Source organism: Micromonospora sp. NPDC023956 (assembly GCF_040639195.1).
In the GTDB taxonomy this organism is placed as follows: domain Bacteria; phylum Actinomycetota; class Actinomycetes; order Mycobacteriales; family Micromonosporaceae; genus Micromonospora.
In genome coordinates, this window is the sequence record NZ_JBEZZN010000007.1 from 114,993 (window position 1) to 172,663 (window position 57,671).

The 57,671-nt window shown below is 72.6% G+C and carries 50 protein-coding genes and 1 tRNA gene (2 of these 51 cut by a window edge); 37 read left to right on the forward strand and 14 right to left on the reverse strand.

Annotated elements, in window-relative coordinates:
- Both AB0F58_RS15895 and fabG read left to right on the forward strand, forming a co-directional pair.
- Positions 1-1,359: the 3' portion of an alpha-amylase family protein gene (locus tag AB0F58_RS15895; RefSeq protein ID WP_357142876.1), read on the forward strand. 294 nt of this gene lie to the left of the window's left edge; the window shows 1,359 of its 1,653 coding nt (coding positions 295-1,653); its start codon lies off the left edge, out of view; its stop codon occupies positions 1,357-1,359.
- A gap of 93 nt (positions 1,360-1,452) precedes the next feature.
- The gene (gene fabG / locus AB0F58_RS15900) at positions 1,453-2,211 is read left to right on the forward strand and encodes a 3-oxoacyl-ACP reductase FabG (RefSeq protein WP_357142879.1); all 759 of its coding nucleotides are present in this window, start codon (positions 1,453-1,455) and stop codon (positions 2,209-2,211) included.
- Between the two features lie 62 nt (positions 2,212-2,273).
- Here the strand turns inward: fabG and AB0F58_RS15905 are convergent, their stop codons facing one another.
- Both AB0F58_RS15905 and AB0F58_RS15910 read right to left on the reverse strand, forming a co-directional pair.
- Positions 2,274-2,690, reverse strand: a complete 417-nt coding sequence (locus tag AB0F58_RS15905) for a hypothetical protein (RefSeq protein ID WP_357143252.1) — start codon at positions 2,688-2,690, stop codon at positions 2,274-2,276.
- Positions 2,691-2,739: 49 nt separating this feature from the next.
- Positions 2,740-3,135 (reverse strand): hypothetical protein, encoded by a 396-nt coding sequence (locus AB0F58_RS15910; RefSeq protein ID WP_357142881.1) that lies wholly within the window; start codon positions 3,133-3,135, stop codon positions 2,740-2,742.
- A gap of 153 nt (positions 3,136-3,288) precedes the next feature.
- On the opposite strand from AB0F58_RS15910, the gene AB0F58_RS15915 reads away from it, so the two are divergent.
- Both AB0F58_RS15915 and erm read left to right on the forward strand, forming a co-directional pair.
- A complete protein-coding gene (locus AB0F58_RS15915; RefSeq protein ID WP_357142883.1) occupies positions 3,289-4,191 on the forward strand; it encodes a Gfo/Idh/MocA family oxidoreductase in 903 nt (300 codons plus the stop codon).
- A 406-nt stretch (positions 4,192-4,597) separates the two neighbouring features.
- Positions 4,598-5,401 (forward strand): ErmE/ErmH/ErmO/ErmR family 23S rRNA (adenine(2058)-N(6))-methyltransferase, encoded by an 804-nt coding sequence (erm, locus tag AB0F58_RS15920; protein WP_357142885.1) that lies wholly within the window; start codon positions 4,598-4,600, stop codon positions 5,399-5,401.
- 94 nt (positions 5,402-5,495) lie between these two features.
- Here the strand turns inward: erm and AB0F58_RS15925 are convergent, their stop codons facing one another.
- On the reverse strand, positions 5,496-5,687 hold the full coding sequence (locus AB0F58_RS15925) for a DUF2795 domain-containing protein (RefSeq protein WP_357142887.1): 192 nt from the start codon (positions 5,685-5,687) through the stop codon (positions 5,496-5,498).
- Between the two features lie 75 nt (positions 5,688-5,762).
- Between AB0F58_RS15925 and AB0F58_RS15930 the strand changes: the two genes are divergently transcribed.
- A complete protein-coding gene (locus AB0F58_RS15930) occupies positions 5,763-7,019 on the forward strand; it encodes an erythromycin esterase family protein (RefSeq protein WP_357142890.1) in 1,257 nt (418 codons plus the stop codon).
- Positions 7,020-7,140: 121 nt separating this feature from the next.
- Here the strand turns inward: AB0F58_RS15930 and AB0F58_RS15935 are convergent, their stop codons facing one another.
- Both AB0F58_RS15935 and AB0F58_RS15940 read right to left on the reverse strand, forming a co-directional pair.
- On the reverse strand, positions 7,141-9,354 hold the full coding sequence (locus AB0F58_RS15935; protein ID WP_357142892.1) for an MMPL family transporter: 2,214 nt from the start codon (positions 9,352-9,354) through the stop codon (positions 7,141-7,143).
- Positions 9,355-9,413: 59 nt separating this feature from the next.
- Positions 9,414-9,959, reverse strand: coding sequence for a helix-turn-helix domain-containing protein (locus AB0F58_RS15940; RefSeq protein ID WP_357142894.1), 546 nt, complete (start codon positions 9,957-9,959; stop codon positions 9,414-9,416).
- A gap of 190 nt (positions 9,960-10,149) precedes the next feature.
- Here AB0F58_RS15940 and AB0F58_RS15945 point away from each other — a divergent pair, with 190 nt between their 5' ends.
- The gene (locus AB0F58_RS15945; protein WP_357142897.1) at positions 10,150-11,130 is read left to right on the forward strand and encodes an ATP-dependent DNA ligase; all 981 of its coding nucleotides are present in this window, start codon (positions 10,150-10,152) and stop codon (positions 11,128-11,130) included.
- Here AB0F58_RS15945 and AB0F58_RS15950 read toward each other — a convergent pair.
- The gene (locus AB0F58_RS15950) at positions 11,127-11,534 is read right to left on the reverse strand and encodes a RidA family protein (RefSeq protein ID WP_357142899.1); all 408 of its coding nucleotides are present in this window, start codon (positions 11,532-11,534) and stop codon (positions 11,127-11,129) included. The genes AB0F58_RS15945 and AB0F58_RS15950 overlap by 4 nt on opposite strands.
- A gap of 106 nt (positions 11,535-11,640) precedes the next feature.
- Between AB0F58_RS15950 and AB0F58_RS15955 the strand changes: the two genes are divergently transcribed.
- Positions 11,641-12,255: a TetR-like C-terminal domain-containing protein gene (locus AB0F58_RS15955; RefSeq protein ID WP_357142901.1), complete on the forward strand. Its 615-nt coding sequence runs from the start codon at positions 11,641-11,643 to the stop codon at positions 12,253-12,255.
- A gap of 166 nt (positions 12,256-12,421) precedes the next feature.
- On the opposite strand, the gene AB0F58_RS15960 is transcribed toward AB0F58_RS15955, so the two are convergent.
- The 4 genes from AB0F58_RS15960 to AB0F58_RS15975 form a co-directional block, all read right to left on the reverse strand.
- Positions 12,422-12,496, reverse strand: a tRNA-Arg gene (locus AB0F58_RS15960).
- A gap of 246 nt (positions 12,497-12,742) precedes the next feature.
- Positions 12,743-13,462 carry a winged helix-turn-helix domain-containing protein gene (locus AB0F58_RS15965; protein ID WP_357142903.1) on the reverse strand — a complete coding sequence of 240 codons (720 nt, stop codon included), beginning with the start codon at positions 13,460-13,462 and terminating at the stop codon, positions 12,743-12,745.
- A 245-nt stretch (positions 13,463-13,707) separates the two neighbouring features.
- Positions 13,708-14,373 carry a DUF305 domain-containing protein gene (locus tag AB0F58_RS15970; RefSeq protein WP_357142905.1) on the reverse strand — a complete coding sequence of 222 codons (666 nt, stop codon included), beginning with the start codon at positions 14,371-14,373 and terminating at the stop codon, positions 13,708-13,710.
- Positions 14,374-14,377: 4 nt separating this feature from the next.
- Positions 14,378-15,196 (reverse strand): DUF3105 domain-containing protein, encoded by an 819-nt coding sequence (locus AB0F58_RS15975; protein ID WP_357142907.1) that lies wholly within the window; start codon positions 15,194-15,196, stop codon positions 14,378-14,380.
- Between the two features lie 98 nt (positions 15,197-15,294).
- On the opposite strand from AB0F58_RS15975, the gene argS reads away from it, so the two are divergent.
- The 9 genes from argS to AB0F58_RS16020 all read left to right on the forward strand — a co-directional run bounded on the left by argS (position 15,295) and on the right by AB0F58_RS16020 (position 32,950).
- Complete coding sequence (gene argS / locus AB0F58_RS15980; protein ID WP_357142909.1) at positions 15,295-16,959, forward strand: arginine--tRNA ligase; 1,665 nt, start codon at positions 15,295-15,297, stop codon at positions 16,957-16,959.
- A 177-nt stretch (positions 16,960-17,136) separates the two neighbouring features.
- Positions 17,137-18,522, forward strand: a complete 1,386-nt coding sequence (gene lysA, locus AB0F58_RS15985) for a diaminopimelate decarboxylase (RefSeq protein WP_357142911.1) — start codon at positions 17,137-17,139, stop codon at positions 18,520-18,522.
- 8 nt (positions 18,523-18,530) lie between these two features.
- The gene (locus AB0F58_RS15990) at positions 18,531-19,844 is read left to right on the forward strand and encodes a homoserine dehydrogenase (RefSeq protein WP_357143254.1); all 1,314 of its coding nucleotides are present in this window, start codon (positions 18,531-18,533) and stop codon (positions 19,842-19,844) included.
- A 175-nt stretch (positions 19,845-20,019) separates the two neighbouring features.
- Positions 20,020-21,069 (forward strand): threonine synthase, encoded by a 1,050-nt coding sequence (thrC, locus tag AB0F58_RS15995; RefSeq protein WP_357142913.1) that lies wholly within the window; start codon positions 20,020-20,022, stop codon positions 21,067-21,069.
- 193 nt (positions 21,070-21,262) lie between these two features.
- Positions 21,263-24,520, forward strand: coding sequence for an efflux RND transporter permease subunit (locus tag AB0F58_RS16000; RefSeq protein ID WP_357142915.1), 3,258 nt, complete (start codon positions 21,263-21,265; stop codon positions 24,518-24,520).
- A gap of 118 nt (positions 24,521-24,638) precedes the next feature.
- A complete protein-coding gene (locus AB0F58_RS16005; RefSeq protein WP_357142917.1) occupies positions 24,639-25,883 on the forward strand; it encodes an MFS transporter in 1,245 nt (414 codons plus the stop codon).
- Between the two features lie 123 nt (positions 25,884-26,006).
- The gene (thrB, locus tag AB0F58_RS16010; protein ID WP_357142919.1) at positions 26,007-26,951 is read left to right on the forward strand and encodes a homoserine kinase; all 945 of its coding nucleotides are present in this window, start codon (positions 26,007-26,009) and stop codon (positions 26,949-26,951) included.
- Positions 26,952-27,249: 298 nt separating this feature from the next.
- Entirely contained in the window at positions 27,250-29,358 is a 2,109-nt protein-coding gene (gene rho, locus AB0F58_RS16015; RefSeq protein ID WP_357142921.1) for a transcription termination factor Rho, read from the forward strand.
- Between the two features lie 145 nt (positions 29,359-29,503).
- A complete protein-coding gene (locus tag AB0F58_RS16020) occupies positions 29,504-32,950 on the forward strand; it encodes a phosphodiester glycosidase family protein (RefSeq protein ID WP_357142923.1) in 3,447 nt (1,148 codons plus the stop codon).
- 131 nt (positions 32,951-33,081) lie between these two features.
- Here AB0F58_RS16020 and AB0F58_RS16025 read toward each other — a convergent pair whose 3' ends face one another.
- Complete coding sequence (locus AB0F58_RS16025) at positions 33,082-33,978, reverse strand: AAA family ATPase (RefSeq protein WP_357142925.1); 897 nt, start codon at positions 33,976-33,978, stop codon at positions 33,082-33,084.
- 208 nt (positions 33,979-34,186) lie between these two features.
- Between AB0F58_RS16025 and rpmE the strand changes: the two genes are divergently transcribed.
- On the forward strand, positions 34,187-34,411 hold the full coding sequence (gene rpmE, locus AB0F58_RS16030) for a 50S ribosomal protein L31 (RefSeq protein WP_357142927.1): 225 nt from the start codon (positions 34,187-34,189) through the stop codon (positions 34,409-34,411).
- A 91-nt stretch (positions 34,412-34,502) separates the two neighbouring features.
- Positions 34,503-35,591: a peptide chain release factor 1 gene (prfA, locus tag AB0F58_RS16035; protein WP_357142930.1), complete on the forward strand. Its 1,089-nt coding sequence runs from the start codon at positions 34,503-34,505 to the stop codon at positions 35,589-35,591.
- A 102-nt stretch (positions 35,592-35,693) separates the two neighbouring features.
- Here the strand turns inward: prfA and AB0F58_RS16040 are convergent, their stop codons facing one another.
- A complete protein-coding gene (locus AB0F58_RS16040) occupies positions 35,694-37,244 on the reverse strand; it encodes a GGDEF domain-containing protein (RefSeq protein ID WP_357142932.1) in 1,551 nt (516 codons plus the stop codon).
- 156 nt (positions 37,245-37,400) lie between these two features.
- Here AB0F58_RS16040 and prmC point away from each other — a divergent pair, with 156 nt between their 5' ends.
- The 4 genes from prmC (at position 37,401) to AB0F58_RS16060 (ending at position 41,842) form a co-directional block, all read left to right on the forward strand.
- Positions 37,401-38,342 carry a peptide chain release factor N(5)-glutamine methyltransferase gene (prmC, locus tag AB0F58_RS16045; protein ID WP_357142934.1) on the forward strand — a complete coding sequence of 314 codons (942 nt, stop codon included), beginning with the start codon at positions 37,401-37,403 and terminating at the stop codon, positions 38,340-38,342.
- Positions 38,342-38,983: an L-threonylcarbamoyladenylate synthase gene (locus AB0F58_RS16050; RefSeq protein ID WP_357143256.1), complete on the forward strand. Its 642-nt coding sequence runs from the start codon at positions 38,342-38,344 to the stop codon at positions 38,981-38,983. Before prmC ends, AB0F58_RS16050 begins: the two co-directional genes overlap by 1 nt.
- Positions 38,984-39,595, forward strand: coding sequence for a phosphotyrosine protein phosphatase (locus tag AB0F58_RS16055; RefSeq protein ID WP_357142936.1), 612 nt, complete (start codon positions 38,984-38,986; stop codon positions 39,593-39,595). It abuts the gene before it with no gap.
- Positions 39,596-39,727: 132 nt separating this feature from the next.
- Positions 39,728-41,842 carry a transglycosylase domain-containing protein gene (locus AB0F58_RS16060; RefSeq protein WP_357142938.1) on the forward strand — a complete coding sequence of 705 codons (2,115 nt, stop codon included), beginning with the start codon at positions 39,728-39,730 and terminating at the stop codon, positions 41,840-41,842.
- Positions 41,843-41,971: 129 nt separating this feature from the next.
- On the opposite strand, the gene AB0F58_RS16065 is transcribed toward AB0F58_RS16060, so the two are convergent.
- Positions 41,972-43,453: an SDR family oxidoreductase gene (locus tag AB0F58_RS16065; protein WP_357142940.1), complete on the reverse strand. Its 1,482-nt coding sequence runs from the start codon at positions 43,451-43,453 to the stop codon at positions 41,972-41,974.
- Between the two features lie 35 nt (positions 43,454-43,488).
- Between AB0F58_RS16065 and glyA the strand changes: the two genes are divergently transcribed.
- From glyA to AB0F58_RS16130, 13 genes are all read left to right on the forward strand, one after another.
- A complete protein-coding gene (glyA, locus tag AB0F58_RS16070; protein ID WP_357142942.1) occupies positions 43,489-44,775 on the forward strand; it encodes a serine hydroxymethyltransferase in 1,287 nt (428 codons plus the stop codon).
- Positions 44,772-45,173 carry a hypothetical protein gene (locus AB0F58_RS16075; RefSeq protein ID WP_357142945.1) on the forward strand — a complete coding sequence of 134 codons (402 nt, stop codon included), beginning with the start codon at positions 44,772-44,774 and terminating at the stop codon, positions 45,171-45,173. Before glyA ends, AB0F58_RS16075 begins: the two co-directional genes overlap by 4 nt.
- A gap of 163 nt (positions 45,174-45,336) precedes the next feature.
- Positions 45,337-45,552 (forward strand): hypothetical protein, encoded by a 216-nt coding sequence (locus AB0F58_RS16080; RefSeq protein WP_357142947.1) that lies wholly within the window; start codon positions 45,337-45,339, stop codon positions 45,550-45,552.
- A gap of 27 nt (positions 45,553-45,579) precedes the next feature.
- Positions 45,580-46,395 (forward strand): F0F1 ATP synthase subunit A, encoded by an 816-nt coding sequence (gene atpB / locus AB0F58_RS16085; RefSeq protein ID WP_357142949.1) that lies wholly within the window; start codon positions 45,580-45,582, stop codon positions 46,393-46,395.
- Between the two features lie 102 nt (positions 46,396-46,497).
- Positions 46,498-46,722: an ATP synthase F0 subunit C gene (atpE, locus tag AB0F58_RS16090; RefSeq protein WP_091450848.1), complete on the forward strand. Its 225-nt coding sequence runs from the start codon at positions 46,498-46,500 to the stop codon at positions 46,720-46,722.
- A gap of 67 nt (positions 46,723-46,789) precedes the next feature.
- Positions 46,790-47,317, forward strand: coding sequence for a F0F1 ATP synthase subunit B (locus AB0F58_RS16095; protein WP_088982365.1), 528 nt, complete (start codon positions 46,790-46,792; stop codon positions 47,315-47,317).
- A complete protein-coding gene (locus AB0F58_RS16100) occupies positions 47,317-48,138 on the forward strand; it encodes a F0F1 ATP synthase subunit delta (RefSeq protein ID WP_357142952.1) in 822 nt (273 codons plus the stop codon). The genes AB0F58_RS16095 and AB0F58_RS16100 overlap by 1 nt, the downstream gene beginning before the upstream one ends.
- 93 nt (positions 48,139-48,231) lie before the next feature.
- Positions 48,232-49,875: a F0F1 ATP synthase subunit alpha gene (gene atpA / locus AB0F58_RS16105; RefSeq protein WP_357142954.1), complete on the forward strand. Its 1,644-nt coding sequence runs from the start codon at positions 48,232-48,234 to the stop codon at positions 49,873-49,875.
- A 9-nt stretch (positions 49,876-49,884) separates the two neighbouring features.
- Positions 49,885-50,814, forward strand: a complete 930-nt coding sequence (locus tag AB0F58_RS16110; protein ID WP_357142956.1) for a F0F1 ATP synthase subunit gamma — start codon at positions 49,885-49,887, stop codon at positions 50,812-50,814.
- A complete protein-coding gene (gene atpD, locus AB0F58_RS16115; protein ID WP_357142958.1) occupies positions 50,814-52,271 on the forward strand; it encodes a F0F1 ATP synthase subunit beta in 1,458 nt (485 codons plus the stop codon). The genes AB0F58_RS16110 and atpD overlap by 1 nt, the downstream gene beginning before the upstream one ends.
- 231 nt (positions 52,272-52,502) lie before the next feature.
- A complete protein-coding gene (locus AB0F58_RS16120; protein WP_357143258.1) occupies positions 52,503-53,645 on the forward strand; it encodes an LCP family protein in 1,143 nt (380 codons plus the stop codon).
- 90 nt (positions 53,646-53,735) lie between these two features.
- Positions 53,736-54,020, forward strand: a complete 285-nt coding sequence (locus AB0F58_RS16125; protein WP_357142961.1) for a F0F1 ATP synthase subunit epsilon — start codon at positions 53,736-53,738, stop codon at positions 54,018-54,020.
- Positions 54,021-54,032: 12 nt separating this feature from the next.
- The gene (locus tag AB0F58_RS16130) at positions 54,033-54,488 is read left to right on the forward strand and encodes a DUF2550 domain-containing protein (RefSeq protein ID WP_357142963.1); all 456 of its coding nucleotides are present in this window, start codon (positions 54,033-54,035) and stop codon (positions 54,486-54,488) included.
- A gap of 382 nt (positions 54,489-54,870) precedes the next feature.
- On the opposite strand, the gene AB0F58_RS16135 is transcribed toward AB0F58_RS16130, so the two are convergent.
- A complete protein-coding gene (locus AB0F58_RS16135; protein WP_357142965.1) occupies positions 54,871-55,443 on the reverse strand; it encodes a cob(I)yrinic acid a,c-diamide adenosyltransferase in 573 nt (190 codons plus the stop codon).
- On the opposite strand from AB0F58_RS16135, the gene murA reads away from it, so the two are divergent.
- Together murA and AB0F58_RS16145 are read left to right on the forward strand one after the other, a co-directional pair.
- Positions 55,442-56,884, forward strand: coding sequence for a UDP-N-acetylglucosamine 1-carboxyvinyltransferase (murA, locus tag AB0F58_RS16140; RefSeq protein ID WP_357142967.1), 1,443 nt, complete (start codon positions 55,442-55,444; stop codon positions 56,882-56,884). The genes AB0F58_RS16135 and murA overlap by 2 nt on opposite strands.
- Before the next feature lie 279 nt (positions 56,885-57,163).
- Positions 57,164-57,671, forward strand: partial view of a 3-hydroxyacyl-CoA dehydrogenase family protein gene (locus AB0F58_RS16145; protein ID WP_145836718.1) — the 5' portion only. 341 nt of this gene lie beyond the right edge of the window; only the first 508 of its 849 coding nucleotides appear in the window; it begins with the start codon at positions 57,164-57,166; the stop codon falls past the right edge of the window.

Sequence of the window (57,671 nt, forward strand, 5' to 3'; positions counted from 1 at the left end):
CTGGTGGTGAACCACACCTCGGACGAGCACCCCTGGTTCCAGTCCGCGCGCTCCTCGCCGGACTCGCCGTACCGGGACTGGTACATCTGGTCGGAGCACGAGCCGGCGGACCGCTTTCAGGGCATGGTCTTCCCGGGGGAGCAGCACGAGACCTGGACCTACGACCGGACCGCGAAGTGCTGGTTCTACCACCGGTTCTACAAGTACCAACCGGACCTGAACATGACCAACCCGGAGGTCCGGAACGAGATCAAGAAGATCATGTCGTTCTGGCTCCAGCTCGGCGTCTCCGGTTTCCGGATGGACGCCGTGCCGTTCATCATCGAGCTGACCGAGCCGGGCAACGCCAACTCGCCGAAGGACTTCGAGTTCCTCACCGACCTGCGCCAGCACGTGCAGTGGCGGCGCGGCGACGCGGTCCTGCTCGCCGAGGCCAACGTGGAGCCGGACGATCTGCCGCAGTTCTTCGGCGACGGCGCCGGGTCGGCGAACCGGGTGCACATGCTCTTCGACTTCATGCTCAACGGGCGGCTGATGCTCGCCCTGGCCCGGCAGGACCCGGAACCGGTCATCGAGGCGTTGCGGGACACCCCGTCCCTGCCGCACGGCGGGCAGTGGGCCACCTTCCTGCGCAACCACGACGAGATCGACCTGTCCCGGCTCACCGCCGAGCAGCGTGAGCAGGTGTACGCGCAGTTCGGCCCGGAGAAGGACATGCGCATCTACGACCGGGGCATCCGCCGCCGGTTCGCCCCGATGCTCGGCAACGACCGTCGGCGCATCGAGTTGGCGTACGCCCTCCAGTTCTCGCTGCGCGGTACGCCGGTGCTCCGCTACGGCGAGGAGATCGGGATGGGCGAGGACCTCTCCCTGCCCGGCCGGCAGGCGATCCGTACCCCGATGCAGTGGTCGTACCAGCCGAACGCCGGCTTCTCCACGGCGGACCCGGAGAAGCTGGTCCGCCCGGTCATCGACAAGGGGGAGTTCAGCTACGAGAAGGTCAACGTCACCGACCAGCGTCGGGACCGCAACTCCCTGCTGGCCTGGTTCGAGCGCATGATCCGGACGCTGCGCGAGGCCCCCGAGATCGGCTCCGGTTCCACCACCCACATCGACGTGCCGATGCCGCCCGGCGTGCTCGCCCACCGGGCCGACGGTGCGACCGGCACGATGCTCTTCCTGCACAACCTGGGCACGAAGGACGCCGTGGTGGACCTGGGCACGCTCGAGCCGGACGCCGACCTGCCGATCGACGTCCTCACCGACCGGGACTACGGCGGCGTCGGCAAGCTCGACGCGCTCCGGGTGGCCGGCTACGGGTACCGCTGGATCCGGCTGCGCCGCGCCTGGTCGTCCTGACCCGTACCGCCGCACAACCCGCCTTCGGGCGGGCCCCGCGGTGCCTCCACGCGGGGTAGGGTGCGGGGGTCGCCATGTTACTGGGAGGTAGGAATGGCCGAGGGGCAACGGGTCGCGATCGTCACGGGAGGCGCGCGGGGGATCGGCGCGGCCACCGCCCGCCGGCTGGCCGCCGATGGCCTGGCGGTCGCCGTGGTCGACATCGAGGAGTCCGCGACCCAGGAGACCGTCGCGGCGATCGGTGCGGACGGCGGCCGGGCGCTCGGCGTCGGGGCGGACGTGTCCGACCGGGCCCAGGTGGCGGCGGCGGTGGAGCGGGTCGCCGCCGAACTGGGCGCGCCGACCGTCCTGGTCAACAACGCCGGGGTGCTCCGGGACAATCTGCTGTTCAAGATGACCGACGCCGACTGGGACACGGTCATGGGGGTGCACCTGCGCGGGGCGTTCCTGTTCAGCCAGGCCACCCAGAAGCACATGGTGGACCAGAAGTGGGGGCGGATCGTCAACCTCTCCAGCACCTCCGCGCTGGGCAACCGGGGGCAGGCCAACTACGCCGCCGCCAAGGCCGGTCTCCAGGGCTTCACCAAGACGCTGGCGATCGAACTCGGCCCGTTCGGGGTGACCGTCAACGCGGTCGCGCCCGGTTTCATCGTCACCGACATGACGGCCGCGACCGCCGCCCGGATGAAGGTGGACTTCGAGGACCTCCAGAAGCACGCCATCGCCGAGATCCCGGTACGCCGGGTCGGCCGTCCCGAGGACGTGGCGCACACCATCTCGTTCCTGGCCAGCGAGGCGGCGGGCTTCGTCTCCGGTCAGGTCGTCTACGTCGCCGGCGGTCCCCGGGACTGACCCCGCCGACCGGGTCACCGGGTCGGTCCGCCCCACGGCGACCGGCCCGGTCGCGCGCGGGGTCAGGCCCGCTGGTGCCGGGTCCGGTAGAGCCAGACCAGGCCGAGCACCGGCAGCACCAGCGGGACGTAGCCGTAACCGCTGCCGAAGCCGGACCAGACCGTGTCGTCCGGGAAGAGCGCCGGGTCGACCAGGCTGAGCGCGCCCACGCCGAGCACCCCGACCAACTCGATGGTGCAGCAGGCCAGGGCGATACGCCGGCCGACGCGTCCGCTCCGGGCCAGTCCGACGGTCGCCACGATGTAGATCACCGCGGCCAGCGCGGAGAGCAGGTACGCCAGCGGCGCCTCGTCGAACCGGGTGACGATCTGGAGCCCGGCCCGCGAGGTCGCCGCGATGGCGAAGAGCAGGTAGACGGCGATCAGCAGCCGACCCGGTCCCCGGCCGGTGGCGCGCCCGGCCGCCCGGGACGGGTCCACCGCCCCCGAGATCCCCGGTCGGTCCGCCGCCGACGGCGTCCCCGGAAGGTCAGCCACCGACGACCTCCCAGGTCTGCTGGAGCCGGACCACCACCACCGGGAGGACCAGGCACACCACCCCGATGATCGCCGCGCCCCAACGGGTGGGTTCCATCCGGGCCAGCACCGCCGCCAGCGGCGGCAGGAAGACCAGCGTCACCAGGTAGCCGGCGAACGCACCCGGCTCGCCCGGCCGGTCGCCGCCGCCGATCGCCACCAGGGCGACCACGGTCAGCGCCAGCAGCGCGACCTCCAGCACGATCAGGCCCAGCAGGTGAGTGCGGTCCGGGGGCCGGTTCCGCGCCGCCGTCACCAGGCTCCACCCCGCGAGTACGAGCGACAGCACGATCGCGACGGTCGCGAGGATCCCGTCCACCGGTGAGCCGGCTGCGGCGGCACTGGTCATCGGGGCGTCCCTACCTCGGTCACCGGGACAGCGTACTCAGCGCCCCGGCAGCCTTCGGGGCGACCTGCTGCCGGTCGGTGCACGAGTCCGGCGCACTAGCGTGTAGCGCGGACCGGGCAGCTGGCCAGGACCGATGGACGATGGGGGTGCGGGTTGCTGAGGTTCGGACTGTTCGGCACCGGTCACTGGGCGGCCCAGACGCACGCGGCGGCGCTGTCCGCGCATCCGCGCGCCGAACTGGCCGGGGTCTGGGGACGTAACCCGGAGCGGGCCGCCGCGCTGGCGAGCCGACACGGCGTGCCCGCGTACGACGAGGTGGACGCGCTGATCGAGGCGGTGGACGCGATCGCCGTGGCGCTGCCGCCGGACGTACAGGCGGAGATCGCGGTCCGGGCCGCCACCGCCGGCCGGCACCTGCTGCTGGACAAGCCGGTGGCGCTGGACCTGGCCGACGCCGACCGGGTGGTCGCCGCCGCCGAGCAGTCGGGGGTCGCCTCGATCGTCTTCTTCACCCAGCGCTTCCGCCCGAACGTCGTGGGCTTCCTCGGGGCGACCGCTGCCGCCGGCGGCTGGCACCACGCCCGGGTCACCCTGTTCTCCTCGATCTTCGAGCTGGCGTCGCCGTACGCGGACTCGACCTGGCGGCGGCAGCACGGCGCGCTCTGGGACATCGGCCCGCACGCGCTCTCGATGGTCCTGCCGGTGCTCGGCCCGGTGAGCCGGGTGACCGCCACCGACGGCCCGCGCGGGTTGGTACACCTGCTGCTCACCCACCAGGGCGGGGCCACCAGTTCGCTGTCGCTCACCCTGGACGCGCCGTCCGAGGCGGTGACCCAGGAGGTCGTGTTCTTCGGCGAGAACGGCGTCGCGACCGTGCCGCCCGGGAACGACCGCCCGGTCGCCGCCTTCGGCCTCGCCATCGACCAACTGCTCGGGCAGGTCGACACCGGCACCCGGGACCACCACTGCGACGTCCGTTTCGGCCGGGAGGTGGTCGCCGTCCTGGCCGCCGCCGAACGCTCCCGCACCGACGCCCGGTCCCACCCGCTCCCCTGACCCCCACCGCCCTCGCCCCGGACGCCCCCGGTCGCCGGGGGTGGAAAAAGGGAGCGCGGAGAAGGCGGGGCGGGGCCTAGGGTGCGGGGCATGATCACGCATGCCCTGATCGACGTGGCCGGGATGTCGGCCGCGTGGGGCCCGCTCCAGGCGGCCCGTCCGCGAGTCCGGCGTCCGGCCCTGGCCGACCGGTACGCCCACCGCGCCTGACCGATCCGGGTTCCGCGCTGGCCGCCTGGCCAGCCCCTTCCCGCCTGCCCACTCCGCGCCGGGGTGGGCGTGGGAACGAGGTGTCGCGGGTGCTGCCGTCTTCCAGGGTCGTCCGAGTCCCGATCCGCTCGGACAGGCCCCGCTCCGTGCTGCCTGTCCGCCCCGCCGCCGTACCAGCGGCAGACAGGACGAACCCGTGGCGCCCCGCCGAACTCGTACCACCGCACGCGACCGGTCCCGTCGCGTACTGTCCCAGAACTTCCTCACCGATCCGGCCGCTGTCGCGCGGTTCGTCCGGGCGGCCCGCCCCGGCCCGGACGATCTGCTGGTGGAGGTGGGCGCCGGTCGGGGTCAGCTGACCCGGCCGCTGGCCGCCCGCTGCCGACGACTCCTCGCGTACGAGGTCGACCCGGCCGTCACGGCCGAGCTGGCCGCGGTCTGCGCGGCGCTGCCCGGGGTGGAGCACCGGCCGGTGGACTTCCTCTCGGTGGTACCACCGGAGGAGCCGTTCGCCCTGGTCGGCAACATCCCCTGGTCGCTGACGTCCGCCGTGGTGCGCTGGTGCCTCGCCGCCCCGGCGCTACGGTCCGCGACCCTGCTCACCCAGCTCGAGTACGCCCGCAAGCGCAGCGGTGACTACGGCCGGTGGACCCGGCTGACCGTCTCGACCTGGCCCGAGTTCGGCTGGCGGCTGGCGGGTCGGGTGCCCCGGACGTCGTTCCGCCCGGTGCCCCGGGTCGACGCCGGGATCCTGCGGCTGGAACGCCGCTCCGAGCCGTTGCTGTCGGCGGGGGCGCTGCCGGCGTACCGGCGGATGGTGGAGCTGGGGTTCGGCGGGGCCGGCGGCTCGCTCGCGGCCTCGCTGCGGGCGGCGCACCCGAGGTCCCGGGTCGACGCCGCGCTGCGCGCGGTCCGGCTCGATCCGGCCACCCCGGTCGGGGAGGTCTGGCCGGAGCAGTGGCTGGTGCTGTTCCGGCTGCTGCACGCCCGACGGGGTTGACCGGCGGCTGACCCCCGGACCGCCCGGTGGGGCGGAGGCGGGGTCGACCGGCGGAGTCGGCGGCGGGGTGACCGGCGGTGTCGCGGGGTGGCGGTCAGGCGACGGTCGCGATCGCGGCGGTCACCTCGTCGGCCGAGGCGAACTCCTCGACCGGCAGGGTCCGCAGGGCCTGGAGCAGTTCGGTGCTCGCGCCGACCTCCTGCGCCCGGCGGACCAGATCCTCCCGGGACACCGGGTAGTCCAGTCCGGCCAGGTACTCCCACCACTGCCCGCCGCTGACCGTCATGGACGCCGGCTACCCGCTGGCGGCCGGCGCACACCCGTCGTGGTTTGCCCCGACCCGCCCCGGGTAGCCGCGGACATGCAGGTCCAGCGGCTCGGCGCACCGAGCGACTTCGACCCGTTGCTGGCCCGTGTCGCCGATGCCCGGATCGTCATGCTCGGCGAGGCGACGCACGGCACCTACGACTACTACCGGCTACGGGAACAGCTCACCCGCCGGCTGATCGCCGAGTGCGGTTTCTCCTTCGTGGCGGTGGAGGGGGACTGGCCGGACTGCGACCGGGTGAACCGCTCGGTCACCGCTGTTCCGCGTGGTGCCCCCGACCCCCTGGCCGCGCTGGAACGCTTCGAGCGCTGGCCGACCTGGATGTGGGCGAACGCCGAGGTGGCGCGGTTCTGCCGCTGGCTGCGCGCCTGGAACGTGGACCGGCCGCAGCCGGCCCGCGCCGGCTTCCACGGCCTGGACGTCTACAGCCTCTGGGAGTCGATGCAGGCGATCTTCGACTACCTGGGTGAGGAGGACCCGGCATCGCTGGAGGCGGCGCAGGACGCGTACCGCTGCTTCGAGCCGTTCGGCAAGCGGCCCGAGGAGTACGGGCTGGCCAGCCGGTTCGTCTCGGCGCGCTGCGAGGAGGAGGTGGTGCGCCTGTTGTCCCGTACCCGGGAGCAGGCCGCCGCCGACGGCGCGGACCGCTTCTCGGCCTGGCAGAACGCGGAGGTGGTGGCCGGCGCGGAACGGTACTACCGGACCATGGTGACCGGTGGGGGCGAGTCCTGGAACGTCCGGGACACCCACATGGCCGACACCCTCGACCGGCTGCTGGACCGGTACGGTCCCGGCTCCCGGGCCGTGGTCTGGGCGCACAACACCCACGTGGGCGACGCTCGGGCCACCGACATGGCCGGCGCCGGCCTGGTCAACGTCGGTCAGCTCGCCCGGGAACGGCACGGCGACGCGGCGGTGGTGCTGGTCGGGTTCGGCAGCTACCGCGGCGGGGTGGTGGCCGCGCCCCGCTGGGGATCGGCCGCCGAGGCGATGACCGCCCCGCCGGCCAGGCCGGACTCCCTGGAGCACCGGCTGCACGAGCTGCTGCCGGAACGGGCGGTGCTGGTCTTCGGCGGGGCGGACCAGCCGGACTGGGTCACCGGCACGGTCGACCACCGGGCGATCGGGGTGGTCTACGACCCCTCCCTGGAGTCGCGGTCCAACTACGTGCCGACCCGGCTGGGGGAGCGCTACGACGCCTTCGTCTGGTGTGACCAGACCAGTGCCCTGCACCCGCTGCCCGCCCTCACCACGCCCGGCGAACTCGAGACGTACCCGGCCGGCATGTGAGCCGGAGCCGGCCCGGGTGTGCGCCCGGGGCCCCCTGCGCCGCCCGAAGCGGTAGCAGGGGACCCCGGGTACCACCCCCGGGCGGTGCGGCGCGGGCCGCGGTGCCCGGGGGTGGGGGAGATCAGCGGACGCCGGCGGCGGCCTTCTCGTCGAGATGGGCGCGCAGCCCCTCGCCCTCGATGTCGACGTTCGGCAGGGCCCGCTGCAACCAGCGGGGCAGCCACCACGCCTTGTCGCCGAGGAGCGACATCACCGCCGGGACGATGGTCATCCGCACCACGAAGGCGTCGATGGCGACGCCGATCGCGAGCGCGAAGCCCATCGACTTGATGATCGGGTCGTCGAGGAAGACGAAGCCACCGAAGACCGACATCATGATCAGCGCGGCGGCGGTGACCACCCGGGCGCCGTGGCCCATGCCGTTGATGGTGGCCTGGGCGGCGGTGTCGCCGTGCACGAAGTCCTCCCGCATCCGGGAGACCAGGAAGACCTCGTAGTCCATGGCCAGCCCGAACAGGATGCCGATGAGCAGGATCGGCAGGAAGCTGACCAGCGGGCCGGGGGTGTCCAACCCGACCAGGTCGGCCAACGTGCCCTGCTGGAAGATCGCGACGGTGATGCCGAAGGTCGCCGCGACGGTCAGCAGGAAGCCCAGGGCCGCCTTGACCGGCACCAGGATCGACCGGAAGACCAGCATCAGCAGCAGGACGGAGAGACCGACCACGAGCAGCAGGTAGATCGGGAGCGCGTCGGCGAGTTTCTCCGACACGTCGATGCCGATCGCGGTGACGCCGGTCAGCAGCACCTCGGCCCCGTCGATCCCGTCGACCGCGCCCCGGATGTCGTGGACCATGGTCTCGGTCGCCTGGTCGGTCGGCCCGGTCTCCGGGATGACCGCCAGGAGGGCGGTCCGGCCGTCCGGGGAGAGTTGCGGCGGGGCGACCGCGAGCACGCCCTCGGTGTCCTGGATCTCCTGGGTGACCCGGGGGAGTGCGGCGGCGGCCCGCTCTGCGGAGTCACCGGAGACCACCACCACCAGGCGACCGGTGAAGCCCGGACCGAAGCCCTCGGTGATCAGGTCGTTGGAGGTACGGGCCGGCGAGCCGACCGGGGCGGTGCCGGCGTCCGGCAGGGCCAGCCGCATGTCGGTGCTGGGGATGGCGAGCAGTCCCAGCCCGAGCAGCCCGGCCAGGATGACCGGGATGCGCAACCGGGTCACCCAGCGGGCCCAACGGAAACCGAAGCCGGAGCGGTCCTCGGCGACGTCCACGTCGGCCGGGGCGGGTTCGTCGGCCGGAGCGGTGCCGTCGGTCGGGGCGGTGCTCCGCAGCTTGCGCGGCAGCACCCGTTGACCGGCGAAACCGAGCAGCGCCGGCTGGAGCGTGATCGCCACCAGTACCGCCACCGTTACCGTGCCGGCGGCGGCGAGGCCCATCACGGTGAGGAACGGGATGTTGACCACGGCGAGCCCGGCGAGCGCGATGACCACGGTCGCCCCGGCGAACACCACCGCCGAGCCGGCGGTCCCCACCGCGCGGCCCACCGCCTCCTCCGGGGTCAGTCCGGAGAGCAGGTTCTGCCGGTACCGGGAGGTGATGAAGAGCGAGTAGTCGATGCCGACCGCCAGGCCGAGCATCAGCGCGAGGATCGGGGCGGTGCTGGTCAGGTCGACGACGGCGCTGAGCGCGAAGAGCCCGGCCATGCCCGCGCCGACGCCGATCAGCGCGTTGAGCATGGTCATCCCCGCCGCGACCAGCGAGCCGAAGGTCACCACCAGCACGATCAGGGCGACCAGTACGCCGATCGCCTCGGTCGAGCCGACCTCCGGCTCGGTGTTGAGCACCTCCCCGCCGGGGGCGACCTGGTAACCCTGGCTCTCGGCCCGCTCACCGACCTTCTCGTACGCCTCGCGCTGCGCGTCGGTGACCTCGTCCGCGCCACCGGAGAACTGCACCTGGACCAGGGCGTACCGGGCGTCCGGCGAGATCGCGCCGGCCTGGACCGGGTCGACCGCGCCGACCGCGCCGGGCAGGCTGCCCGCCTCCTGCACCAGCTCCCGGAGCACGGCCTGCCCCTGCGGGGTGCCGAGCTGCCCGTCGGCGGGTGCCTTCACCGCGATGGTGCCGGTGGCACCGCTGGCCGCCGGGAACTCCTTCGCCAGCAGGTCGAGGGCCTCCTGCGACTCGGTGCCGCGCATGGTGAAGTCGCTCGAGGTGGGGCCGCGGAACAGCGCCGCGGCCCCACCGAGCCCGATCAGTGCGACGAGCCAGAGCGTGACGACGAGTCGCCGCCGCCGTAGCGCGCCCCGGCCGAGCCGGTACAACAGGGTCGCCATGGTGGTCTTCCTTGTCCTGTCCTCGGAATCGTGAATGGTGATCGGACGTCGGTGGTGGGTCAGTCCAGCGGCCCGAGCGCCCGGCGGGCGACCGCGAGCAGCGCGGCACGCAGTTCGTCGTCGCCCAGGTGGGGGAACTCCGCGCAGGCGGCGGCGATCCCGGCGAGCACGATCAGTGCGGCGACCTGGGCCTCGGCCCCGGGTGAGCCGCCGGCCAGGGCGTCGCGGAGCCGGTCGGAGCAGCGCTGGATGTGCGCGAAGGCGGGGGCCTGGAGCAGTTCGGGGAACTCGCCCTGCAACAGGGCGATCTCCCGGCGGAAGCGGAGCGCCAGTTCGACGAAGCCCTCGACGGCGTCCCGTTGGGCGGTCTGCCCGGTCGAGCCGAGCAGCCGCTCGTCGAGGGCCAGCAGCATGGTGATCGCCGGGGCCATCAGCTCGGTGAGGATGGCCTCCTTGTTGGCGAAGTGGTAGAGCACCGCCGCCTTGGAACACCCGACCTCGCGGGCGATGTCCTGCAACGACGTGCCCTTGTACCCGGTCACCGCGAACCGCCGCGCCGCGGCGGCGAGGATCTCGTCATGGGTCTCCGGTACCGACCGTGCCACCTGCCCACCTCCCTCACCGAGAATGCCTGACCGATCGGTCAGGAGCTGACCGATCGGTCAGACCAAGATGGTGGTGTTCGCCACATCCCGCCCGGATCGGGGAAGATGGGGTGAAGAGCCACGCACCCGGCCGCGGGGTGTGTCGGCCGTTCCGGTTGCGCGCCGGCCGGGCGGCCGGGATGGTGGGCTGATGACGGCCGCGGACGAGGTACGGGACGGCGTCCCCCTGGCCAACCTGGACCAGCCGCTCGTCGCCGGCTCCGACCTCACCAAGCGGGACCTGGTCGACTATCTCGACGCCGTGCGGGACCGGCTCCTTCCGGAGCTGCGGAACCGGCCGCTGTCGGTGGTCCGGGCACTTCGCGGTCAGGCCCCCTTCATGCAGAAGAACCTGCCCCGCTACACCCCGGACTGGGTGCGCCGGGTGGCGGTGTGGGCGGAGGCGTCCCACCGCGAGGTCTCGTACGCGCTCTGCGACGACCGCCGCACCCTGCTCTGGTTCGGCAACCAGCGCGCGGTGGAGTACCACCCGACCCTCGGCACCGCCGACGACCCGCAGCGCCCGACCCACCTCGTGCTCGACCTCGACCCGCCCGACCAGGACGCCTTCGGGCTGGCCGTGGCCGCCGCCGGGCTGGTCCGGCAGGCGCTCGCCGACGCGGGTCTCGCCGGCGCGGTCAAGACCAGCGGGGCCAAGGGGGTGCACGTCTTCGTGCCGGTGGCCCCGGGGACCGACCCGGCGGACACCGCCGCCGCCACCCGGGCCCTCGCCGCCCACGCGGCCCGGATCGACCCGGCGCTGGCGACCACCGCGTTCATCCGCGAGGACCGGGGTGGCCGCGTCTTCGTCGACTCCACCCGGGCCGGCGGGGCGACGGTGGTCGCCGCGTACAGCCCCCGGCTGCGTGCGGACGTGCCGGTCTCCTTCCCGGTCGCCTGGGCCGATCTCGCCGACGTCACGCCGGCCGACTTCACCATCCGGACCGTGCCGGGGCTGGTCGCCGCCCACGACCCGTGGGTGGCGGAGATGCCCGCGCCGCAGCGGCTCCCGGCGGACCTGGTGGCCGAGGGGCACACCATCCCGGTGGCCCGGGTCCAGGCGATGCACGAGGGGAAGCGGCGGGCACGGGCCCGCCGAGCCGCCGGGGCGGACGCCGGCGGGGCCGGCTAGTCGAGGACGGCGATGGCGTCGACCTCGACGAGGAGGTCGGGTTCACCGAGGCTGGCGACGCCGATCAGGGTGATCGGCTTGACCAGGTCGACGCCGAGTCGCGTGGCGGCACGCTGCACACCGGCACCGAGAGCCGCCAGCTTCCCGCCGTCCCACTCCACGACGTACACGGTCAGCTTGGCCACGTCGTCGAAGCTGCCGCCGACCGCCGCCAGCGCGGTGGCGACGTTGAGGTACGCCTGCTCGACCTGGGCGGCGAGGTCGCCGGTGCCGACCGGTCGGCCCTCGGCGTCGCGGGCCACCTGCCCGGCGAGGAAGACCATCCGTCCTCCGGAGGCGACCGCGACCTGCCGGTACATGTCGGGCTTCGGTAGGCCGTCGGGGTTGAACAGGTGCAGGGACATGCGGTCTCCTCCGCCGGGACGCGGCCCGGACCGGCCGTGCCGTGGACCTGAAGCATAGCGTCGTTATGCTTCAGGTGCCATAGCGGTGGTATGTATCATCCGGCGCGTGCCCAGAACTGCCTCGGCCGCTGTCCGCCTGGTCCTCGTGGAGCGGGCGGCGCAGCTGCTCGCCCGCCGTGACCCGGTCACGCTCCGCGCTCTGGTCGACGGGACCGGCGCCTCGACGATGGCGGTCTACACGCACTTCGGAGGCATGCCCGGTCTGTGGCGGGCGGTGCGACAGGAGGGGTTGACCCGGCTGGCGGCCCGGCTGGACCGGGTGCGTCCCACGGCGGACCCGGTGCGCGATCTGGCGGCGCTCGGTGCCGCCTACGTCGACAACGCGCTCGCCAACCCGGCCCTGTACCGGACGATGTACGACGCGGTGGCCGAGCTCGACGACCCGCGGGCCGCGGCGGGAGCCTTTGGTGTCCTCGTCGCGGCTGCCGTCCGGGCCCGCGAGCAGGGCCGCTTCACCGACTCCGCCGACCCGGAGGCCGTCGCCACGCAGATGTGGGCCACCGGCCACGGCCTGACCATGCTGGTGATCACCGGGGTCCTGCCCCGCGAAGCACTCATGGCCCACGCGCCCGCCGTCCTGACCGCGCTGTTCGTCGCCGCCGGCGACGACGGGGAACGCTGCCGCCGATCGGTGCAGGTCGGGTGGTCCACCCTCGGGTGACACCGTCGGCCGGGCCACCGACGAGGCGGTCGGACTCCGGGGCCGGCCGACGTACGGGTGCAGCGGCACGGGCACCCGTCGCTGGCAGCCGGACGTGGCCGGGCGCACGACAAAGGCCGCCGACCTGAGTTGCCTGGTCAGCGGCCTTCACGTGGTGCTCGATCGGTGGTGCCCCCGGCAGGATTCGAACCTGCGCCCCCGCCTCCGGAGGGCGGTGCTCTATCCCCTGAGCTACGGGGGCTCAGCGACCGGGAAAGAGTAGCAAACGCTCCCCGGAAGCGCCCAATCGGTATCGGGCGACCGGCCGCTGGCCGGCGCGTCACCGCGTCGTACCTGGTGGAACGCGGTGTCCCGGCAGGTCGGCGCGGGTGTGCCCGTCCGCGTCGACGCCTTGCTCCCGTCCGGAGGGATCCCGCCGTTGCCGGGTGCCGCTCGGGCCGCCCGGCGAGGTGCTCGGTGACGACCTCGCCGCCGGTGGCGGGGCGCCTCAGGCCGCCGGTCCGAGGCGTCCGGGCCGGGCGGCCACGGCACGTCCGCAGCTCGGCAGCGGGTGCAGCACGACCCGTCGGGGCAGCCGGCGGGGCCACTCGTTCCTCGGCCAGGAGCCGTCCATGATCACGTGTACGGCCCGCTCCTCCGCGCCGCTGAGCCGGAGCACGAAGTCCCGGGGGAGCGGTGGGTCCACCGACGGTGTGGTGATCATGAAGCGGACCCGGCCCCGGGACGACACCGCGGAGACCACGTCCGCCGCCGGCATGGTGCCGCGCAGGCGGACCCGGCCGAGCCAGTAGACCTCCGCCAGGTGCTCCTGGGCGGCCCGGGTGATCGCCGGGTACTCGGTGCGGACCCAGTGTTCCACCGCGCCGACGCAGAGCCCGCAGGCCCGCTCCCTCGGCTCCCGGGGACCCAGCCCCCAGGCCCGCAGGTACGCCCCGACCGCCCCGGTGTCCATGGTCGGGTCGTAGCGGCGCTGGATGAGGCTGGTGAGGCTCTGCCGCGTCCACAGCTCCTCGTCCAGGCCGAACTCGTCGGGGTGGACGCCCCGCAGGACGTCGATCAGGTCGAGTTCCTGTTCGCGGCTGAGCGATCCCGGCTCGCCCGACCGCTGTCCGCGACGGACGGCTGCCACCGTTCCGTCACCGCCGATGGTGTGGCGTCGGCACCAACTGGTGACCGAGCGTCGTGCGTCTCTGAGTGCAACCCCCACGTCCTGCGCAACGACCCCGAATCACAACTGGTCACGATATGTGGGTAGAAAAAGCTTGAAACAGCCGAATCGGGCAAAAGACTCGCAGATGGGCGGTGGTCGGGGAGCGCCGAGGGACGGCCCGGAGCGGCGAGGCGGCGTCGCCTGGCAGCCCGCCCCTGGCGCGGGGTTTTCGCCCCGCAACGGCGATCGCCGCCCCGGCAGGCGGGGCGGCGATCGGTGGAACGCGGAGAACCGACGGGGGCTCAGCCCCGTAGCCGGGTCAGCGCGTTCTGCAGGTTGGTCAGGTCCTTCTGCTGGGTGTTCTTCATGGTCCGGGCGCTGCGGACGACGTCGGGCTCGTCGGTGGCCTTCAGTACCTCGTCGATCATGTGCACCCCGCCGATGTGGTGCTTGATCATCATGTCCAGGAAGAGGACGTCCTTCTCCCGGCCCTGGGTGGCGCGGAGCTTCGCCATCTCCTCCGGGGTGGCCATGCCCGGCATCAGCCCGTTCTGCATCATGTCGGCGCCGTCCGGCACCCAGGACATCCGTGGTCGGGAGCCGGTCGGGTCCAGCCCCCAGGAGCGCAGCCAGGTCTGCATGGTGCCGATCTCGCCCTGCTGGCCGGTGGCGATGTCGCCGCCGATCTGGCGCACCTCGGGATCGGTGCCCTCGTCGAACGCGATCAGACCCATCTCCACGGCCTGGGCATGGTGCGTGGTCATGTCCCGGGCGAAACCGGCCTCCGCCGACGCGTCGCCGGGCCGAGTGATGCGGGGGGTGAGCAGACCGCCGGTGTACCCGAGGATGAGCCCGAGCACGACGGCGACGGCGAGTGCGGCGGTGCCCCAGCGCCGCGCCGGGGCCGTTCCCGGACCGCCGTCACCGGCGGCCGGGGTCGTGTTCTCCCTCGTGGTTGCCGTGGTCATCGACTCAGCCCTGGGTCATCGGGTCGCCGAGGTCGCGCGGAGCGGTGCCGGTCGCGGTGATGCCCTGACCACAGTTGGCGTTCGGGCCCTCGACCGAGGCGTTGATCCGCAGCGTCTTGATGAACTCGTCGATCCGGTCGTCGCCGGCGTTGTCGACCTTGAGCTGGTAGCCCCAGGCCTGGAGGGAGATCGGCTTGTCCAGCCCCTGGAACGGGCTCAGCATCGTCTTCTCCTGGCCACGCACCCGCTCGGCCAGCTTCTCGACCTGGTCGGCCGGCAGGTCGGGGCGGTAGGTGATCCAGATCGCGCCGTGCTCCAGGCTGTGCACCGCGTGCTCGTTGGAGATCTGCGCGTCGTAGACGTCACCCTGGCAGTTCTGCCAGGCGGCGTTGTGCGGGCCGGCGACCGGCGGGAGGACCGTGTACTTGATGGCGCCGGTCTGGTGGTTGCCACCCTTGACCAGCTCCGGGTCGTTCTCCCGGAAGTTGCTGATGCCGTCGATGGCGGCGGCCCGCTCCTCCCACGGCTTGGCGCCCTGGAAGGCGGCCCAGCCGCCGTAGCCGATGATCGCGGCGGCGAGCACACCGACCGCGACGAAGAGCGCGATCGGACCCCACGAGCGGCCCTGGCTGACCTTCACCGGGGTGATCGGCTTCCGGGGGCCCTTGCCGCCGGACGCCGGGCGGGCGGCGGCGGTCTTCCCGCCGGCCGTCTTCCCGCCGGCCGTCTTGCCGCCGGACGCGGGCCTGCCGGCAGCCGGCTTCTTGCCGGTGCTGACCACGGACGGACGGCGCTGGTCGCCGCCCGGGGTGCTGATGCTCATGGTGCCTCGTCAGGTCGGTCGGTCAGGGGAAGGTGGCGGGCCGATGACGTGCAGGGTCGCCCACGAGTGACCGAGTCTACCCCCGATACCATGGATCGGTGACTCCCGCAGAACTCGCCGAGGTCGTCCTATCCGCTGCCCACGCCGTCTTCACCGACCGCGGGCTCGATCGTTCCGCGCTGCCGGAGCGAGCGGCGGTGGAGCGACCCCGTAACCCGGAGCACGGTGACTACGCCTCGACCCTGGCGCTCCAGCTGGCCAAGAAGGTCGGGCAGCCGCCGCGGGAGCTCGCCACCGCCCTCGCCGAGCAGCTCGGCCGGGCCCCCGGGATCAAGTCGGTGGAGATCGCCGGTCCGGGCTTCCTGAACATCCGGCTCGACGCCGCCGCCGCCGGGCTGCTGGCCCGGTCGATCGTCCAGGCCGGCGCGGAGTACGGCCGCAGCGACCGGCTCGCCGGCGAGCGGATCAACCTGGAGTTCGTCTCGGCCAACCCGACCGGCCCGGTGCACATCGGCGGGGTCCGGTGGGCGGCGGTGGGCGACGCGTTGGCCCGGCTGCTGCGCGCCACCGGTGCCGAGGTCGGCACCGAGTACTACTTCAACGACGCCGGCTCCCAGATCGACCGCTTCGCCCGGTCGCTGCTCGCCGCCGCGAAGGGGGAGCCCGCCCCGGAAGACGGGTACGGCGGGGCGTACATCGCCGAGATCGCCGCCGAGGTGCTCACCCGGCGGCCGGAGGCGCTCGGCCTGGACGACGCGGCGGCCCAGGAGGTCTTCCGGGTCGAGGGCGTCGAGCTGATGTTCGCCGAGATCCGGTCGTCGCTGCGCGACTTCGGGGTGGAGTTCGACACCTACTTCAACGAGAAGTCGCTGCACGACCGGGGTGAGCTGGACGAGGCCCTGAACCGGCTGCGTGAGCAGGGTCACGTCTACGAGACCGACGGGGCCGTCTGGCTGCGCACCACCGACTTCGGCGACGACAAGGACCGGGTGCTGCGCAAGTCCAACGGTGAGTGGACGTACTTCGCCGCCGACTGCGCGTACTACCTCGACAAGCGGAACCGTGGCTTCGAGCGGGTCGTGATCATGCTCGGCGCCGACCACCACGGCTACCTCGGGCGGATGCGGGCGATGTCCGCCTGCTTCGGCGACGATCCGGCCCGCAACCTGGAGATCCTCATCGGCCAGCTGGTCAACCTGGTGCGCGACGGTGCACCGGTGCGGATGAGCAAGCGGGCCGGCACCGTGGTCACCCTGGAGGACCTGGTCGACGCGATCGGGGTGGACGCGTCCCGGTACGCGCTGGCCCGCTACTCCTCCGACTCGATGATCGACATCGACGTGGAGCTGTGGACCCGGGCGACCCGCGACAACCCGGTCTACTACGTGCAGTACGTCGCCGCCCGGACGGCCAGCGTCGGGCGCAACGCCGCCGAGGTGGGGCTGACCCGGGGCGACGCCGAGGCGTTCCGCCCGGAGCTGCTCGACCACGAGAAGGAGAACGAGCTGCTCAAGGCGCTCGCCCAGTTCCCCGCCGTGGTGGCCACCGCCGCCGAGCTGCGCGAGCCGCACCGGGTGGCCCGCTACCTGGAGGACCTCTCCGGGGCGTACCACCGCTTCTACGACAGCTGCCGGATCCTGCCGCGCGGTGACGAGGAGGTCACCGACCTGCACCGGGCCCGGCTCTGGCTGAACGACGCCACCCGCACGGTGATCGCCAACGGGCTTCGCCTGCTCGGCGTCTCCGCTCCGGAGAGGATGTAGGGGGCACATGCGAGCGCGAGGAGTGAGCGTGCGAGCCCCGCAGTCGCGAAGCGGAGGTGACGTGCTGCGAGCGCGAGGAGTGAGCGTGCGAGCCCCGCAGTCGCGAAGCGGAGGTGACGTGCGGCGAGCGCGAGGAGTGAGCGTGCGAGCCCCACGGTCGCGAAGCGGAGGTATGTGATGCGGGCACACGAGGCCGGCGCACTGCATGGCGACATCGGCAGCCGGGGGCCCGCCTGGCTGCGTACCCCGGCCGACGTCAACGCCCTGGTGCCGCAGCTCTGGCCGCGCAACGTGACGCGGGGCGCGGACGGCGCGCTGACCGTCGCCGGCCTGGACGTCCGGGCGGTGGCGGCCGAGTTCGGCACCCCGGTGTACGTCCTCGACGAGGACGACCTCCGGTCGCGCTGCCGCGACTTCCGGGCGGCCTTCCCGGGCGAGGACGTCTACTACGCGGGCAAGGCCTTCCTCTGCCGGGCGGTGGTCCGGATGGTCGCCGAGGAGGGGCTGTACCTCGACGTCTGCACCGGCGGGGAGCTGGCGGTCGCGCTCTCCGCCGGCATGCCGCCGGAGCGGATCGGCTTCCACGGCAACAACAAGTCCGGTTCCGAGCTGACCCGGGCGCTGGACGCCGGGGTGGGCCGGATCATCCTCGACTCGTTCGACGAGATCGACCGGCTCACCGCGCTGGCCCGCGAGCGCGGGGTCCGGCCCCGGGTGCTGGTCCGGGTCACCGTCGGCGTGGAGGCGCACACCCACGAGTTCATCGCCACCGCCCACGAGGACCAGAAGTTCGGCTTCTCCCTGGCCGGCGGGGCCGCCGCCACGGCGGCCCTGCGGATCATCGACGAGGACGTGCTGGAGCTGCGGGGCCTGCACTCGCACATCGGGTCGCAGATCTTCGACACGGACGGCTTCGAGGTCTCCGCCCGCCGGGTGCTCGGGCTCCAGGCGCAGATCCGCGACGCCCGGGGCGTGGAGCTGCCCGAACTGGACCTCGGCGGCGGCTTCGGCATCGCGTACACCACCCAGGACGACCCGGCCAGCCCGCACGAGCTGGGTAAGCGGCTGCGCCGGATCGTCGAGGCGGAGTGCCTGGTCCAGCGACTGGCCGTGCCGCACCTGTCGATCGAGCCGGGGCGGGCGATCGTCGGCCCGGCGGTGCTGACCCTCTACGAGGTCGGCACGGTGAAGGACGTCGACGGGATCCGCACCTACGTGAGCGTCGACGGGGGGATGAGCGACAACATCCGGACGGCCCTCTACGACGCCTCGTACTCGGCCACGGTGGCCTCCCGGGCCTCGTCGGCCGAACCGTTACTCGCCCGCGTGGTGGGAAAGCACTGTGAGTCCGGGGACATCGTGGTGAAGGATGAATTCCTGCCCGCCGACGTGCAGCCCGGAGATCTTGTCGCGGTGCCCGGCACCGGCGCCTACTGCCGGAGCATGGCCAGCAACTACAACCACGTGCCCCGGCCGCCGGTCGTGGCCGTACGGGACGGCCGGGCCCGGCTGATCGTCCGGCGGGAGACGGAAGCGGACCTGCTCGCATTGGATGTCGGATGACCTCACCCCTGCGCTTGGCGATACTCGGCTGCGGAACCGTCGGCAGCGAGGTGGTCCGGCTGCTGCACGAGCAGTCGGCCGACCTCGCGGCCCGGATCGGCGCGCCGCTGGAGATCGCCGGGATCGCCGTCCGCCGGCTTGGCCGGGACCGGGGCGACCTGCCGGTGGCCCCGGAACTCTTCACCACCGACGCGCTCGGCCTGGTCAAGTCCGACGACGTCGACGTGGTGATCGAGGTGGTCGGCGGCATCGAGCCGGCCCGGAGTTGGCTGGTCGACGCCCTGCGGGCCGGCAAGAGCGTGGTGACCGCCAACAAGGCGCTGCTCGCCGAGGACGGCGCGGCGCTGCACGACGCGGCGGCCGACGGTGGCGCGGACCTCTACTACGAGGCCGCCGTGGCGGGGGCGATCCCGTTGCTGCGCCCGCTGCGCGAGTCGCTGCACGGCGACCGGATCAACCGGGTCACCGGCATCGTCAACGGCACCACCAACTTCATCCTCTCCGCGATGGACGCCACCGGCGCCGGGTTCGCCGAGGCGTTGGAGGAGGCGACCGAACTCGGGTACGCCGAGGCCGACCCGACCGCCGACGTGGAGGGCTTCGACGCGGCGGCGAAGGCGGCGATCCTGGCCTCGCTGGCCTTCCACACCCGGGTCGGCGCGGCCGACGTGTACCGGGAGGGGATCACCGAGGTCACCGCCGCGGACGTGGCCAGCGCCAAGGCGATGGGCTGCACGATCAAGCTGCTCTGCATCGCCGCGCGGGGCACCGACGCGACCGGCCGGGATTCGGTCAGCGTCCGGGTGCACCCGGCGATGATCCCGCTCAGCCACCCGCTGGCCAGCGTCGGCGACGCGTACAACGCGGTCTTCGTCGAGGCGCAGGCGGCCGGACCGCTGATGTTCTACGGCCGGGGAGCCGGTGGCGCGGCCACCGCGAGCGCCGTCCTGGGTGACGTGGTGGCGGTCTGCCGCAACCGGCTCGCCGGGGTGCGCGCGCCGAGCGAGTCCGCCTATGCCGAGCTGGCGGTCCGGCCGATGGGGGAGGCGCTCACCCGGTACCACGTCAGCCTGGACGTGGCCGACCGGCCGGGCGTGCTGGCCGCCGTGGCCGGTGTCTTCGCCCGGCACGACGTGTCGATCGCCACGGTCCGGCAGGCGCCGGCCGGCACCGAGCCCGCCGGCCGGGGCGTGGACGCCATCCTGGTGATCGTGACGCACACCGCCCCGGACGCCGCGCTCGCCGCCACCGTCGAGGATCTTCGTGGCCTGGAGGCGGTCCGCTCGATCGCCAGCGTGCTACGGGTCGAGGGCGACGGGTGAACGACCCCCGGCCGGCGTGCGGACCGCGCCGTCCGGGCCGGCGGCGGCGCGGGTAGGCGAGTCGGACTCACCCCGTCCCGCCAGATGGTTATTGCCGGGTCCGCCCTCCCGCTGGCCGGGAGACTGGTCCACGCTGGGCGGGTCCGGCGGGTGTGCGGAAGACGAGGAGAGCGATATGTGGCGGGGCCTGATCGAGGAGTACCGGGAACGACTGCCGGTCACCGAGACCACACCCGTCGTGACGCTGCACGAGGGCAACACGCCGCTGCTGCCCGCGCCGGTGCTCTCCAGCCGGCTCGGCTGTGACGTCCACCTGAAGGTGGAGGGGGCCAATCCGACCGGCTCCTTCAAGGACCGGGGGATGACCGTCGCCGTCTCCAAGGCGATCGAGGCGGGCAACAAGGCGATCATCTGTGCCTCCACCGGCAACACCAGCGCCTCCGCCGCGGCGTACGCGGCCCGCGCCGGTCTGACCTGCGCGGTGCTGGTGCCGCAGGGCAAGATCGCCCTCGGCAAACTGGCCCAGGCGCTGGTGCACGGCGCGAAGCTGCTCCAGGTGCAGGGCAACTTCGACGACTGCCTGGCGCTGGCCGCCAAGCTCGCCCAGGACTACCCGGTCGCGTTGGTCAACTCGGTCAACCCCGATCGGCTGCACGGGCAGAAGACCGCCGCCTTCGAGATCGTCGCGGCCCTCGGCGACGCCCCGGACATCCACTGCCTGCCGGTGGGCAACGCCGGCAACATCTCCGCCTACTGGATGGGCTACTCCGAGGAACTGGCCGCCGGCACCACCACCCGCGCCCCGAAGATGTACGGCTTCCAGGCCGCCGGCGCGGCCCCGATCGTCACCGGGCAGGTGGTGCCCGAGCCGTCCACCATCGCCACCGCGATCCGGATCGGCAACCCGGCGAGCTGGACGAAGGCGTTGGACGCCCGGGACGCCTCGGGCGGGCTGATCGCCGCGGTCTCCGACCGGGAGATCCTCAGCGCGTACCGGCTGCTCGCCCGGGAGGTCGGGGCCTTCGTCGAGCTGGGCAGCGCGGCCAGCGTGGCGGGGCTGCTCCAGCAGGCGGCGGCGGGCCGGGTGCCGGCCGGCTCCACAGTGGTCTGCACGGTCACCGGACACGGCCTGAAGGACCCGGAGTGGGCGATCTCCACCGCGCCCGCCCCGATCACCATCGCCAACGACCCGCTCGCCGCGGCCCGGTCCCTCGACCTGGCCTGAACCCGTTCCCCACCCCGGGTGGACACCCCGTCGACCCGGGCTGGAGGCACCGTCGAGCAGGGCTGGAAAAGCCCTGGAAAAGAGCTGCTCACCGTCGGTCTCCCGGCGGTGACCCCGGAGCTGGGAGCGTTACCTCGGTCGGGCAGACTAGCCCGTACCGAGCCAACCCTTACTCCAGGAGTGAGCCACGCCGATGTCGCTGCTCGCCAGATTGAGCCTCGCCAACCGAGGGCTGGTCGCCCTCATCGCGGTGGTGACCACGGCGTTCGGGTTGTTCGCCGTACCGTCGCTCAAGCAGCAACTCCTACCGTCGCTGGAGTTCCCGGCCGCCTTCGTGGTCGCCACCTACCCCGGCGCCGGTCCCGAGGTGGTCGAGTCCCAGGTCACCGAACCGATCGAGAACAGCCTCCAGGGCATCCCCGGTGTCGAGGAGATCACCTCGACGTCCCGCGAGGGCTCCGCCACCGTCGTCGTGCAGTACGAGTTCGGCTCGGACGTGGACGACATGGTCAACAAGATGCAGACCGCGGTGAACCGGATCCAGGGCCAGCTCCCGGCCGACGTCGAGCCGCAGGTGCTCGCCGGCAGCACGGACGACCTGCCCGCCGTGGTGATCGCCGCCTCCGGCGGGGACGACCCCCGCGCCCTCGCCGACAAGCTGGAGAACGCGGTCCTGCCCGAGCTGAAGGCGGTCGAGGGGGTCCGTACCGTCGACCTGTCGGGCACCCGGGACGAACTGCTGGTGATCACGCCGGACCCGGCCCGGCTGGCCGCCGCGCGGTTGCAGCCCACCGCGATCGGCACCGCGTTGCAGACCAACGGGATCACCGTGCCGGCCGGCGCGGTGGTCGAGGCTGGACGGTCGCTGACCGTCCAGGTCGGCACCCCCCTGGCCACCCTCGACGACCTGCGCGGCATCGTGCTCGCCCCGGCCGCCCCGGGCGCGGCACCGGTCCGTCTCGCCGACGTGGCCACCGTCACCGAGCAGCTCGCGCCCCCCACCTCGGTCACCCGTACCAACGGCCGGGACAGCCTCGGCATCGCGGTCACCGCCACCCCGGACGGCAACGCGGTGCAGATCTCGCACGACATCCGGGACCGCCTCGCCGACCTGGAGGAGGCCGCCGGCGCCGAGCTGACCATCGTCTTCGACCAGGCGCCCTTCGTCGAGAAGTCGATCGAGAGCCTGACCACCGAGGGCCTGCTCGGCCTGGTCATGGCGGTCATCGTCATCCTGGTCTTCCTGGTCTCCGTCCGCTCCACCCTGGTCACCTCGGTCTCCATCCCGCTGTCGGTGCTGGTGGCCCTGCTGGCGCTCTGGAGCGGTGACTACTCGCTCAACCTGCTCACCCTCGGCGCGTTGACCATCGCGGTCGGGCGGGTGGTCGACGACTCGATCGTGGTGCTGGAGAACATCAAACGGCACCTGGAGTACGGCGAACCGAAACGGCAGGCGATCCTCACCGCGGTCCGTGAGGTGTCCGGCGCGGTGACCGCGTCGACCCTCACCACGGTGGCGGTGTTCGCTCCGATCGCCCTGGTCGGCGGGTTCGTCGGTCAGCTCTTCGCGCCGTTCGCGATCACCGTCACGGTGGCGCTGCTCGCCTCGCTGCTGGTTTCGCTGACCGTCATCCCGGTCCTGGCGTACTGGTTCCTCAAGCCGGCCGGCGGTTCGGTGGACGTCGAGGCGGTCCGCCGGGAGGCCGAGGAGAAGGAGCTGCGCAACCCGCTCCAGCGGGCGTACCTGCCGGTGATCGGGTTCGCCACCCGACGGCGCTGGGCCACGCTGGGGATCGGGCTGGTGGTGCTGCTCGGCACGTTCGGGCTGGCCAGCCGCCTGGAAACCAACTTCATCGACGACTCCGGCCAGGACACCCTGAACATCAGCCAGAAGCTGCCGGTGGGCACCGGGCTGGCCGGCACCGACGAGGCGGCCCGCCAGGTCGAGGCGGTGCTGGAACGGACCGAGGGCGTCGAGACGTACCAGGTCACCATCGGTGGCAGCGGCCTGCCCTGGGAGGGTGGCGGCGGCAACAGCACCGCCAGCTACGTCGTCGCGCTCGACGAGGGCACCGACACCGAACGGCTCCGGGAGGACCTGCGCCGGGAGTTCGACGGGCTCGGCGAGCGGGCCGGCGAGATCAGCTTCGGCGCCGCCCAGGGCGGCACCTCGGCCAACCAGCTCGCGGTGATCGTCCAGGCCAGCGACGCGGAGGTGCTCGCCCGCGCCACCGAGGAGGCCCGGAAGGCCATGGCCGACCTGGACGGCGTCGAGGACGTCTCGTCCAGCCTGGCGGAGCGGGTGCCCCGGATCGACGTCCGGGTGGACCGGGTCGCCGCCGCGCGGGCCGGCCTGACCGAGGCGGCCGTCGGCCAGCTCGTCGGGCAGGCGTTCCGGGGCAGCCCGGTGGGGCGGGTGAACCTCGACGGTGGACAGCGGGACGTGGTGCTCCGGTTCGCCGCCGCCCCACCGACCACCGTGGAGCAGCTCCGCCAGCTCCGGGTCGGCGCGGTCACCCTGGACGCCATCGCCGACATCGAGCAGGTCGAGGGGCCGCAGCAGGTCACCCGGATCGACGGTGAGCGCAGCGTCACGGTCACCGGCACGGCGACCGGCTCCAACCTCGGTGCCACCAGCGCCGCCCTGCGCGAGAAGCTGGACGGTATCGACGTGCCGGGGGCGACCCTGAGCATCGGCGGGGTCAGCGCCGACCAGGAGGAGGCCTTCGCCGACCTCGGGCTGGCCGTGCTGGCCGCGATCGCGATCGTCTTCCTGATCATGGTGGCGACGTTCCGCAGCCTGGTGCAGCCGCTGATCCTGCTGGTGTCGATCCCGTTCGCGGCGACCGGCGCGATCGGGCTGCTGCTGGTCACCGGCACCCCGATGGGCGTGCCGGCGTTGATCGGCGTACTGATGCTGGTCGGCATCGTGGTCACCAACGCGATCGTCCTGCTGGATCTGATCAATCAGTACCGGGACCAGGGGATGAGCGTCCGGGACGCGGTCGTCGAGGGCGGCCGGCGCCGGCTGCGCCCGATCCTGATGACTGCGGTGGCGACCATCTTCGCGCTGTTGCCGATGGCGCTCGGCCTCACCGGCGAGGGCGGCTTCATCTCCCAGCCGCTGGCCATCGTGGTGATCGGTGGTCTGCTCAGCTCGACCCTGCTCACCCTGGTGCTGGTGCCGACGCTCTACACCATGGTGGAGGGGCGCAAGGAGCGGCGGGCCCAGCGGGCAGGGGGCGGCGACGCCACCGCGCCGGCCGCCGAGGACCCGGCGGAGGCGGCGCCCGAGCCGGCCACCGTCGGCGCCGGTCCGGTGTCGGGCAGTGCGTCCGGGGACGTCCCGTCCCGCCCGAAGCCCTCGCCGGCGCTGGTCGACGGCACCGACCAGTTCGAGGTGCTGCGCCTGCCGAAGAGCCGGCACTCGCCCCTGCCCCCGCAGGAGTGACCCCGGTGTCCCCGGTACGGCGGTGAGCCGTACCGGGGACACCCGCCGGAGGTCCGGCGACCGGGTCCGGCGACCGGTGCCCCACCGCCATCGAGCGCGGCGGGTAGCGTGTGGGCACGTGGCGTCGACCCTTTCCGTCCTCAGCCGGAACCGGAACTTCCGCATCCTCTTCCTCGCCGAACTGGTGGTCTTCGGCGCGGACTGGTTCGTCATGGTGCCCCTGCTGGTGCTCCTGCCGGAGTTGACCGGCAGCGGGGTGTGGGGCGCGCTGGTGCTCGCCGTCGACACCGGGGTCGTGGCCCTGCTGCTGCCCTACACCGGCACGATCGCCGACCGGTTCGACCGGCGGCGCATCCTCATGGTGGCGAACGGCGCGGCCCTGGTCGGCGCGCTGCTCCTGCTCGCCGTCCGCACCTCCGAGACGGCCTGGCTGGCCATGCTGGCGATCTCGGTGATCGCGGTGGCGAAGGCGTTCTACTCGCCGGCCGCCCAGGCGGCCCTGCCGAACGTGCTCGACCCGGAGGAACTGGCCGCCGGTAACGCCGTGGCCGGCTCGGCCTGGGGCACGATGACGGTGGTCGGGGCGTCCCTGGGCGGTCTGCTCAGCGCGGCCTTCGGTCCGTACGTCTGCTTCTGGGTGGCGGCGGTCGCCCTGGCGCTCGCCGCCGGCCTGACCGCACTGATCCGCCGACCGTTGCAGGCGCCCCGCGACCACGCCGAGCCCGCCCAGCGGACCTGGGCGGCGATCCGCGAGGCGCTGACCTACATCGCGCACCGTCCCCGGGTACTCGCCCTGGTCACCGTGAAGTCGGCGGTCGGCCTCGGCAACGGCGTGCTGACCGTGTTCCCCCTGCTGGCCGGCCTCTACGGGGTGGGCGCGGTCGGCACCGGCCTGCTCTTCGCCCTGCGCGGCGCAGGGGCGCTGGTCGGCCCGATCCTGATGCGCCGGGTGCTGACCAACCGCCGCTGGCTGCTGACCGGCCTGGCGCTGTCCATGTCCGCCTACGGCCTCGCCTACGTCGGTGTCTCGCTGACCGGCTGGTTCCCGCTGGTCCTGGTGCTGGTCTTCGTGGCGCACTTCGCCGGGGGCAGCAACTGGGTGATGTCGAACTTCGCGCTCCAGGGGGAGGTGCCGGACCGGCTGCGCGGGCGCGTCTTCGCCACCGACATGATGCTGGCGACGCTGGCCATCTCGGTCAGCCAACTGGTGGTGGCCGCTCTGATCGACACCGTCGACGAGCGGATCGTGCTGGCCGGCTGCGGACTGACCACCCTGGTGTACGCGATCGGCTGGCGGATCGCCACGCGGCGGCTCTCGCTGACCGGGCAGGCTGCGGCGGTGGATCCGGTCACGTCCCGGTGAGCAGGGGCGTCCCGGCCCCCCTGTCGTTGGCCGGGCAGGCTGCGGCGGTGGATCCGGTCACGTCCCGGTGAGCAGGGGCGTCCCGGCCCCCCACCGGGCGGGCAGTCCTTCTAGCATCTAGCCGTGTCCCCGAAATTCGCCTCCGGCCCCGTCCGGGTCCGGGTTCCCGCGACCAGCGCCAATCTGGGGCCGGGCTTCGACGCGCTCGGCCTCGCGCTCGGTCTCCACGACGACGTCGCCGCCGAGGTGACCACCGGCGGTGTCCGGGTGGCGGTCACCGGCCAGGGGGCCGGTGAGCTGCCGGACGACGACCGGCACCTGGTGGTACGCGCCATGTGCGTCGCCTTCGACGCCCTCGGGGGTCAGCCCGCCGGGCTGGCTGTCGAGTGCGTCAACCGGATCCCGCAGGCCCGAGGGCTGGGCTCCTCCTCGGCGGCGATCGTCGCCGGGGTGCTGCTGGCGCGTGCGCTGGTGGTCGACGGAGCGGCGCGTCTGGACGACGCCGGGGCGCTGCGCCTCGCCGCCGACATCGAGGGCCATCCGGACAACGTGGCACCCTGCCTGCTCGGCGGCTTCACCGTGGCCTGGACCGAGCCGACCGGCGCGCGGGCGGTCTCGCTCGCTCCGGCGGCCGGGGTGAGTCCCACGGTGTTCGTACCCGACGAGCGGGGGCTGACCGCGACCGCGCGGGCGGCGCTGCCGGCCTCGGTGCCGCACGCGGACGCCGCGTTGACCGCCGGCCGGGCCGCGCTGCTGGTGCACGCGCTGACCGCCGACCCGGCGCTACTGCTGCCGGCGACCGAGGACCGTCTGCACCAGCACTACCGGGCGGAGGGGATGCCGGCGACGTATGCCCTGGTCACCGCGTTGCGGGAGGCCGGTGTGGCGGCCGTGGTCAGTGGGGCGGGGCCGACGGTGCTGGCCCTGACCGATCCCGGAGCGGACTTCGCGCCGGGAACAGGATGGCAGCTGTGGCGGTTACCCGTGGACAGCAGCGGTGCCCGGGTCGACCGGGGTAGACTGGGACACGCCGAGCGGGACCCTGTTGCCGCAGGTCGTATGAGTTGATTACGCTCTAGACTTAGCACAGCCGCGAAGCATGCGATCTTCCTGCGGGTCGGCGCACCCCCGAAGCTATCGGCGGTCAGCCCGTCTCACTCCTGCCTAGGCCCACGCCGTACCGCAGTTTCCGCAGGTCGCCGCAGCACGGCGAGACCTACCCGCCGAGGTTGGTGGGTCGGGAAACCGACCGGCTGCTGTGTCACAGACTCCCGCGGCGCGTCACGCGACACGGGTGCACCGAGGCCGCCCGGCCACCTGAGCTCTTGACTCCGGGCGACCCCGGCCTATCGAGGGAAGGAATCCATTGAGCGACACCACCGACGTGACGTCGGATGTTTCCAACGTCGCTGGCGAAGCCACCGCCGCCGCCCCCGCCCGTCGTCGTCGGAGCGGGACCGGTCTGTCGGCGATGCTGCTGCCGGAGCTGCAGAGCCTGGCCGCGTCGCTCGGCATCTCCGGCACCGCACGCATGCGCAAGGTCGAGCTGATCGGCGCCATCACCGAGCGGCAGGGCGGGGCCGCCGCCGGGGCCCCTCGACCGCGTGCCGAGGTCGCGGCCGCCGCCGCGCCCGTCCGCGAGGAGGTCCGGGCGGAGGTGCGGGAAACCGCGGAGCCGGCGACCGCCGAGGCCGAGCCCCGGCCGCGGACCCGGCGTAGCCGGGCCGCCGCCACCGCCGAGCGCGCCGCGGTGACCGCTGCCGCTGCTCCGGCAGCCGCCCCGGCGGAGCCGCGTGAGGTCACTGCACCGGAGACCGCTGAGCGCCCCGACCGGGCCGAGCGGACTGAGCGCCCCGACCGGGCCGAGCGGTCTGAGCGTGGCGACCGGGCCGAGCGGACCGAGCGCCCCGACCGGACCGAGCGTGGCGAGCGGACCGAGCGCGGTGACCGGGCCGAGCGTGGCGACCGGGCCGAGCGCGGTGAGCGGACCGAGCGCGGTGAGCGGACCGAGCGCGGTGAGCGCGGCGACCGTAACGAGCGGACCGAGCGCGGCGAGCGGAGCGACCGTAACGAGCGCACCGAGCGCGGCGAGCGGGACCGCAACGAGCGCGGTGAGCGGACCGAGCGCGGCGACCGGGCCGAGCGCGGCGAGCGGGCCGAGCGTGGCCAGCGCAGCGACCGGGACCGTGACAACGACGCCGACGACGACGGCGAGGGCGGCGGCCGGCGCGGCCGGCGGAGCCGGTTCCGGGACCGTCGCCGGGGCCGTAGCGAGCGCAACGAGGTCGGCGGCGGTGACGGCGCGGGCAGCACCGGCGGGCGCGAGCCCCAGGTCAGCGAGGACGACGTGCTCGTCCCGGTGGCCGGCATCATCGACGTGCTGGACAACTACGCCTTCGTCCGGACCACCGGCTACCTGGCCGGCCCGAACGACGTGTACGTCTCCATGTCCCAGGTCAAGAAGTACGGCCTGCGGCGCGGTGACGCCATCACCGGTGCGGTGCGGGCGGCGCGCGACGGCGAGCAGCGGCGGGACAAGTACAACCCGCTGGTGCGGCTGGACTCGGTCAACGGCATGGAGCCGGAGGAGGCCCGCCGCCGTCCGGAGTTCTACAAGCTCACCCCGCTCTACCCGCAGGAGCGACTGCGGTTGGAGACCGAGCCGCACATCCTGACCACCCGGGTCATCGACCTGGTCACGCCGATCGGCAAGGGTCAGCGGGCGCTGATCATGTCGCCGCCCAAGGCCGGTAAGACCATGGTGTTGCAGGCGATCGCCAACGCGATCACCCAGAACAACCCGGAGTGCCACCTGATGGTGGTGCTGATCGACGAGCGGCCCGAAGAGGTCACCGACATGCAGCGGTCGGTCAAGGGCGAGGTCGTCGCGGCCACGTTCGACCGTCCGCCGCAGGACCACACCACCGTCGCCGAGCTGGCGATCGAGCGGGCCAAGCGCCTGGTCGAGCTGGGGCACGACGTGGTCGTGCTGCTCGACTCGGTGACCCGGCTCGGCCGGTCGTACAACCTGGCGGCGCCGGCCAGCGGCCGGATCATGTCGGGTGGTATCGACTCGACCGCGCTCTACCCGCCGAAGCGTTTCCTCGGTGCCGCGCGGAACATCGAGAACGGTGGCTCGCTGACCATCCTGGCCACCGCCCTGGTGGAGACCGGCTCGGTGATGGACACGGTCATCTTCGAGGAGTTCAAGGGCACCGGCAACGCCGAGCTGAAGTTGGACCGGAAGATCGCCGACAAGCGGGTCTTCCCGGCCATCGACATCCACACCTCCGGTACCCGCAAGGAGGAGATCCTGCTCGCGCCGGAGGAGCTGGCCATCAACCGCAAGCTCCGTAAGGTCCTGCACTCGCTGGACTCGCAGGCGGCGCTGGATCTGCTGTTGGACAAGCTCAAGCAGACCCGGACCAACATCGAGTTCCTGATGCAGATCGCCAAGTCGACGCCGGGCGAGTAATCCGCCGGGTCGTTCGGGAAGGGGCACGGTCGCTCGCGGCCGTGCCCCTTCCCGCTGCTCAGGGCAAGATCGCCCACTGAAGTTTTCTTTCGGTTTGCTGATGAGGTATTGAAAGTTCTGTTCGTTGTCGGGTTGACTGACGCCCATGCGTACCCGATCCGCCCGACTCGCCGGCGTGCTGCTGCTGACGCCGCTGCTCGGCCTGGCCGGCCCGCTTCCGGTGGTCGCCGCGCCGCCGGGAGCCGACACGGCCGCCGAGGACGTGCCCCGCGCCTCCTCCCATCCGACCACGGTCACCACCCTGGCCCCGGCGGGCGTGGCACCCGCCGACGGCCTGGAGACCGCGAAGACCACCCGCCCGGTCGCCCCCGGGCTCGACCTGACCTCCTTCGACCGGTACGACCAGCAGGGCTGGCTCCGGGCCGACGCCCTCACCGCCGACCTGACCGGGGACCTCGACGTCGACTACGTCAACTCCGGCGCGGTCAGCCGGGCCGAGCCGCTGCGCGGCGCGGTGGACACCTCCCGCGCGGTCGCCGCGGTCAACGGCGACTTCTTCGACATCAACAACTCCGGTGCCGCCCAGGGCATCGGCATCCGCGACGGCCAGCTGGTCCAGTCGCCGGTCGCCGGGCACACCAACGCGGTGGCGGTCACCGCCGAGGGACTCGGCCGGGTGATCCAGGTGCACTTCGACGGCACCGCCACCCTGCCGGGTGGACCGGTCACGCTGACCCAGTTCAACAACATGGTCCAGGGCAACGGCATCGGCGTCTTCACCGCGCTCTGGGGCTCGTACGACCGGAGCCGGACGGTCGAGGGGGCGGGTCGGGTCACCGAGGTCACCGTGGTCGACGGGCGGGTCACCGCCGTGACCGACCGCGCCGGCAGCGGTCCGATCCCCGCCGGTACGACCATCCTGCTCGGCCGGGACGCCGGTGCGGACGCCCTCGCCGGGCTGCGGGCGGGTGACACGGTGACCGTCGCCTACCGGCCCAAGCCGTCCGACGGCAGCACCCTGCACGCCGCCGTCGGCGGTGGCAACGTGCTGGTCCGCGACGGCGTGGTGCAACAGATCTCGGACACCTCCCTCGCGCCGCGCACCTCGGTCGGCTTCACCGCCGACGGGCGCAAGATGATCATGCTGACGGTGGACGGCCGGCAGGTCGACAGTCGGGGCGTCACCCAGACCGAGATGGGCCGGATGATGGCCGAACTCGGCGCGCACCACGCCCTCAACCTCGACGGTGGCGGCTCCTCCACGCTGCTCGCCCGTGAGCCCGGCGCGGCGACCGTCCAGGTGGAGAACAGCCCCTCCGACGGCACCGAGCGGGCGGTGCCGAACGGCCTGGCCGTCTACGCGCCCGAGGGCAGCGGCCGGCTCACCGGGTACTGGCTGGAGACCGCCGCCGACCCGACCGCCGCTCCCGGCGTCGCGCCGGTCCGGGGCGGTCGACCGGACCGGGTCTTCCCCGGCCTGACCCGCCGGCTCACCGCCGCCGGCCACGACGAGACGTACGGCCCGGCGGCCGGCGCGCCCAGGTGGCGGGCCAACCCGGCGGCCCAGGGCCGGATCGACGCCGACGGGGTCTTCCGCGCCGCCCGCGCCGGCCGGACCACCGTCACCGCCTGGCGCGGCGCGGCCCGGGGCACGCTGGACCTCACCGTGCTCGGCCCGCTGGCCCGGGTCGACGCCACCGTGGACCGGGTCGGCCTGGACGGCACCGGGGGCACCGGCACCTTCGGCGTGGTCGGGTACGACGCCGAGGGGAACACCGCGCCGATCGAGCCGGCCGACCTCTCCCTCGACTACGACCGGGACCTGCTGCGGATCACGCCCACCGCCGACGGCAACCTGACCGTCGCCGCGCTGCGTGACAGCGGTTCCGCCCTGGTCACCGTCACCGTGGCCGGGCAGCGCACCGTGCTGCCGGTGACCGTCGGTCTCACCGACGTGCCGGTCGCCGGCTTCGACGACGCCGCGAGCTGGACGTTCAGCGCCGCCCGCGCCACCGGATCGGTCACGCCCGTGCCCGGCCGTACCGGCACCGGCCTGAAGATGTCGTACGACTTCGGCCAGTCCACCGGCACCCGGGCCGCCTACGCCGACCCGCCGGCCTGGATCCCGGTGCCCGGACAGCCGCAGGCCTTCGGCATGTGGATCAAGGGCAACGGCACCGGCGAGTGGCCCAGCCTGCACCTGCACGACGCGCAGGACACCCAGCACGTGCTGCGCGGGCCGCTGGTCACCTGGACCGACTGGCGGTACGTCGAGTTCGCCGTACCCGCCGGGGTGCAGTACCCACTGCGGGTCCGCCGGTTCTACGTGGCCGAGACGAACGCCGCCGCGAACTACACCAGCGAGGTGATCATCGACGACCTGGTGGCGAAGGTGGCACCCACCGTGGACGTACCGGCCGAGCCGCACCGGACCGACCCGGTGGTGCTGCGGGACGGCACCGTGGCCGGAATGCCGTGGCGTTTCGCGGTCCTCTCCGACGCCCAGTTCGTCGCGGCGAACCCGGACAGCGACCTGGTCGCCCAGGCCCGGCGGACGCTGCGCGAGGTCAGGGCGGCGAAACCCGACTTCCTCGTGATCAACGGCGACTTCGTGGACACCGCCTACCCGGCGGACTTCGCCCTGGCCAAGCGGATCCTCGACGAGGAACTCGCCGGTGAGCTGCCCTACTACTACGTGCCGGGCAACCACGAGATCATGGGCGCCCCGCTCGCCAACTTCGAGGCGGTCTTCGGCGCGCCCTCGCGGGTCTTCGACCATAGGGGAACCCGCTTCGTCACCCTGAACAGCTCCACCGGGACGCTGCGCGGCGGCGGCTTCGACCAGGTCCGCGCCCTGCGGACCGCGCTGGACTCCGCCGCCGGCGACGGCCGGGTCGGTTCGGTGGTCGTGCTGCACCACCACCCGCCGCGCGATCCCGGCCCGGCCAAGGCCAGCCAGCTCACCGACCGGAAGGAGGCGGCGCTGGTGGAGCAGTGGCTGGCCGACTTCCAGCACCGCACCGGCAAGGGCGCGCTCTTCGTCGGTGGACACGTCGGCACGTTCCACGCCGACCGGGTCGACGGGGTGCCCTTCCTGATCAACGGCAACGCCGGCAAGGGGCCGTCCAGCCCCGCCGACCAGGGCGGCTTCACCGGCTGGACGATGGTCGGGGTGGACCCGGTGACCCGCCAGGAGGCCGAGCGGGCCCGCCGTGACCCGCTGGCCGAGGGACCGCGCTGGGTGGCCGCCGAGTTCCGGGCGCACGTCGACCGGCTCACCCTGACCGCCCCCGCCACCGTCGCGGTCGGTGCCCCGGCGACGATCACCGCGACGATCACCCAGCCCGGTGGTCGTACCGTGCCGGTGGCCGCGCCGGTCAGCGCGGACTGGTCGGCGTCACCGAGCGTCCACGTCGGCCCAGCCGCCGGGGTGAAGCCCTGGCACGTGGCCCGCTTCGACCCGGCCACCGGCACGCTCACCGCGCTGCGGCCGGCCGGCTCGGTGCTGCTCGCGGTGACCGTCAACGGTGTCCGGACCGAGGCGACCCTGCGCCTCACCGCCGCCGCCTCCACCGCGGTCCGCGCCGCCTGAGGTACGTCCCGGGGTCCCCGGTCACCGCTTCCTGGGTGACCGGGGGACCCCGGCGACCACCGGGCATCGGCGACCACCGGGCATCGGCCCCGGCATCGGCAACCAGCCGGTGCCGGGGGAGCGGTCGGAGGTCAGAAGTCGCCCTCGGCGACCTGGAAGACGGTCAGGCCGAGCTCCCGCCACATCCGGACCACCTGCATGCGGTCGTCGAAGACCCCGACGACCCGGTACCGGTCGCGCAGCTCGCGCTCGTAGATCTCGTGTTTGACGATCGAGTCCTTCCGGTTGTCGCCCACCGCCCGCATGTGCAGCGCCAGGTACGGCACCCGGACGTGCCGGTCCAGCCAGGCGATCGTGTCGGCGCGGGCGGAGGCGTCCCGCCCGGAGCAGAAGACCACGCCGTAGCCGGCCCCGTGCATCGCCCGGACCGCCGCGACGACCGCCTCGTTCGGCACGTCCTCACCGACCCGGGTCATGTCGTACGGGCTGCGGGAGACGTTCAGCGCGACCGTACCGTCGATGTCGACCAGGACGACCTCCGTCGGCTCCGGGGTCGAGGGACGCACCCGGGCCGGCCCGCCCGCTGGTGCCTCGGGCACCGGCAGGGGCAGCGGACGGTTGGCCAGGAAACGGTCGTGCAGGCGGCGGATGGCCTCCTCGCCGACCCGCTCCTCGGCCGGCCGTTCCGCGTCCCGCCGCAGGCACTCTTCGAGCGGGACGTCGGTGAAGTCGTGCACCTCGAAGCTCGCCCCGTACCGGGCGGCCAGCCGGGCCCACTCCCGCAGGGTGCGGGCCCGCAGGTTGGTGTCGTCCACGCAGACGTCGACCCGGGCCCGCAGCAGGGCCTCGACCTGTGCCCGCTGGGCGGTGGTGACCTGGGCCTCCGCCCACTGGGTAAAGAGTCGGGCACCGTGCAGCATGCGGCGCAGGTCGTCCCGGTTGACCCGGACGACCGACGGCTGGAGCGTCCGGGCGAAGGTGCTCTTGCCGGCGGCCGGCAGCCCCCGGGTGGCGATGAGACGGGTCACCCGGTCACGGTAATGGTCCGGACCCGGGCGGGAATGCGGGTGGTCCGGACCGTGTTGGGGCAGCTGTGCGGCCCGGTTGCCGGGTCGGCGCAAGCCCATGGCACACTGGTCAATCGGCCACCGGTTCCGGTTCACGCCCGACCCTGCGCAGGCCCGACCTACGCAGCCGGGCGACCCGGCGACCACCCACGAGAGGACCGAAGGCGACATGAAGCCCAACATCCACCCGGAGTACGTGACCACCGCGGTCACCTGCTCCTGCGGCAACTCCTTCACCACCCGCAGCACCGCCAAGGGCGGCTCGATCCACGTCGAGACGTGCAGCGCCTGCCACCCGTTCTACACGGGCAAGCAGCGGGTGCTCGACACCGCGGGTCGGGTCGCGAAGTTCCAGCAGAAGTACGCCAAGGTTCAGGCGAAGAAGGCCAAGTAGCCGTCCGTTCGACGCCCGCGTCCGGTTCACCACCGGGCGCGGGCGTCGTCCGTCTCTGCCCGAATTCGCGCCAACCGCAGGGAGTACGAGCATGAGCAGTGAGCGCCTGGCGAACCTTCTCGACGAGTACGCCGAACTGGAGAAGCGGCTGGCCGACCCGGCCATCCACGCCGACCAGGGCACGGCGCGTCGGATCGGGCGGCGTTACGCCGAACTGGTGCCGCTGCACAAGGCGGCCGGCGAGTTGGCGCAGGCGCGTGCCGATCTCGTCGCGGCCCGGGAGCTGGCCGCCGAGGATCCGTCCTTCGCCGCCGAGGCGGACTCCATCGCGGCGGCCCTGCCCGAGCTGGAGGAGCGCCTGGCGGAGCTGTTGATCCCGCGCGACCCGCACGACGCCAAGGACGTGATCGTCGAGATCAAGGCCGGCGAGGGCGGTGAGGAGTCCGCGCTGTTCGCCGGGGACCTGCTGCGCATGTACACCCGGTACGCCGAGCGGCACGGCTGGCTGACCGAGGTGCTCGACGCGCAGGATTCCGACCTGGGCGGGGTCAAGGACGTGTCGTTGGCGATCAAGACCAAGGGCGTGCCGGAGGGCGGCAGCGGGGTCTGGTCCCGGCTCAAGTGGGAGGGCGGCGTGCACCGGGTGCAGCGTGTCCCGGTCACCGAGTCGCAGGGCCGCATCCACACCAGCGCGGCCGGCGTCCTGGTGCTGCCGGAGGCCGAGGAGGTCGACGTCACGATCGACCCGAACGACCTGCGGATCGACGTCTTCCGCTCGTCCGGCCCGGGTGGACAGTCGGTCAACACCACCGACTCGGCGGTCCGGATCACCCACGTGCCGACCGGGATCGTGGTCTCCTGCCAGAACGAGAAGTCGCAGTTGCAGAACCGGGAGCAGGCGATGCGGATCCTGCGGGCCCGGCTGCTCGCCGCCGCGCAGGAGCAGGCCGACGCCGCCGCCTCCGACGCCCGCAAGGCACAGGTGCGCACCGTCGACCGTTCCGAGCGGATCCGCACCTACAACTTCCCGCAGAACCGGATCACCGACCACCGGATCGGCTACACCGCGTACAACCTGGACCTGGCTCTCGCCGGCGAGCTGGACGGCGTGCTCGACGCCCTCACCGAGGCCGACCGTGCCGCCCGCCTGGCCGGGGACCCGGAACTCGGTCGCCGCTGAGCCGGCCCGGCAAGCGGTAGCAGGGGTTCCCGGCCATCGCTCCGTGCCGACGAGGGGCCCCGGCGGCCACGCGGCCGGCGTGCGGCCGGGGGTGAGCGCGGGTCAGCGGGGGCGGGAGCGGGCCTTGGCGCGCAGCATCTGCTGGTCGGCGGCGTCGAAGGCGGCGCGGATGGCGTCCCGCCCCAGGGGCGCGGCCGTGTTGACCTCGGCGAAGCCGATCGTCACCCGGACCGGGGTGCCGGGGACCACGGACTCCCAGTCCTCGGTGCGGATGGCCGCGTCGATCCGGCGGGAGACCTCGGCCGCCTCGGTGATCCCGGTGCCGGCGAGCACCACCACGAACTCGTCCCCGCCGTAGCGGGCCACGAAGTCGCCACGCCGCATCACCCGGTTGATCACCCCGGCCACCCGTTGCAGCACCAGGTCGCCGGAGTGGTGGCCGTGCCGGGTGTTGACCGCCTTGAAGCCGTCCAGGTCGCAGACGCCGATGACCAGCCGTTCGCCCCGGTTGACCATGCCGGCGATGTGCCGTTCCAGGCGGCGACGGTTCGGCAGCCCGGTCAGCGGGTCGGTCAGCGCCTCACCCTCGAACCGGGCGGCCTCCCGACGCATCTCCTCGTGGTCGATCCGGGCCGCGATGCCGTCGATGTAGACGTCCCGCAGGCGGTCGTTGCGCTGCGCGGCGAGCCGGAAGGCCATCCGGTCGGCCCGGTGCGCGCCGGCGTGGTCCCCGGCGGTGCCCAGCGCGATGCTGCGCAGCCGGGCCGCTTCGGCCGCGCCGAGGGTCTCGGTGGAGACCGAGGCGGTGTCCAGCCGGGTGACCGCCTCGACCGGCCGGCCGCCGGCGATCGCCAGGCAGACCTGTCCGAGCTGACGGAAGTCGCGGGCGCGGGCGCTGTCGCCGCCGAACCCGAGCAGCCGGACCGGGTCGTTCTCGCCGTCCGTCGCCATCGGCTCGCCGAGGGCGGCGCGGCGGGCGACGGTGTAGCCGTACGCGGCGAGGCTGCTCGGACGCAGCCGGCCGGCCCGCCCGGTACGGCGGAAGCGGTCCAGGTCGGTGGCGATGTCCCGGAGCACCCGCAGGCAGCCGTCGCTGTCGCCGTTGTGGTCGAGGGCGACCGCGTTGCGCAGCCGGATGCCGGGTGCGGCGAACGTCTCCTCGGGGATGCCGGCGGCCAGCCCGAGTTGCCGGGCCTTCTCGATGGCGGTCAGCGCGTACCCGTGGAAGCTGAGGTAGGAGTACGTCATCGCCAGGTCGTGCCAGCCCCACGCGGTGTCCCGGTCCGGGTCCTCCACCGCGTCGAGCATCCGGGCGGCCCGGACCAGGTGGGTGACGCACCGGTCGAGGGCGCCCTGGTGGTGCGCGGCCAGCGCGGCCAGCGCGTGCAGGTGGCCGTGCAGGTACGGCTCGGCGAGGTCGCGGACGGCGGTGGAGGCCTCCTCGATGGCCCGGGTGAACTCGGCGGTCCGACCGAGGTTGATCAGCGCGGAGAGCCGCTGGACCCGGGCGTCGGCCCGTGCGAACGGGTCGGCGGTGGTGCGGATCACCTGGTCGAGAAGGACGCACGCCTCGGCGGACCGACTCGCCTCCTGGAGGTCGCGCGCCTTCGTGAGAGCGTCAACCTGGTCGGTGACCCGGTCGAGCCAACCCACCCGCAGCCTCCCGTCCGCGCCGACTCCGGCGCCGCACCGTGGTCGCTCGGTGACACACCCGGTGTGTCACGCCCGACGACCGGTCGACGCCACGGGGCGCACCGGAGAAGGACGCGCCTGTTCGGGGTGACGTGCGCGACGCTTCATGATTATGTCGTGACTGTCACGCCGCAACAGCCGTCCGAAGGGACGAACAACCGACACCCGTGCCCGCCGGTGCTCGCCCGGGTGACCCGGATCCTCGCCGGGGCGGGTGTCGACGCCCCCCGCGCCGAGGCGGAACTGCTCGCCGCCCACGTGCTCGGGGTGCCCCGGGGGCGGCTGCTGCTGGTCGACGGCCTCACGCCCGACCAGCTCGACCGGTTGGACGGTCTGGTGGCGCGTCGGGCGGCCCGGGAGCCGTTGCAGCACCTGACCGGGACCGCCGGCTTCCGGCACCTGGAGCTGGCGGTCGGCCCGGGTGTCTTCGTCCCCCGCCCGGAGACCGAGCTGCTGGTGGAATGGGGGATCACCCGGGCCCGGGGGAGTGCCGAGCCGCTGGTGGTGGACCTGTGCAGCGGCTCCGGCGCGGTCGCGCTCGCGGTCGCCCAGGAGGTGCCGGCGGCCCGGGTGGTGGCCGTCGAGCGGTCGGCGGCGGCACTGGTCTGGCTGCGGCGCAACGCGGCGGAGCGGGCCGCCGCCGGGGACCGGCCGATCGAGGTGGTCGAGGCGGACGTCACGGTTCCCGGGCTCCTCGACGAGCTGGCCGGCCGGGTCGACGTCCTGCTCTGCAACCCGCCGTACGTGCCGGCCGGGACCGCCGTACCGCCGGAGGTGGCCGGTCACGACCCGGCGGAGGCGGTCTTCGGTGGGGGGGACGGCCTGGCCGTGGTCCGGCCGGTGGTCGCGCGGGCGGCCCGGCTGCTCCGGCCGGGCGGGGCGCTGGCGGTCGAGCACGACGACACGCACGGCCAGGCGGTACCCGAGCTGATCATCGCCGACGGCCGGTTCGACGCCGTGACCGGCCATGTCGACCTCGCCGGTCGCCCCCGCTTCACCACCGCGCTGCGCCGCCCCGACCACGTTCCGGCCCCGGCGTGGCAGACTGGCTCCTCGTGATGCTCTACGACTGCCGGTCGCTGGCCGATCGGGACCGCGGCATCGCCGCGGCGATCGAGGCCGTCAAGAATGGCGAACTGGTCGTCCTGCCGACCGACACGGTGTACGGGGTCGGCGCGGACGCCTTCACCCCGTTCGCGGTGAAGGCGCTGCTGGACGCGAAGGGTCAGGGCCGGCAGGCGCCGCCGGTGCTGATCGGTTCCCGGCACACCCTGGACGGGCTGGTGTTCACCCTGCCCCGGGCGGCCCGCGACCTGGTCGAGGCGTTCTGGCCGGGGCCGCTGACCATCGTCGTGGAGCACTCGCCCAGCCTCCAGTGGGACCTGGGGGAGACCAACGGCGTGGTCGCCGTGCGGATGCCCCTGCACCCGGTGGCGCTGGAGGTGTTGCGGGAGACCGGCCCGATGGCGGTCTCCTCGGCGAACAAGACCGGCCAGCCGGCGGCGCTCACCGCCGAGCAGGCGCGTGACCAGCTCGCGTACGCGGTCCGCTGCTACCTGGAGGCCGGGCCCTGCCCGGATCCGGTGCCCAGCACGATCATCGACCTGACCGGCGAGGTGCCGCAGGTGGTGCGGGAGGGCGCCATCTCGTTGACCGAGCTGCGCGACGTGGTGCCCGACATCGAGAGCCAGGTGGCGTAGGTGCCGCCCTTCACCGTCCTGCACGTCTGCATGGGGAACATCTGCCGGTCGCCGATGGCGGAACGCCTGCTCGTGCTGGCCGTCCGGGAGCGGCTCGGCCGGCGCGCGCTCGACCCGGCGCGGGTCGACGACCTGCTCTACAGCCACAGCGCCGGCACCGGCGGCTGGCACGTCGGGGCGGAGATGAACCCGCCGGCGGCCCGACAGGTCGCCGCCCGGGGTGGGGACAGCGCCGGGTTCGCCGCCCGCCGGTTGCGGTCGGACCAGATCGACGCCGCCGACCTGGTGCTCACCGCCACCGCCGACCAGCAGGAGTACGTGGTGGCGCTGCGCCCGGACGCCGCCGTGCGGACGTTCGTGATGGGTGAGTTCGGCCGGCTGCTCGGCGGGGTGGACGCCGCCGGCCTGCCGCCGGCCGAGGCGTCCCCGGAGGCCGTGTACGCCCGGGGGACCGCCCTGGTCGCGGCGGTCCACGCCGCGCGTGGGGGCGCCGCCGCGCTGCCCGGTGACGACCTGGACGACCCGTGGGGTCGGGGCGACCAGTGTTTCATCCGGGTAGCCGACGAGATCGAGGAGACGGTGCAACCGCTCGCGGCGGTTCTGCTGCCCTGAGCTGACTCGAATTGTGTCGTAATTTGTGGTGTTCTGCGAATTTTATGCTGATTAGTGGAAAGCGCGACCCCGGTGGGTCGGTGCGGGCCATTCTGGACGGGTCCTAGCCCAGCTCCTGCTCCGGGAGAGCGGATGACCCAGGCCCGTCTGCACAAGCTGCTGACCGTCGTGATCGCCGGCACGCTGGCCGGGGTGGTGCTCGCCGCGGCGGCCCTGCCGCTCGCGCTGGTGCTCGGGCTCGGCTTCTCCACGCTCGCCGCGCCGTACGCGCAGCTGCCCGAGCACCTGGTCACGCCCCCCACCGCCCAGCGCTCCACGCTCTACGCCGCCGACGGCACCACCCTGATCACCTCCTTCTTCGAGGAGAACCGCGCCGACGTGCCGCTGACCGAGGTGGCCCCGGTGATGCGGCAGGCGATCCTCGCCGCCGAGGACGCCCGCTTCTACGACCACAGCGGGGTCGACCTGCGCGGGGTCGCCCGCGCGTTCACCGCCAACCAGGGCGACGGCCCGGTCCGGCAGGGTGCCTCCACGCTGACCATGCAGTACGTCCGGAACGTGCTGAGCAGCGATCCGACCCTGAGCGAGACGCAGCGCAGGGCCGCCACCGAGATCACCACCGCCCGCAAGATCCAGGAGATCCGGTACGCCCTCGCCCTCGAACGCGAACTCGACAAGGACCAGATCCTCGGCCGCTACCTCAACATCGTCTACTTCGGCTCCGGCGCGTACGGCGTCGCGGCGGCCAGCCGGCGCTACTTCTCCACGTCCCCGGCCGACCTCACCCTGGCCGAGGCGGCGTTGCTCGCCGGGCTGGTCCAGTCGCCGCACACCGACGACCCGATCCACGGCGACGCCGACGCGGCGCTGGAGCGGCGGGGGTACGTGCTGGACCGGCTGGTGGAAACCGGTGCGGTCAGCGCCGCGGAGGCCGACCGGGCCCGGGCGGAAGGGATCGCCCTGAAGCCGAGCGTGGAGCCCGACGACTGCGCGGCGGTGCCCGAGGGGCGTGACGACTGGGGGTTCTTCTGCGACTACTTCACCGACTGGTGGAAGGCGCAGCCGACGTTCGGCGGGTCGCCGGACGAGCGGGAGCGGACGCTGCGCCGGGGCGGCTTCCGGATCGTCAGCTCCCTCGACCCGGACGTGCAACGTGAGACGCAGCAGCGGGTGCTGGCGGTGTACGACACGCAGAGCCCGCACGCGCTGCCCACCGCCGTGGTGCAACCGGGCACCGGGCGGGTCCTCGCGATGGCGGTCAACCGTGGCTACGGCCTCGGCCCGAACCCGGCCGGGCAGCAGAACCGCCCCGACACCGTCAACCAGCTCGTCGCCGGGGGCGACGGCATCGTCGGCTACCAGGCCGGCTCGACCTTCAAGCTCTTCGCCCTGCTGGCCGCTCTGGAGGCCGGCGCGCCCCTGGACACCCGGTACGTCGCGCCGACGAAGATCGTCACCCGGTGGCCGGTCTCCGGGCCGACGAGCTGTGACGGACGGTGGTGCCCGGCGAACGCCGACCCACCGTCGATGGACGGTGAACGCACGATGTGGACCGCGTTCGGCCGGTCGGTCAACACGTACTTCGTCTGGCTGACGGAGCAGGTCGGCGCGGACCGGGTGGTGGAGATGGCCGAGCGGCTCGGCATCGTGCTGCGTGCCGAGGAGGACGCCCACCGGGCCCGCTACGGCGCGCGGGAGTGGGGTCCGTTCGTGCTGGGCGTCGCGGGCACCACCCCGCTCGACCTGGCCACCGCGTACGCCACGGTGGCCGCGGAGGGGGTCCGCTGCGCGCCGCTGCCGGTCCGCACGATCACCGACCGTGCCGGTCGGCCCCTGGACGACGCCCGGCCGGACTGCCGCCGGGTGCTGGACGCCGACGTGGCCCGCGCGGCGGCCGACGCGGCCCGCTGCCCGGTCGGCGACCAGTCGGCGTTCGGCCGTTGCGACGGTGGCACCGCCGCCGGCCTGCGCGAGCGGCTCGGCCGACCGGTGATCGGCAAGACCGGCAGCTCCGAGGGGTACGGCACCGAGACGGTGGTGGCCGCCACCCCGCAGCTCGCGGTCGCCGCGATGGCCACCAACCCGGACGACCCCCGCGACCCGGCCGGCAGGGCGGTGCAGGCCGAGATGGTCGACGGGGTCGCCGACATCCTCGCCGCCGCCCTGCGCAACCAGCCGGTCCGCGACTTCACGCCACCCAGCGAGACGATCGCCCGGTCCGGTGGTGCCCGCCGCGCGGGGAACTAGACCGGCCGCGCGCGGGCCCGTCCGCGTTCCCGGCGGGCGGCCGTCCGCAGGGCGCCGGTCGACGTCCGGGTCACGCGGAGGCGGGGACCGGGCCAGCCACCGGAGGACCGGTTCCGGTCCCCGCGCGGATCACCGGGGGGCCGGGGCGGCGCGGGGGGCCTGCTCGGCGCCCCGGGCGATGTTGCGGGCCATCCCGCCGAAGACCACCGCGTGGAACGGGGCGACCGCCGCCCAGTAGGTGTGCCCGGCCAGCCCGCGCGGCAGGAACACGGCGCGTTGGGTGTAGCGGCTCCCGCCGTCGTCGGTCGGCTCGACGCGCATCTCCAGCCAGGCCCGGCCCGGCAGGCGCATCTCCGCCCGCAGCCGCAGCAGCTCACCCCGGACGATCTCCTCGACCCGCCAGAAGTCGAGCGCCTCGCCCACGTGGAGTCGCTGCGGGTCACGCCGGCCCCGGCGCAGCCCCACCCCGCCGACCAGCCGGTCCAGCCACCCGCGCAGCGACCAGGCCAGCCCGAAGGAGTACCAGCCGTGCTCGCCGCCGACCCCCTCGACGACCCGCCACAGCGCCTCCGGCGGGGCGTCGACCCGACGTTCCCGGAGGTCGAGGTAGACCGAGCCGCCGGACCACTCCGGGTCGCTGGGCAACGGCTCGGCCGGCGCGTCCGGCCCGCTCGCGGTGGACCACCGCGTCTCCACCTCGCCGTGGCGGACCTTCACCAGGGCCAGCCGGACCGCCTCGTCGAAGCCGGTCAGCCCGCCCGGCGGGTCGGGGACGTACCGCGCGATGTCGTGCTCGTGGGCCACCGCCTCCTGGACCAGGCTCTCCACCAGCGGCCGGGCGATCCGGTTCGGCACCGGCGTGACCAGGCCCACCCAGTGCGAGGAGAGTGCCGGGGTCAGGGGCCGGACCGGCAGGATGATCCGGTGGCGCAGCCCGGCCACCGCGGCGTACCGCTGCATCATCGCGGCGAAGGTGAGCACGTCCGGCCCGCCGACGTCGAAGGCCCGGTGCACCTCCGGCGACAGGTCGGCGGCGGCGACCAGGTAGCGCAGCACGTCCCGGACCGCGATCGGCTGGATCCGGTTGCGTACCCAGCTCGGGGTGACCATGACCGGCAGCCGTTCGGTGAGGTACCGCAGCATCTCGAACGAGACCGAACCGGACCCGATGATCACCGCGGCCCGGAACACCACGGTCGGCACCCCGCTGGCCAGCAGGATCCGCCCCACCTCGCTGCGGGAGCGCAGGTGCGGGGAGGCGTCGGCGCCCGCCGCCGGTTCCGGCCCGCCGAGGTAGACGATCCGGCGTACGCCCGCCGCGTGGGCCGCCTGGGCGAACCGGGTGGCCGCCTCCCGGTCGGCGGCCTCGAACCCGTCCTGCCCGAGCGAGTGCACCAGGTAGTAGGCGACGTCGACGTCCGCGAAGGCGGCCGGCAGCGTCTCCGGCCGGCGCAGGTCGCCCTCCACCACCTCGGCCCGCGTCGCCCACGGCACGTCGCGCAGCCGCCCGGCGGACCGGGCCAGGCAGCGCACGGTGTGGCCCCGGTCGAGCAGTCGGGGCGCGAGCCGCCCGCCGATGTAGCCGGTGGCGCCGGTGACCAGGCATCTCATGGTCTCCAGTCTGCGGCCCCATAGACTCTGGCGTTGTGGACAACGCGACGCCCACCTTCTGGGGGCCGGATTTCGACCAGCTCAGCGCCACCGACCCGGAGATCGCGTCGGTGGTGCTCGGCGAACTGGACCGGCTGCGCGGCGGCCTCCAACTGATCGCCAGCGAGAACCTCACCTCGCCGGCGGTGCTCGCCGCGCTCGGCTCGACGCTGACGAACAAGTACGCCGAGGGCTACCCGGGTCGCCGCTACTACGGCGGCTGCGCCGAGGTGGACCGGGCCGAGGAGATCGGCATCACCCGGGCGCGGGAGCTGTTCGGCGCGGAGCACGCCAACCTCCAGCCGCACTCCGGGGCGAGCGCCAACCTGGCCGCGTACGCCGCCCTGGTGCAGCCGGGCGACACGGTGCTGGCGATGGACCTCCCGCACGGCGGTCACCTGACCCACGGTAGCCGGGTGAACTTCTCCGGCAAGTGGTTCGCCACGGTGGGCTACACCGTCCGCCCGGACACCGAGCTGATCGACTACGACGAGGTGCGGGAACTGGCCCTCGCCCACCGCCCGAAGATGATCATCTGTGGCGCGACCGCCTACCCCCGGCTGATCGACTTCGCCCGCTTCCGGGAGATCGCCGACGAGGTCGGGGCGTACCTGATGGTGGACGCGGCCCACTTCATCGGCCTGGTCGCCGGGCGGGCCGTACCCTCGCCGGTGCCGTACGCCGACGTGGTCTGCGCGACCACGCACAAGGTGCTGCGCGGGCCGCGCGGCGGCATGATCCTCTGCCGGGAGTCGCTGGCCGCCCGGATCGACAAGGCGGTCTTCCCGTTCACCCAGGGCGGTCCGCTGATGCACGCCGTCGCGGCCAAGGCCGTCGCGCTGCGCGAGGCCGCCCGGCCGGACTTCCGGGCGTACGCCGACCAGGTGGTCCGCAACGCGCGGGCGCTCGCCGACGGGCTGACGGCCGAGGGGATGCGTCCGGTCTCCGGGGGCACCGACACCCACCTCGTCCTGGTCGACCTGCGCCCGTTCGGGGTGACCGGGGCCGACGCCGAGGCGCGCTGCGACGCCGTCGGCATCACGCTGAACAAGAACGCCATCCCGTACGACCCGCAGAAGCCGATGGTCGCCTCCGGGATCCGGATCGGCACGCCCAGCGTGACCACCCAGGGCATGCGCGAGCCGCAGATGGGACGGATCGCCGCGCTGATCGCCCGGGCGGTACGGACCGACCCCGACGGGCCCACCGGGTCGAGCGACCTGACCACGATCGCCGGCGAGGTGGCCGAGCTGGTCCGCGAGTTCCCGGCGTACCCCCGGTGATCCGCCAGCGACTGCGGCACCTGGTCCTGCCGCTGCTCAGTTCCGCGGTGCTGCTGGTGCTCGCCACCGGGACCGGCTGGCTGGTCGACGGTGCGGTCGGGGCGGCCGGCGGGGCGGCCGGCGTGGCCCTGGTGAGTTTCAGCTACGCGCTGTCGAGCCTGGCGATCGCCTGGGCCGACTCCGTGCACCCGAAGTTGGTGATGAGCGTCGGGCTCACCACGTACGTCACCAAGTTCCTGTTGTTCGGGGTGGTGATGTTCGGCGTCGTCGACACCGGCTGGGGCGGAATCCGGATGATGGCCGCCGCGATGATCGTCGCGACCATCGGCTGGGTGTCCGCCCAGGTCTGGTGGACATTCCGCGATCATCGTCCGCAGGTGGACACACCGGGTGACTGAATTCGGCTGTCGGGTTGCCGTCGCCACGCCGGGGATGGAGTTTCGTCAAGCGCGAGACAGGCGTAGCCTATCGGCCAGTCGAGGCTTCCCTGACCCACACGACCAGGTTGTGCGGGGGGTGACTCACAGCCTCATTCGAGCGGCTGATACCGTTCGCTCCGTCATGGCCGACGACCGATCCGACAAACGTTCCGCACCCCAGGGTGTGGACGCGGGTTGGGCTGCGGTCGGTTACCTGCTCGGCGGCATGGCCGTCTGGGGCGGGGCCGGCTGGCTCGTCGACCGGTGGCTGGACCTTCCGAACGTCGGGTTGCTGATCGGGCTGATCGGCGGCACGGCTGCGGGGGTCTACCTGACCATGAAGAGGCTGGGCGCCTGACCATGCCCGACCGACGGAGGGTTCGAGTTGACTGAGCTGCCGACCTATGCCGCCGCGGACATCCGGGCGGCGGAGTTCCCCCCCGGCGTTGACAGCTTCAACTACCGCAGCCTGATTCCCGGCTTCGAGGGGACGGCCTGGGAGCCGGCCTTCACCAAGATCGCTCTGCTGGTCTGGGTCGCGGCCGCCATCGCCATCCTCTTCTTCCTGGTCAGCTACCGGAACCCGCAGCTGGTCCCGACCAAGCGGCAGTGGCTGGCCGAGTCGGTCTACGGCCTGGCCCGGGACAACATCGCCAAGGACATCATCGGCCAGAAGGGCGTCCGCTTCGCGCCCTACCTCGCCACGCTCTTCGTCTTCATCCTGCTGCTGAACCTCTGGGGCATCGTCCCGTTCGCGCAGATCTCGCCGAGCTCGCACATCGCCTTCCCGATCGTGCTGGCCGCCTCCAGCTGGCTGGTCTACGTCGGGGTGGGCATCCGCAAGCACGGCTTCCTCGGCTACATCAAGGCCAGCTGCTGGGTCAGCGGCGCACCGCTCTGGGTGCAGCCGATCCTGGTGCCGATCGAGTTCGTGTCGAACCTGGTGCTGCGCCCGGTCACCCTCGCGGTCCGGTTGTTCGCCAACATGTTCGCCGGCCACATGATCCTGCTGGTCTTCACCCTCGGCGGCGTCGCGCTGCTCAACGCGGAGTCGATCTTCATCAAGCCGGTCGCGCTGCTCAGCTGGGCCATGGCGATCCTGATGACCTTCTTCGAGCTCGGCATCCTGATCCTGCAGGCGTACGTGTTCACCCTGCTCACCGCGACCTACCTGCAGTCCTCGCTCGCCGACGAGCACTGAGGCGTCGGCGCGCACCGCTCCATCCCCCCGAGTACGACAACTGAAAAGTTCACCTAGTCGAACGCGTGACGGTCACGCGTTCCCCGCAGGAGGAAACCAACCATGTTCCTGGCCGAGATCTCAGGCAACGTCAACGTCATCGGCTATGGCATCGCGGCACTCGGCCCGGGCATCGGTGTGGGTCTGGTGTTCGCCGCCTACATCCAGGCGACCGCCCGCCAGCCGGAGAGCGCCGGCCTGACCCGGGTCTACATGTTCATGGGCTTCGCCGTGGTCGAGGCGCTCGCCCTGCTCGGTCTGGTCCTCGCGTTCGCCCTCGGCGGCTGAGACCCAGCCAGCGTTCAGCTGAACCGGCCGGTCCCTCGTGGTCGGCCGCTGGCGAAGGGGAGTGTCCATGTACCTAGCAGCGGAAGAGGGCGGGAACATCCTGCTCCCGCCCCTGGCTGAGATCATCGTCGGTCTCGTCGCGTTCGGCCTCGTCCTCTGGGTCCTGAGCAAGTTCGTCTTCCCCCGCATGGAAGCGATGTACCAGGCCCGGGTCGACGCCATCGAGGGTGGCATCAAGCGCGCCGAGGCCGCCCAGGCCGAGGCGAACCAGCTCCTCGAGCAGTACCGCGCGCAGCTCGCCGAGGCGCGCACCGACGCCGCCAAGATCCGGGACGACGCCCGTGCCGACGCGGAGGGCATCCGGCAGGACGTCCTCGCCAAGGCGCGCGAGGAGTCCGACCGGATCATCGCGGCCGGCAAGGAGCAGCTCGCCGCCGAGCGGGCCACCATCGTGCGTGAGTTGCGCACGGAGGTCGGCACCATCGCGGTCGAGCTGGCCAGCAAGATCGTCGGCGAGTCGCTGGCCGACGAGGCCCGTCGCAAGGGCACCGTCGAGCGGTTCCTCACCGACCTCGAGAGCACGGGGGCCCGCTGATGCAGGCCGCCAGCCGGGAGTCGTACCGGGCCGCCGACGAGCACCTGGCGACGTACGCGCGTGGCGTGCAGCCGGACGCCGTGGTCGCCACGGCGGACGACCTGCTCGCCGTGGCGGCCCTGCTGCGGCGGGAGCCCCGGCTGCGCCGGGCGCTCTCCGAGCCGGCCCGGTCCGGCGCGGACCGGGCCGGGCTCCTCGGCGACATGCTGCGGGGCAAGATCGACGCGGGTGCGCTCGACCTGCTGGCCACCCTGGTCTCCGGCCGCTGGTCGGCACCGTCGGAACTGCTCGACGGCGCCGAACGGCTCGGGGTGGAGGCGCTGCTGGCCAGCGCCGACGCCGCCGGCGACCTGGCCGAGGTCGAGGACGAGCTGTTCCGCTTCGGTCAGGTGGTCGCCGCCGAGCCGGCGCTCGCCGCAGCGCTGGGCGACTCGACGGCCTCGGCCGAGCAGCGGGCCGCCCTGGCCCGGGACCTGCTCGCCGGCAAGGCCCGTCCGGTCACCCTCCGCCTCGTCGAGGTGGCGCTCAACGGGTTCGGCGGGCGCTCCCTCACCGGTGCGCTCACCCGACTGGTCGAGCTGGTCGGCGAGCGTCGGGAGCGGCAGATCGCCTACGTGACGGTGGCGGCCCCGTTGACCGAGGACGAGGAGCGCCGACTGGGTGCCCGCCTCGCCGCGATATACGGTCGGGAGGTCTCCATCAAGCAGACGGTGGACCCCGAGATCCTCGGTGGGGTGAGCGTGCGGGTCGGTTCCGACCTGTACGACGGCACGGTCCTGCGCCGCCTCAACGAGACCCGCAACGCGCTCGCGAAGCGCTGACCAGCCCCGCCGCTCAGCGCCCTGAATGACAGACGCCATTCGGACCGGTCGGTACTAGGTATCCCGGGCCCCTGATACTTAAGGAAGCAGAGGATGGCCGAGCTGACCATCTCGACGGAGGAGATCCGCGGCGCCCTGGAGCGCTACGTCTCCTCCTACTCGCCCGACGTCTCCCGCGAGGAGGTCGGCACCGTCGCCGACACCGGTGACGGTATCGCCCACGTCGAGGGCCTCCCCTCGACCATGACCAACGAGCTCCTGGAGTTCGAGGACGGCACGCTCGGCGTGGCGCTGAACCTCGACGTCCGGGAGATCGGTGTCGTCGTCCTCGGCGACTCCGCCAAGCTCGAGGAGGGCCAGCGCGTCAAGCGCACCGGCCGGGTGCTCTCGGTGCCGGTCGGCGACGCCTTCCTCGGCCGCGTGGTCAACGCGCTCGGCCAGCCGATCGACGGCCTGGGCGACATCGCCAACGAGGGCTTCCGTGAGCTGGAGCTCCAGGCCCCGAACGTGATGTCCCGGCAGTCCGTGGAGGAGCCGCTCCAGACCGGCATCAAGGCGGTCGACGCCATGACGCCGATCGGCCGGGGTCAGCGGCAGCTGATCATCGGTGACCGGAAGACCGGCAAGACCACGGTCGCGCTGGACACCATCCTCAACCAGCGGGACAACTGGCGCACCGGCGACCCGAAGAAGCAGGTCCGCTGCATCTACGTCGCCATCGGCCAGAAGGCCTCCACGATCGCCTCGATCAAGGGCATCCTGGAGGAGGCGGGCGCGATGGAGTACACCACCATCGTCGCCTCGCCCGCGTCCGACCCGGCCGGCTTCAAGTACCTCGCCCCCTACACCGGCTCGTCCATCGGGCAGCACTGGATGTACGGCGGCAAGCACGTCCTGATCGTCTTCGACGACCTGAGCAAGCAGGCCGAGGCGTACCGCGCGGTCTCGCTGCTGCTGCGTCGTCCGCCGGGCCGTGAGGCGTACCCGGGTGACGTCTTCTACCTGCACTCCCGGCTGCTGGAGCGCTGCGCGAAGCTCTCCGACGAGCTGGGCGGCGGCTCGATGACCGGTCTGCCGATCATCGAGACGAAGGCCAACGACATCTCGGCCTTCATCCCGACCAACGTCATCTCGATCACCGACGGTCAGATCTTCCTCGAGACCGACCTCTTCAACCAGGGCGTCCGGCCGGCGATCAACGTCGGTACCTCGGTCTCCCGGGTGGGTGGTGCCGCCCAGGTCAAGCCGATGAAGAAGGTCGCCGGCTCGCTGCGGCTCAACCTGGCCCAGTACCGCGAGCTGGAGGCGTTCGCCGCCTTCGCCTCCGACCTGGACCGGGCCTCCCGGGCCCAGCTGGAGCGCGGTGCCCGCCTGGTGGAGCTGCTCAAGCAGCCGAACTACTCGCCGTACCCGGTGCAGGAGCAGGTCGTCTCGGTCTGGGCCGGCACCGAGGGCAAGCTGGACGACATCCCGGTGGGCGACGTCCGCCGCTTCGAGTCGGAGTTCCTCCAGCACCTGCGGCACAAGCACGAGGGCGTCCTGGCCGGTATCGCCGACAACAAGTGGGACGACGAGATCATCGGCTCGCTGGACCGGGCGATCACCGAGTTCAAGCAGCTCTTCCTCGGCAACGAGGGCGAGCGCCGGATCAACGAGGCCCCGGCCAAGCCGCTGGAGGGCGAGGTGGGCCGCGAGAAGGTCACCCGCTACAGCGGCGACGACGTCGAGAAGCAGTAGGGCTGACTCATGGCGGCCCAGGTACGCGTTCTTCGTCAACGGATCCGCTCGGCGAAGGGGATGAAGAAGATCACCAAGGCGATGGAGCTCGTGGCCACGAGCCGCATCGCCAAGGCCCAGACCCGGGTGGCGGCTTCCCTGCCGTACGCCCAGGCCATCACCGGCGTGCTCACGGCGCTGGCCTCCAACGCGCGGATCGACCACCCGCTGCTCACCCCGCGCGAGCGGGTGCGGCGGGCGGGCGTCCTGCTGGTGACCTCCGACCGGGGCCTGGCCGGCGGTTACAGCTCCAACGCGATCCGGATGGCGGAGTCGCTGGTCTCCCGGTTGCAGGCCGAGGGCAAGGAGCCGGTGCTCTACGTCATCGGTCGCAAGGGCGTCGGCTTCTACCGGTTCCGTAACCGGCCGGTCGAGGCGAGCTGGACCGGCTTCTCCGAGCAGCCGGACTTCGCCTCCGCCCGCGAGGTGGGCGAGACCCTGATCCGGGCGTTCGCGGCCGGTGCGGACGACGTCGACGGCGGGGCCGGGCCGGACGGCGTGCGCGGCGTGGACGAGTTGCACATCGTCTACACCGAGTTCAAGTCCCTCATCACCCAGGTCCCGGTGGCGAAGGTCATCGGTCCGATGCAGATCGAGGACCGGCCCCGGTCCGAGGGTCTGCTGCCGGCCTACGAGTTCGAGCCGGATGCGGAGGCGCTGCTCGACGCGCTGCTGCCGAAGTACATCAACACGCGGATCTACGCGGCGCTGTTGGAGTCGGCGGCGAGCGAGTCGGCCGCGCGGCGGCGGGCGATGAAGAGCGCCACCGACAACGCCGAAGAGATGATCGAGAAGTACACGCGGGAGATGAACTCGGCCCGCCAGGCCGGAATCACCCAGGAGATCAGCGAGATCGTCGGCGGCGCGAACGCGCTCGCCGCGTCGGGAAGTGAAGTGTGATGACTGTTTCCGCAGTTGCTGGTGGACCAGCTGAGACCAAGACGGCCACGGGTCGCGTGGTCCGGGTCATCGGCCCGGTCGTCGACGCCGAGTTCCCGCGCGACGCCATGCCGGCCCTGTTCAACGCCCTGCACGTCGACGTGACGCTCTCCGGCGGTGAGAAGACGCTGACCCTGGAGGTCGCTCAGCACCTGGGCGACAACCTGGTCCGCGCGATCTCGATGCAGCCGACCGACGGCCTGGTCCGGGGGGCCGGGGTACGCGACACCGGCTCGCCGATCACCGTGCCGGTGGGCAACGCGGTCAAGGGCCGCGTGTTCAACGCCATCGGTGAGTGCCTCAACCTGCCCGAGGGCGAGACCCTCCAGCCCGACGACTACTGGGGCATCCACCGCAAGGCCCCGGCCTTCGCGGACCTGGAGCCGAAGACCGAGATGCTGGAGACCGGCATCAAGGTCATCGACCTGCTCGCCCCGTACGTCAAGGGCGGCAAGATCGGCCTGTTCGGTGGCGCGGGCGTGGGCAAGACGGTGCTCATCCAGGAGATGATCACCCGGGTGGCCCGGAACTTCGGTGGTACCTCGGTCTTCGCCGGCGTGGGGGAGCGGACCCGTGAGGGCAACGACCTCATCGCCGAGATGACCGAGTCCGGCGTCATCGACAAGACCGCGCTGGTCTACGGCCAGATGGACGAGCCGCCGGGCACCCGGCTGCGGGTCGCCCTCTCCGCGCTGACCATGGCGGAGTACTTCCGCGACGTGCAGAAGCAGGAGGTGCTGCTCTTCATCGACAACATCTTCCGCTTCACCCAGGCCGGTTCCGAGGTCTCCACCCTGCTCGGCCGGATGCCGAGCGCGGTGGGCTACCAGCCGACCCTGGCCGACGAGATGGGCGAGCTCCAGGAGCGGATCACCTCCGTCCGGGGCCAGGCCATCACCTCGTTGCAGGCGATCTACGTGCCGGCGGACGACTACACCGACCCCGCCCCGGCCACCACGTTCGCCCACCTCGACGCCACCACCAACCTGGAGCGGTCGATCTCCGACAAGGGCATCTACCCGGCGGTGGACCCGCTGGCGTCCTCGTCCCGGATCCTCGCCCCGGAGTTCGTCGGCGCCGAGCACTTCGCGGTCGCGACCGAGGTCAAGCGGATCCTCCAGAAGTACAAGGACCTGCAGGACATCATCGCGATCCTCGGTATCGAGGAGCTCTCCGAGGAGGACAAGCTCACCGTCGGCCGGGCCCGTCGGATCGAGCGCTTCCTGTCGCAGAACACCTACGCCGCCGAGCAGTTCACCGGCGTGCCGGGTTCGACGGTCCCGATCCAGGAGACCATCGAGGCGTTCAAGAAGATCAGCGAGGGCGAGTACGACCACTTCCCCGAGCAGGCCTTCTTCATGTGCGGCGGCCTCGAGGACCTGGAGCGCAAGGCAGCGGAGCTGATGAAGGAGGACTGACCCACCGGTCAGTCTGACCGTCCGGTCAGCTTTGTCCGAGGCCGTCCCGGTTCGCCGGGGCGGCCTCGGTCGTTCCGCGTGTCGAGTTGACAGGCCCACGCCGCTCGATGCGACAGTTGCCGTACCGGCGAGGTACCGTCGATCCCGCAACATTCACGTCTTCAGCGTTGACTTCCACGTTTGATCAGGTGGCTTGCGCCCGCTTCCTCCTCATGGGCGTGTCGAATGGAGATACACGTGGCTCGGAGCGGTAAGCGGGGCGCGAAGTCGTCCGTATGGGCGGGAGTGCCCCGCTGGGCGCGACTGTGCACGGTGTTCGGCACCGTGCTGCTGATGCTCAGCGGTGCCGTGCTGGTGGGCTACGAGGCCCTGCTCAGCCGGTACGAAGGCTCGGTCGGCAAGGGTGACCTCTTCGGTGACAACGCGGCCGGGGCGCAGGAGCGCCGCAAGGAGATCAAGGGGCCGCTCAACATCCTGTTGGTCGGGGTGGATCCCCGCAAGCCGACGGATCCCCCGCTCGCCGACTCGATCATGATCATGCACATTTCGGCCGAGCTGGACCGGGCGTACCTCTTCTCCATGCCGCGTGACCTGCGCGTGGAGATCCCCGCGTTCAGCAAGTCCGGGTTCGACGGGGGCACCGACAAGCTCAACGCCGCCATGTCGTACGGCAGCCGGGTCTCCGGTCGGAACCCGGACGCGAACCTCGGTTTCGAACTGCTCGCCAAGACCATTCAGCAGGAGACCGGTATCGCCCGCTTCGACGCCGGGGCGATCATCAACTTCAGCGGCTTCAAGAAGATCGTCGACGCGATGGGCGGCGTCGAGATGTACATCGAGCGCGAGGTGCGTTCCGAGCACCGCGAGCCGGACGGCACCCACCGCGAACTCCGGCCGGGCGGCGGGGGCTACCTCGGCCCGCAGGCGGTCTACGAGAAGGGCACCCACCGGCTCGAGGGGTGGCAGGCGCTGGACTACGTCCGGCAGCGTTACCCGAAGAACGGCGTGCCGGACGGCGACTACGGCCGCCAGCGCCACCAGCAGCAGTTCGTCAAGGCGATGGCGAGCCAGGCGTTCAGCGCGGACGTGGTGACCAACCCGATCAAGCTGGACCGGGTGCTCCGGGCTGCCGGCGAGTCGCTGATCTTCAGCGGCCGGGGCAACAGCATCGTCGACTTCGCGTTCGCCCTCAAGAACCTGCGACCGGACTCGATCCAGATGGTCAAGCTGCCGGCGGAGGGCATCGGTACCGGCTCGGCCTACCGGGGCGAGCGCTTCCTGGCCGGGGCGGACGACTTCTTCGCCTCCCTGCACAACGGGACGGTCGACGCGTTCATGCTCGAACACCCCGATTTCCAGAACAAGACCAAGTAGGGAGTGTCGCAGCTCTCGGTACCCGCGTTAGGGGGGCAGGGGGCGCGCGACTAGACTTCTGCCAACCGCCCGCCGCAGCAAGGAGACAGCGTGGCACAGCAGCTTCACGTCGAGCTCGTAGCCGTCGAGGAGAAGGTCTGGTCCGGCGAGGCCGAGATGCTCGTCGCCCGGACGACCGAGGGCGAGCTGGGTGTCCTGGCCGGCCACGCACCCCTGCTCGGCCAGCTCGCCGAGCCCGGCCAGGTCCGGATCAAGCTGCCCGGCGGCGGACAGGTCGCCTACGAGGTGGCCGGCGGATTCCTCTCGGTCAGCCGGGAGGGCGTGACGGTGCTCGCCGAGAGCGCCACCCCGGTCTCCGGCGCGCAGAGCCGCTGAGCCGTACCGCCGATGGAGATCCTGGAAGGGTTCGGAATCGGCCTCGCCGTCCTGGTCGCGGCGGCTCTGATCCTCTTCCTCCGGCGGGCCCTGGTGACCCGCACCGGCGGCACCATCCGACTCCACGTCCGGGTTTCCACCATGCTCGACGGTCGGGGCTGGTCACCCGGCCTCGGCCGGTTCGCCGGTGACGAACTCCGCTGGTACCGGATGTTCAGCTTCGCGATCCGCCCCAAGCGGGTGCTCTGCCGGGAGACCCTGGTGGTCCGTCGACGGCGGCTCCCCGAGGGCCAGGAACGTTTCTCCATGCCCGCCGACTGGGTGATCCTGAGCTGTACGAGTCAGCAGACCCCGATCGAGATCGCCATGGAGCGGTCCACGGTCACCGGATTCTCCTCCTGGCTCGAGGCCGCCCCACCCGGGGCGGCCTCGCCGCGTCTGGCCCACCAGGACTGGCCCGCCGCCTGAGCGGCCGCTGCCGCCCGCCCCGCTGCCTGACCGGCCGGTGTCGGTGGCCTGTGTTCCCCGGCCACGACGCGGACAGTTCCCACGGTTCCCGTTGCGCAGGTCGTGGCCACGGTTGAGCCAGTAACCCCCCGTTGACGCGCTGGACCGTCCCGGGTGGTGCCCGTGTCAGCCCGGGTGGTGCCCGTGTCAGCCCCGGGTGCCGCACGCCCGGAGGCGCTCACCGCCCGGAAACCGTCGGTGCGCCGGGCCGGAACCGGGCCGGACGGATGGGCGCGGCCAGGCCGGGTACCCGGACCCGGGCGGGGACGGGTCCGGCCCCGGCCGCGAGGCTCCCCGCCGCCGGCCGGTGGTCAGCCGGCCAGGGCGGGACGTGGAGGGCGGGTCAGCGCTTACCGCCGGGAACCCATAGCACGTCTCCGTCCGGATTTGCCGTTCTTGACAGGATGAAGAGCAGATCGGAGAGCCGGTTGAGATACTTTGCCGGAAGGGTGCTGGTTCGTTCGGAATCGTGGCTGACCAGAGCCCACGCCGTCCGCTCGGCGCGTCGGGCGACGGTCCGGGCCACGTGCAGCAACGCCCCGCCGGCGGTTCCGCCGGGGAGAATGAAGGAGTCGAGCTTGCCCAGGCGTGCGTTGAACTCGTCGCACCAGCCCTCCAGGCGCTCCACGTACCCTTCGGTCACCCGCAGCGGCGGGTACTCCGGTTCCGGCTCGACCGGGGTGGCCAGGTCGGCGCCGACGTCGAAGAGGTCGTTCTGGATCGAGGCCAGCACCGACCGCAGTTCGTCCGGTAGCTGGCCCAGGGCCAGCGCCACCCCGATCGCCGCGTTGCACTCGTCGACGTCGGCGTACGCCGCGATCCGGGGATCGGTCTTCGCTACCTGCTCGTTGTTGCTCAGCCTGGTCGTGCCGGCGTCGCCGGCCCTGGTGTAGATGCGCGTGAGGTGGACGGCCATGACGCACAGCCTACGGATACCTGACCTGATGATGCCGGCCCGGCCGGAGCCGGCCGTCCCGACCCGGGTGGCCCCCGGGCCCGGCGACGCGGGCGATCTGGCCAGCAGAGACGTCGACGTGATCCGGGTCCGGGGCGGGGCCCGGCTCGGCGGAACGGTGCACGTCGTCGGCGCGAAGAACTCCGCCCTGAAACTGATGGCCGCCGCGCTGCTCGCCCCCGGACGGAGCATGATCACCAATGTCCCCCGGATCACCGACATCGCGATCATGGGGGAGGTGCTGCGCCGGCTCGGCTGCGGCGTCCACTTCCACGACGACGACCCGGTCGATCCGATGGTCGCGTACGGCGGGGTGGCCCGGTCCCGCTCGGTCACCATCGACGTGCCGGAGCAGCCCGGCTCCGACGCCGACTACGACCTGGTACGCCGGTTGCGTGCCTCCATCTGCGTGCTCGGCCCCCTGCTCGCCCGCCGGGGGTACGTCCGGGTGGCGCACCCGGGCGGCGACGCGATCGGCTCCCGAGGGCTCGACATGCACGTCTCCGGACTCACCCGGATGGGCGCCGAGATCTCCGGCGAGCACGGCTTCGTCATCGCCGCCGCCCCGCACGGGCTGCACGGTGCCGAGATCGTCCTCGACTTCCCCAGCGTCGGCGCGACCGAGAACCTGGTGATGGCGGCCGTGCTCGCCCGGGGTGGGACGGTGATCGAGAACGCGGCCCGCGAGCCGGAGATCGTCGACATCTGCTCGATGCTGATCCGAATGGGCGCGCGGATCTCCGGCGAGGGGACCTCGACCATCGAGATCGAGGGTGTACCGGAGCTGGCCCCGGTCCGGCACGCCACGGTGGGGGACCGGATCGTCGCCGGGACGTGGGCCTTCGGCGCGGCGATGACCCGGGGGGACGTCACGGTCACCGGGGTCAGCCCGGCCTTTCTGGAGGTCGCGCTGGACAAGCTGGTCGCCGCCGGGGGCCTGGTGGAGACCCGGGGGGACACCTTCCGCGTCCGGATGGACGACCGACCGACCGCGGTGGACGTGGTGACCCTGCCGTACCCGGGCTTCGCCACCGACCTGCTGCCGATGGCGATCGGGCTCGCCTCGGTCAGCGACGGGGCGTCCCTGATCACCGAGAACATCTTCGACGGCCGGTTCATGTTCGCCAACGAGATGATGCGGCTCGGCGCGGACATCAAGACCGACGGTCATCACGCGGTGGTACGTGGCCGGGAACAGCTCTCCGGAGCACCGGTGCGCGCCACCGACATCCGGGCCGGGGCCGGCCTGATCATCGCGGGACTCTGTGCCGTAGGGGACACCGAGGTTTCCCACGTGCACCACGTGGACCGGGGCTATCCCGACTTCGTCGCCGACCTGCGGGCCCTCGGGGTCGAGGTCGAACGGGACCGGGCGCCCGAGGAACCGGCCCTCACCATCTGACGACGCTCCGGAGCACCCCCGAACCCGTCCGACGGGTGGCCCGACCCTGAGCGCCTCTCCGCAAGGTGGCCACCCGACCTGCCGGGACGTCCGCGTCGCGCCGTCCGACGTCGCGCCGGACGTCCGTGTCGCGGCACCCGACGTCGCGCCGGACGTCCGTGTCGCGGCACCCGACGCCGGTGCCGACCGGCCCGCGACCGGTCGGCCTTAACCTTCGCTAAGGAACGCCCACTAGGGTGCTGGGAAGAGCACTCAACACCAGGCGAGGGAGAAAAGCAGATGGCGGGTCGACTCGCGGTCGTCGGGGCCGGGCTGATGGGTTCGGGCATCGCCCAGGTGGCGGCGCAGGCGGGCTGGCAGGTGACCCTGCGGGACCTGGACGACGCGGCCACCGCACGCGGTGTCGCCGGGATCCGGAAGTCGCTGGAGAAGTTCGCCGAGAAGGGCCGGATCGAGGCGTCGGACGTCGAGGCGACGCTCGGCCGGATCACCCCGACCACCGACCTGGAGGCTGTCGCCGACGCGGACATCGTCGTCGAGGCGGTCTTCGAGCGGCTGGAGATCAAGCACGAGGTCTTCCGGGCGCTGGACAAGATCTGCAAGGCGGACGCGGTGCTGGCCACCAACACCTCGGCGATCCCGGTGACCCAGATCGCCGCGGTGACCGAGCGGCCGGAGTCGGTGGTCGGGACGCACTTCTTCTCGCCGGTGCCGATGATGCGCCTCTGCGAGCTGGTCCGGGGCTACAAGACCAGCGACGAGACGCTGGCCACCGCGCGGGCCTTCG

Excerpts from the sequence above, each read along its gene's own strand:
- AB0F58_RS16095 (WP_088982365.1), top strand. The coding sequence starts at position 46,790 with ATGTACCTAGCAGCGGAAGAGGGCGGGAACATCCTGCTCCCGCCCCTG.
- prfA (WP_357142930.1), top strand. The coding sequence starts at position 34,503 with ATGAGCAGTGAGCGCCTGGCGAACCTTCTCGACGAGTACGCCGAACTG.
- AB0F58_RS15930 (WP_357142890.1), top strand. The coding sequence starts at position 5,763 with ATGCAGGTCCAGCGGCTCGGCGCACCGAGCGACTTCGACCCGTTGCTG.
- AB0F58_RS16000 (WP_357142915.1), top strand. The coding sequence starts at position 21,263 with ATGTCGCTGCTCGCCAGATTGAGCCTCGCCAACCGAGGGCTGGTCGCC.
- AB0F58_RS16050 (WP_357143256.1), top strand. The coding sequence starts at position 38,342 with ATGCTCTACGACTGCCGGTCGCTGGCCGATCGGGACCGCGGCATCGCC.
- AB0F58_RS16130 (WP_357142963.1), top strand. The coding sequence starts at position 54,033 with ATGGAGATCCTGGAAGGGTTCGGAATCGGCCTCGCCGTCCTGGTCGCG.
- AB0F58_RS16060 (WP_357142938.1), top strand. The coding sequence starts at position 39,728 with ATGACCCAGGCCCGTCTGCACAAGCTGCTGACCGTCGTGATCGCCGGC.
- AB0F58_RS16065 (WP_357142940.1), bottom strand. The coding sequence starts at position 43,453 with ATGAGATGCCTGGTCACCGGCGCCACCGGCTACATCGGCGGGCGGCTC.
- AB0F58_RS16100 (WP_357142952.1), top strand. The coding sequence starts at position 47,317 with ATGCAGGCCGCCAGCCGGGAGTCGTACCGGGCCGCCGACGAGCACCTG.
- thrC (WP_357142913.1), top strand. The coding sequence starts at position 20,020 with ATGTGGCGGGGCCTGATCGAGGAGTACCGGGAACGACTGCCGGTCACC.
- AB0F58_RS15970 (WP_357142905.1), bottom strand. The coding sequence starts at position 14,373 with ATGACCACGGCAACCACGAGGGAGAACACGACCCCGGCCGCCGGTGAC.
- murA (WP_357142967.1), top strand. The coding sequence starts at position 55,442 with ATGACGCACAGCCTACGGATACCTGACCTGATGATGCCGGCCCGGCCG.
- AB0F58_RS15950 (WP_357142899.1), bottom strand. The coding sequence starts at position 11,534 with ATGTCCCTGCACCTGTTCAACCCCGACGGCCTACCGAAGCCCGACATG.
- AB0F58_RS15925 (WP_357142887.1), bottom strand. The coding sequence starts at position 5,687 with ATGACGGTCAGCGGCGGGCAGTGGTGGGAGTACCTGGCCGGACTGGAC.
- lysA (WP_357142911.1), top strand. The coding sequence starts at position 17,137 with ATGCGGGCACACGAGGCCGGCGCACTGCATGGCGACATCGGCAGCCGG.
- AB0F58_RS16080 (WP_357142947.1), top strand. The coding sequence starts at position 45,337 with ATGGCCGACGACCGATCCGACAAACGTTCCGCACCCCAGGGTGTGGAC.
- AB0F58_RS15935 (WP_357142892.1), bottom strand. The coding sequence starts at position 9,354 with ATGGCGACCCTGTTGTACCGGCTCGGCCGGGGCGCGCTACGGCGGCGG.
- AB0F58_RS15910 (WP_357142881.1), bottom strand. The coding sequence starts at position 3,135 with ATGACCAGTGCCGCCGCAGCCGGCTCACCGGTGGACGGGATCCTCGCG.
- AB0F58_RS16020 (WP_357142923.1), top strand. The coding sequence starts at position 29,504 with ATGCGTACCCGATCCGCCCGACTCGCCGGCGTGCTGCTGCTGACGCCG.
- AB0F58_RS16135 (WP_357142965.1), bottom strand. The coding sequence starts at position 55,443 with ATGGCCGTCCACCTCACGCGCATCTACACCAGGGCCGGCGACGCCGGC.
- rpmE (WP_357142927.1), top strand. The coding sequence starts at position 34,187 with ATGAAGCCCAACATCCACCCGGAGTACGTGACCACCGCGGTCACCTGC.
- atpE (WP_091450848.1), top strand. The coding sequence starts at position 46,498 with ATGTTCCTGGCCGAGATCTCAGGCAACGTCAACGTCATCGGCTATGGC.
- atpD (WP_357142958.1), top strand. The coding sequence starts at position 50,814 with ATGACTGTTTCCGCAGTTGCTGGTGGACCAGCTGAGACCAAGACGGCC.
- AB0F58_RS15975 (WP_357142907.1), bottom strand. The coding sequence starts at position 15,196 with ATGAGCATCAGCACCCCGGGCGGCGACCAGCGCCGTCCGTCCGTGGTC.
- AB0F58_RS15945 (WP_357142897.1), top strand. The coding sequence starts at position 10,150 with ATGACGGCCGCGGACGAGGTACGGGACGGCGTCCCCCTGGCCAACCTG.
- AB0F58_RS16110 (WP_357142956.1), top strand. The coding sequence starts at position 49,885 with ATGGCGGCCCAGGTACGCGTTCTTCGTCAACGGATCCGCTCGGCGAAG.
- fabG (WP_357142879.1), top strand. The coding sequence starts at position 1,453 with ATGGCCGAGGGGCAACGGGTCGCGATCGTCACGGGAGGCGCGCGGGGG.
- atpA (WP_357142954.1), top strand. The coding sequence starts at position 48,232 with ATGGCCGAGCTGACCATCTCGACGGAGGAGATCCGCGGCGCCCTGGAG.